A 57671-nucleotide genomic window follows, 5' to 3' on the forward strand; every position below is an offset into this window, starting at 1 on the left:
CGCGGGTCTCGGCCGGCGGCGGCGAGGCGCGCACCGTCCGGTACGCCGTCACGTCGTCCACCTCCCAGCCCATCTCGACCAGGCCCGCCACCAGCGTCTCGGTGGCGATGTCGGCACGCGGCAGGAACACCCGGTCGATCGGGTCGAAGACCGGGTCGTACGGAGGCCAGTCCTCCAGCAGCCCCGCCGCCGACTGCTCGCCGCTGGGCACCAGATCGGGCCGCACACCGAACTCGATCAGCGCCCGGGCGGTCTGCTCACCGACCGCCGCGACCTTGATCCCGGCGAACGCCCGCGCGTCCAGCCCGTACTCCTCGAACTTCTCCCGGATCGCCCGCACCGCGTTCACCGAGGTGAACGCGATCCACTCGTACCGCCCGGTCACCAGACCCTTGACGGCCCGGTCCATCTGCTGCGGGGTACGCGGCGGCTCCACCGCGATCGTCGGCACCTCGCTGGGCACCGCGCCGTACGAGCGCAACTGCTCCGACAGCGAGGCCGCCTGCTCCTTCGTGCGCGGCACCAGCACCTTCCAGCCGAACAGCGGCTTGGACTCGAACCACGCCAGCTGATCGCGCGACTCCGGAGCCCCGCGCTCGCCCACGACCGCTATCACCGGCCGGTCGCCCTCGGCCGAGGGCAGCACCTTCGCCGACTTCAGCGTGCGCTCCACCGTGCCCAGCGTCGCCGACCACGTGCGCTGCCGCGTCGTGGTGCCCGCGATCGTCACCGACACCGGGGTGTCCGGCTTGCGGCCCGAGGAGATCAGCCGCGCCGCCGTACCGGCCACCGACTCCAGCACCGCCGACACCACCACCGTGGCGTCGGAGGTCCCGACCTCGGTCCAGCACCGCTCGTCGGCGGTCGCCGCGTCCACGAACCGCACATCGGCGCCGTCCGGGTCGCGCAGCGGCACCCCGGCGTACGCGGCCACGCCCACGGCGTGCGCGATACCGGGGACCACCTCGAAGGTGATGCCCTCGGCGGCCAGCGCGAGCATGTCGGCGGTGGCGTCCGCGTCCATCCCCGGATCACCGGCGACCGCACGGACCACCCGCTTGCCGCCGCGCGCGGCCCGCATGACAAGATCGGCGGCATCACTCGCCGCCGCGGCCGGTGCGCCCAGGGCGGCGTTCTGCAGCGGGGTGTCCGTGCCGGGCCGCAGATGTGTGCGCACCACGTCGTACGCGCGTGGATCGGCGACCAGGACATCGGCCCGCGCCAGCGCCTCCACGGCGCGCAGGGTCAGCAGGCCCGGATCACCCGGTCCGGCCCCGAGAAAGGTGACGTGCCCGTGGTACGGACCGGAGTGACCGGCCGGCTGGGCCGCCAGGATGCGTGCGGCGGTGGGGCTCAAAGTGCTCGCTCCCCCATCAGACCGGCCGCGCCTTTGGCGAGCATCTCCCGGGCGAGTTCGGCACCCACACGTGCTGCGTGGGCCACCGCCTCGGCGGGCGACGCCGGTACGGGACCGGTGGTGGACAGCTGCACCAGCGTGGCGCCGTCGGTCGTGCCGACAACGCCGCGCAGGCGCATTTCGGTGACATCCCGCTCATCGCTCCGCAGGTCGGCCAGCGCACCCACAGGTGCGCTGCAACCGGCCTCCAGGGCGGCGAGCAGGCTTCGCTCGGCGGTGACGGCGACCCGGGTGAACGGGTCGTCCAGCTCCGCGAGCTGGGCGGCGAGCTCCGCGTTCGACGCGGCGCACTCGACCGCCAGTGCCCCCTGGCCGGGGGCGGGCAGGACTGTGTCGGGCGGCAGGAAGTCGGTGATCTCCGCTTCCCGCCCCAGCCGGTGCAACCCGGCGGAGGCGAGGACGACGGCATCGAGTTCGCCGCCGCTCACGTACCCGATCCGGGTGTCGACATTCCCCCGGATGGCGACCGTGTCCAACTCGCAACCCAGCGAGCGGGCCCACGCGTTCAGCTGCGCCATGCGGCGCGGCGAGCCGGTGCCGATCCGGGTGACGCCGTTCTCCACCACCAGCTGCTCGAAGGTCAGCCCGTCGCGGGCGACCAGCGCGTCCCGCGCGTCCGCCCGGACCGGCACGGCCGCCAGGGCCAGCTCAGCGGGCTGCGCGGTGGGCAGATCCTTCAGCGAGTGCACCGCGAAGTCGATCTCGCCGGCCAGCAGCGCGTCGCGCAGCGCCGAGACGAAGACCCCGGTGCCGCCGATGGTGGCCAGCGCCTCCCGGGAGACGTCGCCATAGGTGGTGATCTCCACCAGGTCGACCGGTCGCCCGGTGAGGGCACGGACCTGGTCCGCGATCATCCCGGACTGCGCCATGGCGAGGGCACTGCGCCGGGTGCCGAGCCGCAGGGCCCGGTGGGGGGTGGTCATGACCGCTCCTGTTCCGCGTTACTTCTGGTGCTGCCGCCACCGGCGGCCACCGCGTGCGGGTCGAGATCGAACAGCTCGCGCAGGGCGGCCGCGTAATCGGCACCGCCCGGCTCACCGGCCAGCTCCTTGACCCGCACGGTCGGCGCGTGCAGCAGCTTGTCGACGACGCGGCGCACCGCGTGGGTGACCTCCGCGCGTTCCTTCTCGCCCAGCCCCGGCAGCCGGCCGTGCAGCCGGGCCAGCTCGCTGGAGACCACGTCGGCCGCCATCGCGCGCAGGGCGACGACGGTGGGGGTGATGTAGGCGGCGCGCAGGGCGGCGCCGAAGTCGGCGACCTCCTGGGCGACGATGTCCCGCACGGCCTGCACGTCGGCGGCCATCGGGGCGTCGGCGGAGGCGGCGGCCAGCGACTCGATGTCGACCAGGCGCACCCCGGGCAGCCGGTGCACGGCCGCGTCGATGTCGCGCGGCATCGCCAGGTCGAGCAGCGCGGGCTCGCCCTGTCCGGCGTGCCGCTCGCCCAGCGCGCCGGCGACGGCGGAGGCGGACAGCACCAGGCCGGTGGCGCCGGTGCAGGAGATGACGAGGTCGGCGAGCTTCAGCTCGGCGGCGATGGAGATGGCGTTGATCGGTACGGCGCGGGCCCGGGGCCCGGCGGGCGCCGGGGTGTGGTCGCAGCCGTCGCCGACGGGGCACATCCGGCCGTGCTGCCCGCCCTGGGCGGGCACGGTGGCCGGGCCGGCGGTCCCGCCGTCACCGGCGGCGCCCTCGGCGGCCGTGCCGTGCGCGGCGTGGTCGGGTCCCGCGGCCGGGCCGCGCTCCGCGTCCAGCGAGGCGGCGAGCCGCTCCGCGCGCTCCAGCGTCCTGTTGGCGATCACCAGTTCGGCGACACCGGCGCGCGCCAGCGTCGTCGCGGCCAGCGACGACATCGACCCGGCGCCGATCACCAGCGCGCGCAGCCCGCGCACCCACGACATGTCCGGCTGGGCGCCATCGGCGAGCGGCCGGTCCCGGTCGGGGCCCAGCTGTCCGAGGCCGAAGGTCACCAGCGACTGGCCGGCCCGGTCGATGCCGGTCTCGCTGTGCGCGCGCTTGCCCACCCGCAGTGAACGCTGGAACAGCTCGTTCAGCATCCGCCCGGCGGTCTGCTCCTCCTGGGCGAGGGCCAGCGACTCCTTCAGCTGACCGAGGATCTGCCCCTCACCGACCACCATCGAGTCGAGCCCGCAGGCCACGGTGAACAGATGGGTGACGGCCTCGTCCTCGTACCGCACGTACAGGTACGGGTCCAGCTCGTCGGGCCCGACACCGCCGTAGCGCGCCAGCATCCCGGACAGCTCCGCGACCCCGGCGTGGTACCGGTCCACGTCCGCGTACAGCTCGACCCGGTTGCAGGTCGACAGCAGCGCCGCCTCCAGCACCGGCTCGGCCGCCAGCAGATCGTGCAGCAGCTCGGCGCGTACGCCGGGCGCGATCGCGGCGCGCTCCAGCACGCTCACCGGGGCGCTGCGATGACTCACTCCCACCACGAGCAGCGTCATGCCGGCATCACCGCCGGGATGTCCCCGTCGGGGCCCTGCCCCTTGGGCCGCTCCGCGCCGGCACCGTCGGCGCCCTCGGCGGGCGCGGCGGTACGGGCACCGCGCGGCCGCACGCCGCGCGAGAGCTCGTCCGCGGCCTTGCGCTGCTCGTGGAAGGCGAGGATCTGCAGCTCTATCGACAGGTCCACCTTGCGCACGTCCACCCCCTCCGGCACCGAGAGCACCGTGGGGGAGAAGTTCAGGATCGAGGTGACCCCGGCGGCCACCAGCCGCTCGCACACCTGCTGGGCCGCGCCCGCCGGGGTGGTGATGACACCGATGGAGACACCGTTGGTGTGCACGATCGATTCGAGTTCGTCGACGTGCCGCACGCCGATGCCCGCGACCTGCTTGCCGGTCATCTTCGGGTCGGCGTCGATGAGCGCCGCGACCCGGAAGCCGCGGGAGGCGAAACCGCCGTAGTTGGCCAGCGCGGCGCCGAGATTACCGATGCCGACGATGACCACGGGCCAGTCCTGGGTGAGCCCGAGTTCACGCGAGATCTGGTACACGAGATACTCGACGTCGTACCCCACGCCCCGGGTGCCGTAGCTGCCGAGGTAGGAGAAGTCCTTGCGCAGCTTCGCCGAGTTCACCCCGGCGGCGCCGGCCAGCTCCTCCGAGGAGACCGTCGGCACCGAGCGCTCGGAGAGCGCGGTCAGCGCCCGCAGATACAACGGAAGCCGGGCGACAGTCGCCTCGGGGATTCCTCGGCTGCGCGTCGCCGGTCGGTGGTTTCGGCCAGTTGCCACGGTGCTCCTGCCGGTCGAGCCAAGCGGAGAGCGGTTGCGTACGGCGCATGCGCCGAGACCGCCCCGTCGCGCCCAGGCTATGCCTTTGTGAACGCGTGCACAAAGATGGTGTCCGCTTTGTCCGTCCAAAGTGACCGGTGCCACACGCATCAACAGGGACACCTGGTCACACTCCTCACGTATGTGCACCGGAACGGAAAAAACGACCCCGCATGCTAAACCAAACCGGGCTCAAGCTCCCAACGCGCTGCGCAGCCTCCCGGCGTCCACCCGCCAGAAATCGTGCTGCTCACCGTCCACCAGCACCACCGGGATCTGCTCCCAGTACAGCCGGTGCAGTTCCTCGTCCGCGGTGATGTCCCGTTCCTCCCAGGCGGCCCCGGTCTCCTCGCACACCGCCGCCACCACCTCCCGGGCGGCATCGCACAGATGACAGCCGGGCTTCCCGATCAACGTGACGACGCGGTCCTGGGGCGACTTACGGGACGCACGGCGCAGCAGGGGTCTCATGCCGCCCATTGTGCCGTGCATGGCAATCCGGGCGACATGCCCGCGCAACCGGTACTCCGCGCGCGACTGGCTATCCTCGATCACATGGCAAGCTCGCCGCTGGACCAGCCCGCCGACCGCTCTGACCTCGGCACCGGTGATCGTGACGCCGGTCTGGGCGGCGATCCGGGCGGCGAGGACGGCGGAACCACCGGGAGCCGTACGGGTCTGCTGGCCGACCTGGCCAGGGGCCGCTGGCGGTGGCCGGGCCGGGCCCCCACCCGGCGCAGCGAACTGGCCGGGCAGGCGTCGGCGGAGGCGGCCGGGGAGACCGTGGCCGAGCCGGAGTTCCCGGTGCCCGGCGATGTCAGGGCGGCGGCCTTCTTCGATCTCGACAACACGGTGATGCAGGGCGCGGCCCTCTTCCACTTCGGCCGCGGCCTGTACAAGCGCAAGTTCTTCAGCGGCCGGGATCTGGCGCGGTTCGCCTGGCAGCAGGCGTACTTCCGGATGGCGGGCTCGGAGAACGCCGGGCACATGCAGGACGCGCGCGACAGCGCGCTGTCCATCGTCAAGGGCCACAAGGTGGCCGAACTGATGGCGATGGGCGAGGAGATCTACGACGAGTACATGGCCGGGCGGATCTGGCGCGGCACCCAGGCGCTGGCCCAGGCCCATCTGGACGCCGGGCAGCGGGTGTGGCTGGTGACGGCGGCCCCGGTGGAGACGGCCACCATCATCGCCAGGCGGCTGGGCCTCACCGGGGCGCTGGGCACCGTCGCCGAGTCCGTGGACGGGATCTACACCGGCCGGCTGGTCGGCGAACCGCTGCACGGCCCGGCCAAGGCGATGGCGGTGCGGGCGCTGGCCGGACGCCAGGAGCTGGACCTGGAGCGCTGCGCGGCGTACAGCGATTCGGCGAATGACATCCCGATGTTGTCTCTTGTCGGTTATCCCTACGCGATCAATCCGGACAGCGCGTTGCGGGCGCATGCCCGCAAACAGGGCTGGCGGGTGCGTGACTACCGCACCGGCCGCAAGGCGGTGCGGATCGGGGTCCCGGCCGCCGCGGGTGCCGGAGCCGTGGCGGGCGGCGCCGTGGCGGCGGTCGCGCTGCGGCGGCGCCGGCGCTGAACCGCAGGCGCACCCCGGCGCGCCAGGGGCATTCCGGCCCTTTACCCCGTGCTCGCGGCGGACAGTCCCCCGACCGGCCATCGGTCACATTCGTTCATTCAGTGATCGGATCGGGACATTCAACGATCAGCAAGACCATGGCGTTGGGTAGCGCGCCGACAACAACACGTAACTGTTCAAACCTAATCGGCGATTTTCGCAACTACGCGTAGCACGCCAAGCACAAAGCGTTATTCTCCTCAGACGCATTCCGGTCCCCAGGCGTCTCCCCCCAGGCGTCGGCTGACGGACCCGCACCACTGAACGTGTCGGAAGCTCTGCCTCTGGGAGTCCCGTGTACCCACACGTCGGGGTTGACACCTCGGGCCTGGCCACGCTGCGCACGACGGTCTTCGGCCGGCTGCGCGTCTTCGTCCCCCCCGCGTACGCCATGTCCGCCCTCTCCGCCGCACTTGTCCCCGCCGGCCCCGCCTATGTCCTCGCCGAAGGCACCGCCGGCACCACCTCCGCCTCACCGACCCCCGTCCCCGCCACCCCACCCGAGGCCGCCCGGGCCACCGCCCCCGCGGCCTCCGCCCCCAGCACCGGCAGGCGCATCCCCAGGAACACCACCGCCCGCCGCCCCGCCGCCGACAGCGACAGCCGGCGCATGATGGACCTCGTCGAACGCGCCCAGGCCGGCGAGACCGAGGCCTTCGGCGGCCTCTACGACCACTACTCCGACACCGTCTACCGGTACATCTACTACCGGGTCGGCGGCCGGGCCACCGCCGAGGACCTCACCAGCGAGACCTTCCTGCGCGCCCTGCGCCGGATCGGCACGTTCACCTGGCAGGGCCGCGACTTCGGCGCCTGGCTGGTCACCATCGCCCGCAATCTCGTCGCCGACCACTTCAAGTCCAGCCGGTTCCGGCTGGAGATCACCACCGGCGAGATGCTCGACGCCAACGAGGTCGAGCGCAGCCCCGAGGACTCCGTCCTGGAGTCGCTGTCCAACACCGCGCTGCTGGAAGCGGTCCGCAAGCTCAACCCGCAGCAGCAGGAGTGCGTGACCCTGCGTTTCCTCCAGGGCCTCTCGGTCGCCGAGACCGCCCGGGTGATGGGCAAGAACGAAGGGGCCATCAAGACCCTGCAGTACCGCGCGGTGCGCACCCTGGCGCGGCTGCTGCCCGACGACGCGAGGTAGCGCCGCCGTTCCCGCGCTCCGCCCTCGTACGGCCCGTACGCGTGCGGGCAGCGCGGCCTCATGACCGCCATGCGTCACCAGTCAACGGCGAACAGTAACATTATCTTCCAGCCGTAACCCGAGTGCCCGTCCGCTCGTTGTCGAGTTCGCAGACTCCCTATGACCGGCCCCACCACCCAGCTATCACCCGAACGGGTGATAGCGGTGGCGACCGGCAACCATCCATCCGCATTGGGGAGTCGACCGTGCTGACGAGAGGAGGTGCCGCCCGTGATCGGATCCGTGCCAGCAAGCCGACGGGCCCAGGAGTTCGCCCGGGCCGTCGAGGAGCCCCGGCCGGACGAGGCGGCCGTGGCGGGCGGGCCCGAAGAGGCACCGCCGGCCGACGGGACCGAACAGGCAGCCCTGCTGTCCGTGACGGACCGGCTGACCGCCCTGCCCCGGCCCGAGCTGAGCGCCGAGACGAAAACCGCACAGCGTGCCCAGCTGATGGCCGCCATGGAATCCGCCTTCGCCGCCGCCCGCGGCGGCGAGGAGCAGATCCCCGAACAGCGCGCCGCGGCCAGAACCGGCCGCGGCGCCCACCGGGCCACCCCGCTGAGTGACGCCTTCAGCCGGCTGCGCCCCCGCAGCCGGCTCACCAAGGGCCTGGCCGCCGGCGGCCTGTCCATGGGCGTGGCCGCCGGTGCCTTCGGCGGCGCCGCCGTCGCCAGCACCAACGCCCTGCCCGGCGACACCCTCTACGGCCTCAAACGAGGCATGGAGGACCTGCGCCTGGACTTCACCGGCGGCGACACCGCACGCGCCCAGCTCTACCTCGACCACGCCTCCACCCGGCTGCACGAGGCCCACCGCCTCATGGACCGCGGCCGGGCCGGCGACCTCGACCACGAGCAGCTGCACGAGATCCGCACCACCCTCAGCAGCATGGCCGACGACGCCGCCACCGGACACCGGCTGCTCAGCCAGGCCCACGCGGCGGACGGCTCCCTGGACCCGCTCCAGACCCTGTCGTCCTTCGCCGAGGGCCACCGCGACACCTGGGACCTGCTGCGCGGCAAACTCCCCGCCCAGCTGTGGGACATCGGCGAGGAGGTCACCTCCGTCTTCGACGCCATGGACGACGAGATCGTCCCGCTGCGCACCCTGCTCCCCCAGGAGCCGGAGCACTCCGCCGCCGACCCCGGCGCCGGTGACCCGCAGCAGTCCGCCCCGTCCGCCGCCGAGACGCCGTATACGCCCGACACGGACGCCACGGAGGCCCCCGGTGGCTCCGAGGACACCGAGGACCCCTCCAGCGGCCAGGAGAGCCCCTCCACGGCCGCCGAGGAGTACGAGGGGCTGCTCGGCGGCACCGGGCTGCTCAATCCGCCCGCGCCGAGCACCGGCACGGACGAGGACGGCGGCTCGGGCGACGCCCCGCTCGGCCCGCTGCCGCAGCCGGACGTCACCATCCCGCCCCTGGTGCAGGACCTGCTCCCGGGCCTCGGGCTGAACGTGAAGAACGCCGAATAGCGACGGCGGACAACGGTCCGGGAAAGCAGCACGAAGTGGCCCGGTCGCGGGTGTCGACAAGACACCGCGACCGGGCCACTTCACGTGTTCCGCGCCGGCCGTGTGACGGCCCCGCGCCACGGAGCGGCGGCATGCGTCGGCCCTCCCATCCGTATGACGGGAGGGCCGGTTCAGCCGCGCTCGCTCACTTCTTGTTGCGGCGCTGCACGCGGGTGCGCTTCAGCAGCTTGCGGTGCTTCTTCTTCGCCATCCGCTTGCGCCGCTTCTTGATTACAGAGCCCACGACTTACCCTCGCTCACTTCGATGACTCGGTGCGGGGCGTCCGAGCCCACACGACCTACATGGGGGTCAGCCTACCGGTCACCGGGTGATACGGGTAAATCGAGTGCCTAGCGGGCCTTCTCCCGGCCCGCCATCAGGCACTTTCCACCCCTACAAAGGATTCCCGCAGGTACTCGTGGACGGCCTGCTCGGGGACCCGGAAGGACCTTCCTACCCGGATCGCGGGCAGATGACCGGCGTGCACCAGGCGGTACACGGTCATCTTGGACACTCGCATCACCGCGGCGACCTCCGCCACGGTCAGGAACTTGGCTTCGCTCAGAAGCCTTTCACCAGCAGCCATGTCACACCTGACCTTCCGCACATGTCGGGCACCGGCTTCCCCTCCGGTGACTCCCTCTCGCAAGTGCGCTCCTCCCCAGATTAGGGGCGGGTGATGCGAGTGAGGAAGAGGTGCCTCAACCGGCCGTTTGCCACCAAGCTGACAGAGAACGCCGATTGCGCCCATAGCGCATCAGGGGCTCTCGGGCGCAAGCCGGGGCCACATCCGTGCGGGCCGGCACCGCGCGCCCCGTACCGCGGACCGCCGGGCCACCCCCGGCCTCCGGCCGGCACAGCGCCCCGCGCCCCCGCCACCGGCTCCCGCGCGCGCCCCCGGACACCGCCCGTGGCCTGCGGCCTTGGCCACCGCCCGGGGAAAGTACGGTCCACCCGGCGGCCAGCTGGGGCAGTTGTGTGCGCCGGGGGCGTGCTGGGGCCCGGGTGAAGCAAGACCATGCGCCCGCCCGGCTCCCCCGTGCCCCGCACCGCGCACGGGGCGCCGGCCGCCGTATCCGCAATGGGGTCGTTAAGTCGATACTTCCCGCCCGCACCGGGGGGAGGAGAACACCGCACCGGTACGCGCGCCACGGGATCAGGTGACGTAGTACGGGCGGGGGCCGCCGTACAGCGCCCGTTCCTCAGGGCAGCAGGCCACGCTGGGGGAAGGCCGCCCGGCGGGTGGCGAGGACGGCCTGGTCCACCGGATCCGCCGGGTCGTAACCCGCCTCCCAGTCGAGCCACTTGGGGGTCCGCCCGTCGGTCATCCGCCACGGGCCGCTCTCGCGGGTGAGCGCGTACACGGTCTGCCGCCAGCTCTCGGGTACGGGCGTGGCGGGGTCGACGGGCGCGTGGGCGGCGACGGCCGTCAGGTGCGCCCACAGACGGGGAACGACGTCCACGACCGCGTAGCCGCCCCCGCCGAGCGCCAGCCAGCGTCCGTCGGCATACCGGTGGGCCCAGTCGTGCGCGGCCTCGATACCGGCCCGCTGGGCGTCCAGGCTGAGCAGGAGGTGCGCCTGGAGGTCCTCGAAGTGGGTGTCGGCACCGTGCTGGCTCACCAGGACCTGCGGGCGGAAGTCGGCCAGCAGCTCGGGCAGGACGGCGTGCACGGCCCGCAGCCAGCCGGCGTCGGAGGTGCCGGCCGGCAGCGCCAGGTTGGCGGCGCTGCCGGGTGCCTTCTCCGGGTCGCCGGTCTCGTCGGGCCGGCCGGTGATGTGCGGGAAGAGCGTGCGCGGGTGTTCGTGCACGGAGAGGGTCAGCACGCGGGGGTCGTCCCAGAACGCCTCCTGGACGCCGTCGCCGTGGTGGGCGTCGAGGTCGACGTACGCGACGCGTTGCACGCCGAGTTCCAGCAGGCGGGCGATGGCCAGGGACGCGTCGTTGTACACGCAGAAGCCGGCCGCGGAGCCGGGCATGGCGTGGTGCAGCCCGCCGGAGAAGTTGACGGCGTGGGTGACGGCTCCGCTGTGCAGGGCCTCGGCTCCGCCGACCGAGAGGCCGGAGATGAGCGCGGCGGCCTCGTGCATGCCGGCGAACGCCGGGTTGTCCTCGCTCTCCAGGCCGTGCCAGCGGTCGGTGTCGCGGGGGTCGGCGGAGGCCCGGCGTACGGCCTCGATGTAGTCGGGGCGGTGGATGAGCCGCAGGGTGGACTCCCCGGCGGGGCGGGCCCCGGCGAGCTCGATGTGCCGGGTGAGGCCGAGGTCCTCGACGAGCCGCATGGTGAGTTCAAGTCGCACGGGTTTCATGGGATGTTCGGGCCCGAAGTCATACCGGGTGACTCCGTCGTCCCACATCAGCCGTGCTGCCGCCCCTGCGTTCATGGCTGCCACGGTAACCCACAACGCAAGTGAGCCCCACCGGTAACCCGGTGGGGCTCACTTCAAAGATTGTTCGGCGGCGACCTACTCTCCCACACGGTCCCCCATGCAGTACCATCGGCGCTGAAAGGCTTAGCTTCCGGGTTCGGAATGTAACCGGGCGTTTCCCTTTCGCCATGACCACCGAAACTCTAATGGTTGTCATTCGAAAAAAAATCACAGTGGACGCGAGCATCTGAGGACAAGCCCTCGGCCTATTAGTACCAGTCAACTCCACCTCTTACAAGGCTTCCATATCTGGCCTATCAACCCTGTCGTCTACAGGGAGCCTTAACCCATCAAGTGGGTGGGAGTCCTCATCTCGAAGCAGGCTTCCCGCTTAGATGCTTTCAGCGGTTATCCTTTCCGAACGTAGCCAACCAGCCATGCCCTTGGCAGAACAACTGGCACACCAGAGGTTCGTCCGTCCCGGTCCTCTCGTACTAGGGACAGCCCTTCTCAAGACTCCTGCGCGCGCAGCGGATAGGGACCGAACTGTCTCACGACGTTCTAAACCCAGCTCGCGTACCGCTTTAATGGGCGAACAGCCCAACCCTTGGGACCAACTCCAGCCCCAGGATGCGACGAGCCGACATCGAGGTGCCAAACCATCCCGTCGATACGGACTCTTGGGGAAGATCAGCCTGTTATCCCCGGGGTACCTTTTATCCGTTGAGCGACGGCGCTTCCACAAACCACCGCCGGATCACTAGTCCCTGCTTTCGCACCTGCTCGACCTGCCAGTCTCACAGTCAAGCTCCCTTGTGCACTTACACTCACCACCTGATGACCAACCAGGCTGAGGGAACCTTTGGGCGCCTCCGTTACTCTTTAGGAGGCAACCGCCCCAGTTAAACTACCCACCAGACACTGTCCCCGATCCGGATCACGGACCCAGGTTAGACATCCAGCACGATCAGAGTGGTATTTCAACAACGACTCCACCTGAACTAGCGTCCAGGCTTCACAGTCTCCCACCTATCCTACACAAACCGAACCGAACACCAATATCAAGCTATAGTAAAGGTCCCGGGGTCTTTCCGTCCTGCTGCGCGAAACGAGCATCTTTACTCGTAGTGCAATTTCACCGGGCCTATGGTTGAGACAGTCAAGAAGTCGTTACGCCATTCGTGCAGGTCGGAACTTACCCGACAAGGAATTTCGCTACCTTAGGATGGTTATAGTTACCACCGCCGTTTACTGGCGCTTAAGTTCTCAGCTTCGCCACACCGAAATGTGACTAACCGGTCCCCTTAACGTTCCAGCACCGGGCAGGCGTCAGTCCGTATACATCGCCTTACAGCTTCGCACGGACCTGTGTTTTTAGTAAACAGTCGCTTCTCGCTGGTCTCTGCGGCCACCCCCAGCTCAGAGAGCAAGTCTCATCACCGGAAATGGCCCCCCTTCTCCCGAAGTTACGGGGGCATTTTGCCGAGTTCCTTAACCATAGTTCACCCGAACGCCTCGGTATACTCTACCTGACCACCTGAGTCGGTTTAGGGTACGGGCCATTGTGAAACTCGCTAGAGGCTTTTCTCGACAGCATAGGATCATCCACTTCACCACAATCGGCTCGGCATCAGGTCTCACCCTCGTGTGGAACGGATTTACCTGCTCCACGGGCCACACCCTTACCCCGGGACAACCACCGCCCGGGCTGGACTACCTTCCTGCGTCACCCCATCACTCACCTACTACAGGTCTGGACCACCGACTCCACCACTCCACCCACCCCCGAAGGGACAGATGGCGGCTTCGCGGGCTTAGCATCGCCTGATTCAGCGTTGGCGCTCCACAACGGGTACCGGAATATCAACCGGTTATCCATCGACTACGCCTGTCGGCCTCGCCTTAGGCCCCGACTTACCCTGGGCAGATCAACTTGACCCAGGAACCCTTAGTCAATCGGCGCAAGAGTTTCCCACTCTTGTATCGCTACTCATGCCTGCATTCTCACTCGCATACCGTCCACAACTCGTTTCCACGGCTGCTTCACCCGGCACACGACGCTCCCCTACCCACCACAACCCTCGTTAGAAGTATTGTTGCAGTGACACGACTTCGGCGGTGTACTTGAGCCCCGCTACATTGTCGGCGCAGAATCACTCGACCAGTGAGCTATTACGCACTCTTTCAAGGGTGGCTGCTTCTAAGCCAACCTCCTGGTTGTCTCTGCGACTCCACATCCTTTCCCACTTAGCACACGCTTAGGGGCCTTAGTCGATGCTCTGGGCTGTTTCCCTCTCGACCATGGAGCTTATCCCCCACAGTCTCACTGCCGCGCTCTCACTTACCGGCATTCGGAGTTTGGCTAAGGTCAGTAACCCGGTAAGGCCCATCACCTATCCAGTGCTCTACCTCCGGCAAGAAACACACGACGCTGCACCTAAATGCATTTCGGGGAGAACCAGCTATCACGGAGTTTGATTGGCCTTTCACCCCTAACCACAGGTCATCCCCCAGATTTTCAACTCTGGTGGGTTCGGGCCTCCACGAGGTCTTACCCTCGCTTCACCCTGCCCATGGCTAGATCACTCCGCTTCGGGTCTAGGGCATGCTACTCAATCGCCCTGTTCGGACTCGCTTTCGCTACGGCTACCCCACACGGGTTAACCTCGCAACACACCGCAAACTCGCAGGCTCATTCTTCAAAAGGCACGCAGTCACGGCACACAGAGCAAGCTCTGTGCACGACGCTCCCACGGCTTGTAGGCACACGGTTTCAGGAACTATTTCACTCCGCTCCCGCGGTACTTTTCACCATTCCCTCACGGTACTATCCACTATCGGTCACCAGGGAATATTTAGGCTTAACGGGTGGTCCCGCCAGATTCACACAGGATTTCTCGGGCCCCATGCTACTTGGGAAACCTTTAAGTGAGCCATGCAGATTTCAGCTACGGGGGTCTTACCCTCTACGCCGGGCCTTTCGCATGCCCTTCGCCTATCCACACAGTTTCTTACTCACCGACCGTCCGGCAGAACGATCAAAAAAGCTCCCACAACCCCGCATGCGCAACCCCTGCCGGGTATCACACACATACGGTTTAGCCTCCTCCGGTTTCGCTCACCACTACTCCCGGAATCACGGTTGTTTTCTCTTCCTGCGGGTACTGAGATGTTTCACTTCCCCGCGTTCCCTCCACACCGCCTATACATTCAGCAGTGGGTGACAGCCCATAACGACTGCCGGGTTTCCCCATTCGGAAACCCCCGGATCACAGCTAGGTTGACAACTCCCCGGGGACTATCGCGGCCTCCCACGTCCTTCATCGGTTCCTGGTACCAAGGCATCCACCGTGCGCCCTTAAAAACTTGGCCACAGATGCTCGCGTCCACTGTGCAATTCTCAAACAACAACCGAAGATCCAACGGAAAACCGCCGTACCTTCAGACACCCAACAGCGAACCAAATGATGCAGTCAATGTTCCACCCATGAGCAAACCACCGCCGAACACTCGCCGGCGTAGTGGCTCTGGACCGCTCTCGCGGCCTAGAAGCTCCTTAGAAAGGAGGTGATCCAGCCGCACCTTCCGGTACGGCTACCTTGTTACGACTTCGTCCCAATCGCCAGTCCCACCTTCGACAGCTCCCTCCCACAAGGGGTTAGGCCACCGGCTTCGGGTGTTACCGACTTTCATGACGTGACGGGCGGTGTGTACAAGGCCCGGGAACGTATTCACCGCAGCAATGCTGATCTGCGATTACTAGCGACTCCGACTTCATGGGGTCGAGTTGCAGACCCCAATCCGAACTGAGACCGGCTTTTTGAGATTCGCTCCACCTCACGGTATCGCAGCTCATTGTACCGGCCATTGTAGCACGTGTGCAGCCCAAGACATAAGGGGCATGATGACTTGACGTCGTCCCCACCTTCCTCCGAGTTGACCCCGGCAGTCTCCCGTGAGTCCCCGGCACCCCCGAAGGGATCCGCTGGCAACACAGGATAAGGGTTGCGCTCGTTGCGGGACTTAACCCAACATCTCACGACACGAGCTGACGACAGCCATGCACCACCTGTACACCGACCACAAGGGGGCGACCATCTCTGGCCGTTTCCGGTGTATGTCAAGCCTTGGTAAGGTTCTTCGCGTTGCGTCGAATTAAGCCACATGCTCCGCCGCTTGTGCGGGCCCCCGTCAATTCCTTTGAGTTTTAGCCTTGCGGCCGTACTCCCCAGGCGGGGCACTTAATGCGTTAGCTGCGGCACGGACAACGTGGAATGTTGCCCACACCTAGTGCCCACCGTTTACGGCGTGGACTACCAGGGTATCTAATCCTGTTCGCTCCCCACGCTTTCGCTCCTCAGCGTCAGTATCGGCCCAGAGATCCGCCTTCGCCACCGGTGTTCCTCCTGATATCTGCGCATTTCACCGCTACACCAGGAATTCCGATCTCCCCTACCGAACTCTAGCCTGCCCGTATCGACTGCAGACCCAGGGTTAAGCCCTGGGCTTTCACAATCGACGCGACAGGCCGCCTACGAGCTCTTTACGCCCAATAATTCCGGACAACGCTTGCACCCTACGTATTACCGCGGCTGCTGGCACGTAGTTAGCCGGTGCTTCTTCTGCAGGTACCGTCACTTTCGCTTCTTCCCTGCTGAAAGAGGTTTACAACCCGAAGGCCGTCATCCCTCACGCGGCGTCGCTGCATCAGGCTTTCGCCCATTGTGCAATATTCCCCACTGCTGCCTCCCGTAGGAGTCTGGGCCGTGTCTCAGTCCCAGTGTGGCCGGTCACCCTCTCAGGCCGGCTACCCGTCGTCGTCTTGGTAGGCCACTACCCCACCAACAAACTGATAGGCCGCGGGCTCATCCTGCACCGCCGGAACTTTCCACACACGAGCATGCGCTCATGTGTCGTATCCGGTATTAGACCCAGTTTCCCGGGCTTATCCCAGAGTGCAGGGCAGATTGCCCACGTGTTACTCACCCGTTCGCCACTAATCCCCGGCCGAAACCGGTTCATCGTTCGACTTGCATGTGTTAAGCACGCCGCCAGCGTTCGTCCTGAGCCAGGATCAAACTCTCCATGAATGCTTCATGTAAGAGCAAGGAAAATCCTCGCTTAAATGCTGCACCTCAGACGAGGTCGAGATGCAGACTCAGTAAATAATCTGGCATTGACTATTTGGCACGCTGTTGAGTTCTCAAGGAACGGATGCTTCCTTTGGTTCCCTCTCGGGCCCCTCCGGGCTTTCCCTTCGTGTTTCCCAGCTTACCACACTCGGTTTCCCGAACTTGGCCTCCGCTGGGAGGAGTTGAGCCTTTCGGCCCGGTAAGTTTTTCGCCCTCCGGCGTGTTCACTACTTTAGAGGATTTCCCCGCCGGATTCAAAATCCGGGGCCGAGTACCGAATTTGGGCAAGCCAAATAAGGCCCTCGCGGGATCGTTCTCTTTCGAGTGAGTGCCGCCTTCGTGATCAGACGATCATGAGCGGCGAGATGTGCCGTCCAAGCCCCGAGGGGCGGACAGCTCGGAGAACATTACGCACCGGCCCGCATCACGTCAACTCGAACTCGGCCCACACGGCCTTGCCGCCCTCCGGCAGCCGCCTGGCGCCCCACTCCGAGGCGATCGTCGCCACCACGGCGATGCCGCGCCCCGTCTCGTCGGCCGCGTCCGCCTGCTGCCGGCGGGGCAGGTGCTCGTCCCCGTCCGTCACCTCCACGATCAGCCGGCGGTCGGTCCTGCGCAGCCGCAGCCGCATCGGGGCCTTGCCGTGCTTGAGGGAGTTGCCGACGAGTTCGCTGGCCGTCAGTACGCCCAGTTCCCGCAGTTCCTCGGGGAAGCGCCAGCTGGTGAGCACGCCCTCCGCGAAGGCGCGGGCCCGGGAGGCCGCCTCGACTCCGCCCAGCAGTTCCAGTGCGGCGCCCCGGAAGAGATCCGCCTCCTCGCCGTCCCGCTCGGGGCAGGCGAGCACCAGCACCGCCACGTCGTCGTCGTGGTCGCCGGTGATGCCCAGCGCGCGCAGCAGCCGGTCGCACACGATCTGCGGGCTGTCGCCCGAGCCGGCGAAGGCACGCTCCAGCGCGCTCAGGCCCACGTCGATGTCGGCGTCCCGCCGCTCCACCAGGCCGTCCGTGTACAGCACGGCGCTCGCGCCGGGGCCGAACGGGACCGAGCCCGAGGTGTGCAGCCAGCCGCCGGTGCCCAGCGGCGGTCCGGTCGGGTCGGTGACCCGGTGGATCTCGCCGTCCGCGTCGCGCACGATCAGCGGCAGATGGCCGGCCGAGGCGTACGTCAGCGTCCCCTCGTTCGGGTCGTAGACGGTGTAGGAGCAGGTGGCGATCTGGCTGGGGGCGATCTCCCCGGCCAGGCCGTCGAGCAGCTGGATCACCTCGTGCGGCGGCAGGTCCAGGCGCGCGTACGCCCGTACCGCCGTGCGCAGCTGCCCCATGACGGCGGCGGCGCGCACCCCGCGGCCCATCACGTCGCCGATCACGGCCGCGGTGCGGCCGGCGCCGAGGGTGATCACGTCGTACCAGTCGCCGCCGACCGCCGCGTCGATGCCGCCCGGCTGGTACGTGGCCGCGACCCGCAGGTCGTCGGGCTGTTCCAGCTTCTGGGGCAGCAGGCTGCGCTGGAGGGTGACGGCGGCCTTGCGCTGATGGCTCTCGCTCTCCCGCAGACGCTCGGCCGAGGCGGCCTGGTCGGTCACGTCGGAGGCGAAGACCAGGACCCCGGCGGCCGTGGAGCCGTCCTCGGGGGTCAGCAGTTCCACCGGGGTGCAGGTGAAGGTGTAGAAGCTGTCGCGGTCGCGGGCACCGGCCGTGGCCGTGCCGTCGACCCGGCGGGACTTGAGGGTGCGCGAGGTGCCGCTGCGCCGCACCTGGTCCATCAGCGGCAGCAGACCGACGTCCACCAGCTCGGTCAGGGACTCGCGGACCGGCTTCCCCGGCTCGCGGGAACCGAAGACGGCCGTGTAGGCATCGTTGGTGTAGACGAGGCGGTGCTCGGAGCCGTGGACGACGGCGACGGGCGCGGGGACCTGGCCGAGCAGTTCGTGGACGGCGGCGGAGTCGACGCCGCGTCCGCCGCCCGGCGCCGAGACGGCGGGCGGCGGCTGGGGTTCCGTGCGCGCCGCGGGGACGCCGCCGGTCTCCGCCCGGGCGGCAGCGGCGTTGCGCCGCTGCGCTCCGGGCAGCCGGATACTCCAGCGCGTCAAGTTCACTGCCATCCGATCATTCGTCGTCTGTCGTTCTGGGTGAGCCGCCAGCCACCCATGGTCACATGCGGGCGTCAGGGGCGGTCCCTGCGGGGGGTGCCGCCGGCCGCCTCCTCGAACTCGGCTCGCGGGTGTTCCAGGGAGCCGAGAGAGACAATCTCACGTTTGAACAATCCCGCAAGGGTCCATTCCGCGAGGACACGCGCCTTCCGGTTGATCGTGGGCATCTTGTTCAGGTGGTACGTGCGGTGCATGAACCAGGCGGGGAAGCCCTTCAGCTTGCGTCCGTACACCTGTGCGACACCTTTGTGCAGACCCAGTGATGCGACGGAACCCACATAGGCGTGCCGGTACGGGGTGACGGCCGAGCCACGCAGGGTCGCCAGCAGGTTGCGGGCGATGTGCCGGCCCTGGCGCACCGCGTGCTGGCCGTTGGGGGCGCACAGCGCGGTGGGATCGTCCGCCGTGAGGTCCGGGACGGCGGCGCTGTCGCCGGCCGCCCACACGTGCGGGGTGTCCAGCACCCGCAGCTCGGCCGTACAGCGGATCCGGCCGCGCTCGTCCAGCGGGATGCCGCAGGTGGCCAGCACCGGGTGCGGCTTGACGCCGGCGGTCCACACCAGAGTGCGGGTGGGGTAGCGCGAGCCGTCGCTGAGGACCGCGACCCGGTTCTCGATCGTCTCCAGGCGGGTGGAGAGCCGGATGTCGATATTGCGGCCGCGCAGCTCACGCACCGTGTACCGGCCCATCTCGACACCCACCTCGGGCAGGATCCGGTCGGTGGCCTCAATGAGCATCCACTTCTGCTCCTCCGGCCGGATGTTCGGGTAGTAGCGGCAGGCGTAGCGGGCCATGTCCTCCAGCTCGGCGAGCGCCTCGACACCCGCGTACCCGCCGCCGACGAAGACGAACGTGAGGGCGGCCTGCCGGATCGCGGTGTCGCGGGTGGAGGAGGCGATGTCGAGCTGCTCCAGCACGTGGTTGCGCAGCCCGATGGCCTCCTCGACGGTCTTGAAGCCGATGCCGTGCGCGGCGAGCCCGGGGATGGGCAGCACGCGGGAGACCGAGCCCGGGGCGAGAACGAGCTCGTCGTAGCCGATCTCCAGCGGGGGCGCTCCGCTGTCCTGGGCGGCGGCGGTGCGAATGGTGGCCACCCGGCGGTCGGTGTCGATCGCCGAGACCTCGCCGGTGACGAAACGGCACCGGTTGAGCACTCTGCGCAGCGGGACGACGACGTGGCGGGGCGAGATGTTGCCGGCCGCGGCCTCGGGCAGGAAGGGCTGGTAGGTCATGTACGGGTCGGGGCTGACCATGGTGATGCGGACATCGCCGCGGCCGAGCTCGCGCCGCAGGTGCCGCTGGAGGCGGTGGGCGGTGTAGAGGCCCACCGATCCGCCTCCGATGATCAGGATGTGCGGGGGCTTCGTGGCGTCCTTGGTCACCTGTCCATGAGGCACTCGGTGGTGCGGTGTTGTCCACAGGTCGGACAGGACGCTGCGCCGAACGGGCGGTTGCCGGGACGACCGGTCGCGCTGCGCCGCCGCGGGGTGTCTGAGAGTGGCGGCACGGCGCTTCTCAGTGCCGATGGGCTGAACTATGTTCGTGGGTCAGATGGAGGAGGGGCGTTCTGAGGGGGGCGTCCGTGCTGACGGGGGTTGACGGACATGACGCGGACGGATGACACGGACGGGCGGACGGGCGGCGGGGGCGCCCGGATCGGTGGGTTACGGGTGGACGCGCGGCGCAATCTGCGGCACGTGCTGAGCGCGGCGCGGGACGTGTTCGGGGAGCAGGGGTACGGGGCGCCGATGGAGGAGGTGGCGCGGCGGGCCCGGGTGGGGGTCGGCACGGTGTACCGGCGGTTTCCGAGCAAGGAGGCGCTGGTGCGGTACATCGCGGCCGAGCAGACCAGGTGGCTGACGGACCGGGCCGCCGAGGCGCTGGTGGTGGCGTCGGACGGGCGGCCGTGGCAGGGGCTGGAGGGGTTCGTGCGGGGCTCGGCGGCCTCGGGGTCCGGCCGGCTGCTGCCGCCCGAGCTGTGGTGGGCGCGAGGCGAGGATCCGGGGACGGCGCCGCCGGAGCCGGAGACCCCGGCCGGGGCTGGGATGGGGGTCCCCCCGGCTGAGGCTGGGGTGGGGGTCCCCCCGGCCGGGGCTGGCGTGGGTGTCTCGCCGGCTGAGGCTGGGGTGGGGGTCCCCCCGGCCGAAGGCTGGGGGAGGGTGCCGCGGCAGCGGGCCGGCACCGACGGTGCGACCTGGACCGACGACGCCGAGGGCGAGAGCGGGGCGACCCGGGAACTCCTGGGAGCCGTCGGGCAGTTGGTCGAACAGGCGCGGGTGGCCGGGGAGTTGCGGGCGGATGTGACGGTGGCGGACGTGATGCTGGTGATCGCCGCCGCGCCGCCGCGGCTCACGGACCCGGAGCGCCAGGAAGCCGCGGCCGAGCGGCTGTTGGAGGTGCTGTTACGCGGGCTGCGGCCCGGCCGTGACTGATGTGTGTTCGCGAGACCGCTCGGAAGGGTGGTTCTACGGTGAACTTTGATCGCGGTGGGCCGTTCGTGTGGCAACCTGACCCAAGTCGCTGACACGTATGTCAATACCAGGGGGCTTTCCCGTATGGGTGCTGACGCTGATGAGGCTCAGGATGGTTCGGGGGAGCGCGAGGGCCTCGCGGACGGTCACACGGAGGGCCGGGCGGACGGTCCCGCGGAGGAACCCGCCGAGGGTTCCAAGGTGCCCAGGCAGCGCGAGCCCCTCGCGGCCGGCACCACGGCGGGCGAGAGCGCGTCCGGTCCGGCCGCCGAGGACCTCGGCCCCGCCGACATCGAGCTGGTCGAGCGGATGCGGCAGGGCGACGAGGCCGCCTACGACGAGCTGTACCGGCGGCACCGGGACCCGGTGCGCCGCTACGCCCGTACCTGCTGCCGGGACGCCGACACCGCCGACGACCTGACCAACGAGGTGTTCGCGGCCACCCTGCAGGCGGTACGCGGCGGAGCCGGGCCCGAGACCGCGGTGCGCGCCTATCTGCTGACAGCCGTACGACGAGTGGCCGCCGACTGGGCACGCACCGCCCGGCGCGAGCAGCTGATCGAGGACTTCGCGGTGTTCGCGGTGTCGGCGGCCGGGGCGCGGGCCAGTGAGGAGGACACCCTCGACCTGGGCCCCGACGTCATCGCCATGCGGGACGCGGAGGCGTCCCTCGCCGTGCAGGCGTTCCGGTCGCTGCCCGAGCGCTGGCAGACCGTGCTGTGGCACACCGCGGTCGAGGAGTCCTCGCCGCAGGAGGTCGCCCCGCTGCTGGGGCTCACGCCGAACGCGGCGGCGGTGCTGGCGCACCGCGCGCGCGAAGGGCTCAAGCAGGCGTACCTGCAGGCCCATGTCGGCCATGTCGGGGCGGACGGCGGGGACTGCGCGCGGTACGCGGACCGGCTGGGAGCGTACGCCCGGGGCAAGTTGCGGATGCGTGCGGAGCGCGGGCTGCGCAAACACCTGGAGGAGTGCGCCCGTTGCCGGCTGGCCGCCTCCGAGGTGAAGGACCTGAACGAGACGATCCGTACGGTGCTGCCGATCGCGGTCATCGGCTGGTTCGCGGCGGGTTCCTCGGGCAAGATCGGCGCGCTGTTGCTGGGTGCCGGCGGGGCGGGGGCGTCGGCGAGCGCCGCCGCCGCGGCCGGCGGTGTCGGCGGGGTGCTCTCCAAGGGTGGCGGCGGGGTCGCCGGCGAGGGGCTCGGCTCCTCGGTGAAGGCGGGCGCCGCCACCGGCGTGGTGGTGGTCGCGGCGGCGGCCGTGCTGGCGTTCGCGCTGATCGGCGGGTCGGGCGAGGAGGAACCGCCGCGCGCCGCCGATCCGCCGCCGGCCGCCCCGGTGATGCCGCCGGCCGCCGAGGAGCCGCCCGCCCCGGAGCCCGAACCCGATCCGGAACCGGAGCCAGACCCCCCGGCCGAGCCGGCGCCGGAACCCGAACCGGAACCCGAGCCCGTACCCGTCCCGCCGGAGCCGGCCCCCGAGCCCGAGCCTGAGCCCGGCCCCGAACCGGTGGAGCCCGACCCCGACCCCGACCCCCCGGCCGAGCCGGAGCCCGACCCCGACCCCGAGCCGGAGCCTGAGCCCGAACCGGAACCCGAACCGGAGCCGGAGCCGTACGAGCTGCGCACCCTGCGCTTCGATCTGTTCAACGACGGCACCGAGCCGGCCATCCGGCTGTGGGAGAGCGGCTGGGTGTGGCAGCGCTCGAACGTGTCGATCGGCGGGCAGACGTACGCGCACGGCATCACCGTCAACGGCCGCTCCTCGGTGACCATCGACCTCAACCGCTCCTGCACCGCCTACCGCGCGGTGGCCGGCATGGACGACATGAACGCCCTCGGGCTGGGCTCGGCCACCTTCGGCGTGTACGGGGACGGTCAACAGCTGTGGCGCTCCGGGGTGATCGCCACCGGGGACCGGGCCGTCCCGGTCGAGGTGCCGCTGGACGGGGTGTCCGTGCTGCGGCTGGTGACGGAGCCCGAACGGCCGCTGAGCGCGCTGGCGCTGGCCGGCTGGGCGCAGTCGGAGATCAGCTGTCGCTGAGCAGACGGGTGACGAGGTCCAGGGCCTCGGTGCGCTCCAGCGGCGGTTCGCCGCCGGGCGGCGGGAGGGGCAGGGCGTCCATGGCACGCCGCTCGGGCGGGGTCAGCGGCAGGTCCCCGCGCAGGGCGTACGCGGTGGCCAGCAGTCGTGCGGCCACCGCGGTCCGCCCGCCGGCGGAGACGGTGGCCGCGGCGCCGAGCAGCAGCTGGCTGAGCAGGAGATCGGAGCAGCCCACCAGCACGCCGTAGGAGAGCGCGGTGCGCAGTTCGCTCAGCGCGTCCCGCCACGGGGCGCCCTCGGCCAGCAGCAGCCGGCTGGTGAGGATGCCCATGATGACCTGGAACATGGGGGCCGGGGTGCCGACCTTCAGGTTGCGGGCGGCGCGCTCGCGCAGGGTGCGGGCGGTGCCCGGGTCGCCGTTCTCCAGCGCCATGGTGGCGCCCAGGTACTGGGTGAGGCCGAGGCAGTCGGGCAGGCCGAGTTCCTCGGCACGGGCGACGGTGGCGGCAAGCAGAGCGCCGGCCCCGTCGATGTCCCCCGCGTAGTAGGTGGCTTCGGCGAGGCGGGCGGTGAAGAAGGGCACCTCGGCGTGTGCCCCGACCTCCTCGGCGGTGCGGACGGCCCGGGTGAACGCGTCGGCGGCGCCCGGGTAGTCGCCCAGGAGGACGAAGTACTCGCCGCGCAGCCCGTGGGTCTGGCAGGTGAGCCAGCGATCGCCGACCCGGTGGGCGAGGGCCTCCAACTCGGCGAGGTCCTCGACGTCGTGGGCTGCGCGGTGCCGGACGGTGGAGTACGCGCCGGGGACGTCCAGGCTCACCCGGAAACGGAAGAGCAGCATGACGGCCAGCTCCCAGTCGCCGCTGCCCGGGCCGGTGGCGCGCGCGGCGGCGGAGGCGCGTCGTGCGCGCAGCCGCCCGATGGACTCGGTCATGCGGCGGGCGATGTCGTGGAAGGTCTCGCCGATCATGAAACCGGTGAACGGCCACAGCATGCCGGGGAAGCGGGTGCCGCGTTCGCGGTCCGTGACACCGAACGCGGTGAACATCCGGCGGGCCTGGCGGTGCAGGGTCTCGTCGGTCAGGTCGAAGCTGCTGTGGTCCTGGTCCTGCATCAGGAACGCGGCCAGCAGGCGTAGTTCGAGGCGGTCCAGGTAGCGGGGGTCGTCGGGCCAGGGCTCGCCGTCGGCGGGGACGGGGGCCGCGTCCTGGTCGGCGTCCGGATCCAGGGCGATGGTGTGCCGGATCCATTCGAGGCCCTCGGCACGGTAGTTGCGCAGGTACCAGAACCAGCCCATGCCGACGACGAGTTGTCCCGCGCTGTCGCGATCGGCGGCGCGCAGGGCTCGCCGGAGGGCGGCGCGGATGTTGTCGAGGTCGGCCTCGACGCGGGCGAACCAGTGCAGTTGGCCGGGGCCGCGCAGCCGGGGCTCGGCCCGCTGGACGAAGCGCAGGACGTGGGCGGTGTGCCGGGCCCGGGTGGCGGCGCATTCGGCGGGGTGCTCGGCGGCGCGTTCGGCCGCGTACTCGTGGATGGTCTCCAGCATGCGGTAGCGCGCGCCGGTGCCGTCGTCCGTGCCGGGGGCGGTGTCGGCGCCGTCCGCCTCGTCCGCCCGGTCCGCCCCGTCCGGCGTGCCGGCGCCGGTGTCCGCCAGGACGATGGACTTGTCGACCAGCGAGCCGAGCAGGTCGAGCACCTGGCCGGAGGTGACGGTCCGCCCGTCGGCGCACACGGCTTCGGCCGCCGCGAGCGTCCAGCCGCCGGCGAACACCGACAGCCGCCGCAACACGGTGCGTTCGGGCTCCTCCAGCAGGTCCCAGGACCAGTCGACGACGGCGCGCAGCGTCTGCTGGCGGGGCAGCACGGTGCGCCAGCCGCTGGTGAGGAGCCGGAAGCGGTCGTCCAGGCGGGCGGCGATCTGGCGTGGGGTGAGGGTACGCAGCCGGGCGGCGGCGAGTTCGATGGCGAGCGGGAGGCCGTCCAGGCGGCGGCAGATCTCGGCGACGGCGGGTTCGTCGGCGGGCAGGTCCCGGCGTACGGCGGCGCCGCGCTCGGTGAACAGCCGGTGGGCGGGGGCGGGCGGCAGGGGTTCGACGGGGCGGACGCGTTCGCCGGGGACGCCCAGGGGCTCGCGGCTGGTGGCCAGGACGGTCAGGCGCGGGCAGTGGGTGAGCAAGGTCTCGGCGAGGGTGGCGGCGGCCGTGATGACGTGTTCGCAGTTGTCGAGGACGAGCAGCAGTTCGCGGCCCGCGCAGTATTCGAGGAGCCGGGCCGCCGGGTCGTGGTGGTGTTCCACGGATGTCTCGCGCAGGCCGAGCGCGGAGAGCACGGCGCCGGGGACCGCGGTGGGGTGGTCGAGCTTGGCCAGCTCGGCGATCCAGGCGCCGTCGGGGTAGCGGTCCTGGCCGCCGGTGGCGAGTGCGGCCTGCTCGGCGAGCCGGGTCTTGCCGGACCCGCCGGCCCCGGTGAGCGTGACCAGGCGGGCGGTGCGCAGATCGGCTCCCAGTGCGGAGAGGTCCGCCTCGCGGCCGACGAAGCTGGTGAGCCGGGGCCGGATGTTGCCGGCGGGTGCCGTGCCGGGCGGGCGGCGCGGCGCGGGGCTGCCTGCGGCGCGGTTCCCGGTGGGCCCCGCGTCCCTCGCGTCCCCCGCGTCGTCGGAGTCCTCGGCGAGGAGTTCGGCGTGCAGGGCACGCAGTTCCGGCCCTGGGGTGGTGCCGAGCCGCTCGGCGAGGGTGGTGCGGACCGCCTCGTACGCGGCGAGCGCCTGCGCCGGGCGCCCGGCGGCGCGCAGGGCACGGAGGTGGAGGGCGCGTACCGGCTCGTCCAGGGGATGCTCGGCGGTCAGCTCGCGCAGTTCGGGCAGCAGCGGTTCGGCGGGGCCGAGGGCGAGGTCGGCGGTGATCCGGCGGCGCAGGGCGGTCAGCCGCAGCGTCCGGGCGCGCACGGCGACGGGGTGCCGGGCCGATTCCGGGAGGTCGGCGAGGGCGGGCCCGCGCCACAGGGCGAGGGCGGTGCGCAGCGTACGGGCCACCGTGGCGGGGTCGGCGTGGGCGGGGTCGGCCTCGCGCACCAGGCGCTCGAAACGGAACAGGTCGACGGACTCGGGCCCGGCGGTGAGGCGGTAGCCGACCGGTGCCCGGTGGTGGCCGATGAGCCGCCTGCCCTCCTCCCCCAGGGCGCGGCGCAGCCGGCCGACGAGAGCCTGGAGGGCGGCGGGCGCGTCGGCCGGGGCGTCGCCGTCGGGCCAGATGCCGGCGATGAGGGTGTCGACGGGGACCGGGCCCGGACCGTCCGCGCGCAGGGCGAGTGCGGTGAGCAGGGCGCGCACGCGCGGTCCGCCGAGCGGGATGACCCGGCCGTCCTCGTGTCGCGCCTCGGTGGCGCCCAGGATGAAGAACCGCACCGCCCCATTGTCCGGTGCAGCGCTCTCCGCGGCACTCGGCCTCACCGGCACGGGGGTCGCCACGCGGTCAGGCGGAGGGCCCGACCCCGCTGGTGACGGCGCGCGGGTCGTGGTGGCCCTCGGCGGTCCAGCACGAGCCGCGGCGGGTCAGCAGGCGGCGCAGCCACAGTTCGGTGGAGACCAGTTCGGCGAGGCCGTCCAGGGGGAGCGGTTCGCCCTCGGTGGCCGCGCGCAGGGCCTTGCGGACGACACGGGCCTCGATCAGTCCGGCGTCGGCGAGCAGCGGGGCGTCGAAGAGGTCGACGAGGTCGCCGATGTTGGCGCGCATGCCGGTGCGGACCGGGTCGGCGGGGACGGTGGGGCTCGCGGTGCCCCAGCCGGGCGGCAGTTCGCGGACGCCCGCGCCCTCCAGCACGGCGCGCAGCACCTGGGCGCGCGCTCCCGGCTGGACGCGCAGGCTCTCCGGAAGCGCCTGGCAGGCGCGTACCACCTGATTGTCGTAGAAGGGTGCGTGCAGCCGCTGGTGGCGCACCTCGGTGGCCTGTTCGAAGACCCGGTGGTCGGCAGCGTGCCGTGCGAGCGCCGCACGCGCCCGGCGTACGCCGGGCCGGCCGGCCGAGGACCCCGAGTGCGGGCGGGCGGCGGCGGCCTCCAGACGGATGGACACCTCCGCCAGCGACTCCCCCGTCAGCCAGCGCGCCGCGGGCCCCGGCCGGCTCCAGGCCAGCGCGGCGAGCGAGGCGCCGAGCGCGCCGTCCCGCGTCCCGGGGGCCGCCTCGTCGGGCGGCCGGCGCAGCTGGAGCGCGGTGCTGGTCAGGCCCTCCGGGTACGGGGTACGGGCCAGCCGCCGCGCCGCGCGGTAGATGGTGAAGGGCACCAGCAGGCCCCCCGTCGCCGAGGCCTTGGCCAGGGCGGAGACCGGTCTGAGCAGATGGCGCCGGCGGCGGTCCAGCAGCAGGTCGGCCAGCCGGGCCGGGTGGGCGTCGAGCACCTGGCGGGCCCCGTTGCCGATGAGGTGGTCGGCGCTGCCTGCGGCGAGGCGGTGCCGGTGCCGGGCGGCGCTGATGAGCGAGGGCCCCGGCTCGTCGGTCAGTGGGCCGTTGTCGAGGTCGGAGTAGGGCAGGGCCTCCTCGCCGCCGGTGACCACCACGTGGTGCAGCCGGGGGTTCTCGCCGATCAGGCGGGCCCGTTCCAGGTCCAGGGGCGAGCTGCCGCTCCCGGTGAGGTCGTTGAAGGTGACGGCGAGCAGCCGTTCGCCGGCCTGGGTGGCGCCGGTGCCGAACACCGTGCCCGGCATCCCCGGCAGCCCGGCGGCCAGCAGTGCCAGAGTCGCCGAGGCGCTGCCGCCGGACAGATCCGCGCCGACGCCGGGCGCCGTACCGCCGCCCTCGGCCAGGTCGGCGTGGCGTGGCGCGGCGAGCCGGGTGCGGACGGCCTCGATCAGGGCGTCGCGCACACCGGCGATCGCGTCCTCGCCGGCGAGCGGCGGCGCGGCGACGACCAGCGGGGCGGTGGGCTCGTAGTCGACGGTGCTGCGGCCGCCGCCCTCGCGCAGTTTGAGCGCGTGGCCGGGCGGGACGCGGCTGACCCCGGCGTACGGGGTGCCGTCGCCGTACGCCTCGGGGGTGTCCGGGCAGGCCAGGAGCGCCGCCAGGTGCGGGACGTCGAGCTGCGCCTCGGTCAGGTCGGCGAGCGGGAGGGCGGCGGTGGCGTAGGCCGTGCCGCCGGCCCAGTCCGTGTGGAAGACGGGGCGGGTGCCGGCGAGGTCGGCGGGGATGACGGTGCGCCGTCCGAAGCGGGCGACGGCGGTGTAGCTGCCGGGCCACAGGGTGAGCTGGCGCAGCGCGCCGGCGCGCGCGGAGACGAGCGAGCGCCGCAGTTGCTCATCGGTGGCACCGCAGTAGCCGAAGACGGCAAGATGGGTGTCCCCGTCCGCGAAGACGAGGCGGATCTCGTCGGGGCGCCAGTCGCCCACGGCCCACAGCGGGTCGGGGCCGTCCCACAGCAAGTGCGCGCCCAGGGGCTGGATGTCGCGGGCAGCGCTGGCCGACGCGCCGCACCACCCGACCAACCACCGCATCGCCGCCTCCCCCACTGGACCTTAGGCCCCATGCTGCCATGGGAGCGAGGTGAACGGGACATACACAGGGGGGTGTTCGGCGGGCATGCCAAACCGGCCGGCTCCGGCAGCCGCTCCGAAAAACCGGTGCGTTTCGGCCAAACTCTGGCTGGGGAAAGGCCGTTGGCGAGCACGTCCGGAGGGCGGAAGATGTTGTGGTCCGGGAGACGCTGGTCGTCTCCCGGACCAGACCGCCGTCCGCGGGGAATGAGACGGCGGCTCCCCCGGCCCGCCGGAACCCTGAGGGCCAACGGGCCGACCCACGCGTTATCCATCGAACCTCTGCCCTCGCCCGATGCCCAGAGCGCACACCCGGGCGCACGGCCACATGCCCGGAGCACAATCCGGAAGAGGGGAAGCGCTCGAATTTGTGTACGGACATGATTCCGCCATCCGGGAACAAACCCCTTAACGGTCAGCAGGCACCGAACTACGCTGGGTTGGCGGAAGGCGTCGGTGTGTGTCAGGGGTGCGCGGATGACCAGGGAGCAACGCGGGCCGAACGAGAAGCTGGGGACGATCCTCGCTCTGGCCGGTATCAGTAACGCCGGCCTTGCGCGCCGGGTGAACGATCTCGGCTCGCAGCGGGGATTGACTCTGAGATATGACAAAACCTCCGTCGCACGATGGGTGACGAAGGGGATGGTGCCCCAGGGCTCCGCCCCGCATCTCATCGCGGCGGCCATCAGCAGCAAGCTCGGCAGACCCGTGCCGCTGCACGAGATCGGCCTCGCGGACACCGATCCGGCACCGGAGGTCGGTCTGGCGTTCCCGCGCAAGGTCGCGCACGCCGTGGAGTCCGCCACCGAGCTGTACCGGCTCGACTCCTCGCCCGGCAAGGGGATCTGGCAGTCACTCGCCGGCTCCTTCGCGGTCAGCGCCTACGCGACACCCGTGTCCCGCTGGCTGATACGCCCGGCCGACGCCACCGTCACCCGCGAGGCCGAACGCCCCCCGGCCTCCGGCCGGGAGGTGCCCCCACGTGAGGGCGGCTGGGGCCGGGTCGGGCACTCGGACGTGTCCAAGCTCCAGGAGGCCGCCGAGGAGGCACGCCGCTGGGACTCCAAGTACGGCGGCGGGGACTGGCGTTCCTCGATGGTGCCGGAATGCCTGCGCACCGACGCGGCGCCGCTGCTGCTGGGCAGCTACAGCGACGAGGTCGGCCGCTCCCTCTTCCGCGCCACCGCCGAACTCACCCGGCTGGCCGGCTGGATGGCCTTCGACACCGGCCAGCAGGAAGCGGCGCAGCGGTACTACATCCAGGCACTGCGGCTGGCCAAGGCCGCGGCCGACGTACCGCTGGGCGGGTACGTCCTGGCCTCCATGTCCCTCCAGGCGACCTACCGGGGCTTCGCCGAGGAAGGCGTGGACCTCGCCCAGGCGGCCCTGGAACGCAACCGCTCCCTGGCCACCGCGCGCACCATGAGCTTCTTCCACCTGGTGGAGGCGCGCGCGCTGGCGAAGGCCAACGACGCGCCGGGCTGCGGCTCGGCGCTCTCCGCGGCGGAGGGCTGGCTGGAGCGCTCGCGCCCCGGCGACGGCGACCCGAGCTGGCTGTCCTTCTACGCCTACGACCGGCTGGCCGCCGACGCCGCCGAGTGCTACAGCGACCTGAAGCTGCCCGGGCAGGTGCGGCGCTTCACGGAACGGGCGCTGCAGGAGCCCACCGAGGAGTTCGTGCGCTCCCACGGGCTGCGGCTGGTGGTCGCGGCGGTCGCGGAACTGGAATCGGGCAATCTGGACGCGGCGGTGGCGGTCGGCGCCCGCGCCGTGGAGGTGGCCGCCCGCATCTCCTCGGCGCGCACCACCGACTATGTGCGCGATCTGCTGCACCGGCTGGCCCCGTACGGCAACGAACCGCTGGTCAAAGAACTCCAGGAGCAGGCCCGTCCGCTCCTGGCTGCTCCTGCGTGACGTTGCACATGACAGAGGCACTGGCCCCCGGCATGGCCGGTAAGGGCCGGTGCCGGGTATGACCCCGGTCACATCGCCCCCCGGACGTACCATGGCACCACTGTGCACAACGAACCGAACCCCACGCCGGCCGACGCCCCCCGCCCCATGTTCGCGGCGGGCACCGGCCCGGCGGCCGACCCCGCGGGCGACCGCCACGAACGCCGCATCCGCAGCTTCCAGCCCCGCCGCAGCCGGGTCACCACCGCGCAGCGGGAGGCGCTGCTGCGGCTGTGGCCGCAGTGGGGCCTGGAGGTGGACGGGGAGTCCGTCCTGGACCTGCCGGCCCTCTTCGCCGGCCGGCCCGTGGTGCTGGAGATCGGCTTCGGCATGGGCGAGGCCACGGCGGCGATGGCGGCGGCCGACCCGGACACCGGCATCCTGGCGGTGGACGTGCACACCCCCGGCCAGGGCAACCTGCTGCGGCTGGCGGAGGAGCGGGGCCTGACCAACGTCCGGGTGGCCAACGGCGACGCGATCATCCTGCTGCGCGAGATGCTCCCGCCGGCCTCCCTGGCGGGCCTTCGGGTGTACTTCCCGGACCCCTGGCCGAAGAAGCGCCACCACAAGCGCCGCATCATCCAGCGCGACTTCATCGACCTGGCGGTGACCCGGCTGGCCCCGGGCGCGCTGCTGCACTGCGCGACGGACTGGGAACCGTACGCCGACGCGATGCTGGAGACCCTCACCGCGTCCCCCACCCTGACGAACCTCTCCCCCACCGCCGACTTCACCCCCCGCCCCGAGACGCGCCCCCTCACCCGCTTCGAGTCCCAGGGCCTCTCCAAGGGCCACGCGGTGAAAGACCTCCTCTTCCGCCACGAGCCCTGACGCGTCAGGCTGTCCGTCGGGCGAGCAAGGAATCCGGGACACGGGACAGGACCGGCGGCTCCTCCGGGCCTCGGTGGGCGAAGTGGAGCTCCTCCCGAGCGCGAGTGCACATCACGAACAGTCGGAGGCACACATCGACGCCGGTCGGATCCTCCGTGTAGGCATCGACATCGGGAACAAAGACGCTGTCGAACTCAAGGCCTTTCATACTGGCAGTGGTCACGATCCGGATGGGGCGGACCGAGAAGTCGACGGTACGGCGGAACCGATCGTCGTGGACATACGCCTGGGTCTGCTCGGCCAGACCGAGACGCCCGAGCTCTCCTTGAATCTCCAGGAGCATCCGTGTCGACCTGCAAATAATGCCGATGCTTCGCTCTCGGTGTGCGCTGAAGTACCTGGCCATCTCGGCGACAAGATGCTCCAGCGAAGGCACCCTTCCCACGGTGGGAATACGCCCGGACCGCTCCGGAAGCGGCAACTCCCCCAGGACATCCTTGCGAAAGATCGATGCCAGCACGGCGATCTCTCGACTATTCCTGAGATTCTCACGCAGCAGAAGAGGTTCCGCCCGCAGCGCGAGCGCCCGGCAGATCTCGGACACGGTGCTCTGGTCATCGTCGATGCGTTGATTCTCATCGGCGAAGACCGTGACGCTCATGCCGAGGGTGCGCACCAGTCGAAAGAAGTCGACCGGAAGGTTCTGCCCCTCATCTATGACCAGATGAACGTCCGACCTGACGCGATCGACGATGCATACCCGCAGAGCCTCGATCCAGTCGTACTGCCATCCTTCCTCATCCAGAAACGGAGGATCGCAGCGGAACCGGGCACGCCAGAATTCACGAATCCAACGGTGCCAGGTCACGACACGAACGGATTCGGTGAGATTTGGAGCCATTTGTCCAAGATACTGGTGCAGCAGATTGGAGCGCGTGAGAAGAACAACCTGGCGCCGGGCAGTGGCGAGTGCCCATGCTCGGTACACGGCCGTTACGGTCTTTCCGCCACCGGGTGGCCCCGTGATGACGTGATTTCCATGGAAGGGCAGGTCGATGGTGGCAATCTGCTCGGGTTCGAGCTCCAAAAGCGAAGGAAATCTCACCGGGGATCCACGGCCTCGGCAGATTCCTCGAGCGCAGCCCGAACAATCCCTCCGAAGAAACCCGGAACCTGACCGTCACCGATCAACAGCGCCCTGTCCAAGAGAGAATTGTCGATTTCACAACATGTCTCTGGAAGCAAGGTGCACGCGTGGCAGGCAGCACGGTTCAGATTGGCCAGTGATCTACCGGTGGAATCTGCGCACAGCGGATCCTGCGAGCACCACTGGGCCGACTCCAGAAGTCGAATCAACGTCTCGGCAAGATAGGGGGGTTGCCCCTGGCGAACGAGGCCGCCCAGCGTTCCCTCGGCATCCCCTGCGGCTGTGTAGATGAAGACCCCCGCCTGGGGCGGATGGCTTCGGCCCGGTTCGTGCGACCGGGCATAGACACGTTCCCTCAGGGACGCGGCGTTGTATCCGCTGTCGTAGGACAACTGACGGATGAAGTGATGAGCCAGCGTGTGCAGCATCACGAATCTGGGAAGAAGGCTCGGTCCCGTTTTTTCTCGGAGCCGGTCGGCCTTGAACGAGGCTTCCAGATCGCGCTCGATTCGGCGTGCCCGATCCCGAACGTCGGGCAGTAGCTCCCATGTCCGGAGCCGCTGCTCGTCCACGGCGATGAAAATCCCCTCGCCGTAGGTTTCCACGGCCGGAAGCCAGTTGGCTCGGCCCAAAGTGTCGACGGATACGAAACGGCCACCCTCCCCGTCTTCATCATCCCTCGAATGGGGCTCGTAGCGGGAGAACCCCTCGAGAGCACGAACCTCACGAACGCGGTCGGCCACGACAACGGCGGAGATCGCCTTGTTCAACTCTCCCAACGACGCGGGAACGCCGGCGTCGAGCCCCAGACCGGTGCGGCGAACGGAGAAAGTCTTCGAACCGGAAACGGATTCTGGGGCGGAGAAGGCAGACCATTCTGCAATGCTCAGGTCATCTCCTGGGTCACCCTGAGACGTGGCAGATATTTCCTCGACCTCGCGGCGGTACACGGACTTCACGAACTCCGTCGAGACATCGCACTGCTCGGCGATGGCGGAGGCCAGAGCATCCGAACCGGGACCACCTACGGCGCTGACATAGTGCGGCCAAAGCTTGTTGTCGGCGACTTTCCGCATGATCCCCTCCTCTTGCGGAGAACCGGCAGGGGCAGGAATATCGATCGCGGAATGCGTGATCGGAAAGTAGACGTTGGAAGCACCACGCTGAACGGCCCGGGGAGGTTCCTCACAGGGCTCCGATCCGTTGGCATCGATTCGCCAGGGGTGATTCCCGGTGCACTGCTGACCTATTTGCCGCAGACTGTTCTTCTGACTGATTCCCAGCAAGTTGCGTCCTGCCCGGCATGCCACGCAGACGACGAGCAACGCCTCGAGACCGGAGGAATCAGGCGAAGCAATGAATCGAAGTCGCCGGACCCGACATTGGCGCTGCGCGTGCTCCTCGCTCTTGGAATGGGCCCAGCGACGCCAGTCGATGTCTGCCATATGACCGGCCCGGCAGACCTGAATGAAGCGCATCGGAGCCAGTTGCGGCTCACCGGCGCACCGCTTGCAAGAAGGCGGCTTGTCCCGCATCTCCTGGCCCTTTCCCCAGTACTGCATGTGCCGGCACTGAGGACAGAAAAGCCATCCGGGGAACCGTACGTAAACAGGCCCAACGCGTGTAAGGAAGGCCGCTTTTCCAGATGGAATAACAGGAGCCGACCGAAATCCGTCGACTCGCAGTTTCTTGGCGAGTCTCGGCGACTCGATCCCCTCCACGGCCAATGGCCAACTGCGAATATCTGCCGCCACGAACGATTCACCACGGAGATCGATGATTCCACCGACACCGAAAGGAACAATGGTCTGTGTTCTACGGACCTTGCGACGAATATCCTTCATCGCGTCACGCCCCTCTCACTGCGATAAGACATTCGCGATCGACGTTGCGCATCGACTGAGGTGTCTCCCACAAGCCACCGTGCTTACCGAAATCGACGAGAAGTGAGGTGAATCTCCTGCCTTGGGGCTGGTAGTAGAGTCGATTCCCCTCGCCCCTCAGAGTTCTCGCCTCCTGCTCCCACTCCTGAATCAACCAATCCAGCTGTTTCTCAGCGGCGCCGGCCTCATCCGGATCGGCCCGACGCACGTGATCGACGATGATGTCCCGAACTCGAGCCACGTCTTCCGGGTGATCGAGTATGTCTCCCGCTCTGTTCTCCTCCTCGAGGCGGATCCCGTGCCGCACAAGGATGGTGAGCACCGCGTGCAAAGCCCTGCTGCGAGAAGGCATGGACCATGGGGTGACGCTGGTGGGCTCGACGTGCCGGTAGAGCGATTGGTGGTACACACCGAAGGACTCGTAGTGCGATCGATCGCGGGGTTTGGTCGAACGGAACAGCGTCACCACCAACCCCGGCACGTGACGCCGACCCACACGACTGGTCGCCTGGATGTACTCGGACGTCGTCTTCGGTTGACCGTTCATCAGCATGAGGCCGAGACGTGCGACGTCGACACCCACGGACAGCATGTTCGTTGTGGCCAGGAAGGAGACACTGCCGGCCTGCTTGAAACTCTTGCCCAAGCGCTCCAAGAGCCTGGGCTGGGCGGGACGCGGGATGTTGCTCGTGAGTTCCACCACGGATTCGTCATCCAACTCCCGCCGCAGTGTGGCATCCCTCGTCAAATGCTCCAGACGAGCGGGGATGTCGTCCCTCGCGATCGTCACCGTGCGCCCGAGCTCCCGGAGGCTGTTGTGATAGGCCACCGTTGTCCAGTACGCGTCCCGCAGGGAGTCGTCGTCGCAGATCTCCTTGGGGGCCTGCAATGCCGCAGCTCCCACGTGCACGGTGGCGGTGGAGGCGGTGTGGCCCTGGGCCATCACGCCTACGTAGAGACGACCGGGTCGGTCGTTGTCCGGCGACGCGAAATAGGAGTGGCCCGCCTTGACCCCTGGAGGTGGGAAGAGTTGGGCCTCACGACCGTAGAGCTGGCGAACCTGGTCCTGCGAGCGCCGGATCGTCGCCGTTGACGCGATGACCTTCGGCGTGACGCCCTCCCAGGCGCACAGTTCCAGCACCGCCGACTCGTACAGTCCGACCATCGTCCCCAACGGACCGGAGAGCAAATGCAGTTCGTCCTGGATCACCAGTGAGGGAGGGTGCTTGCCGTCTCTGCCGAACAAATGCCCTGCTTTGGGCTCCCAGGCCAACCGGGCAAATTTGTCCACCGTTCCGAGAACAAAGGTGGGAGGTTCCCGGTAGATCTGTTCGTCCACCACGGACACGGGGAGCAGATCGTGGAAGTCACAGCGCACTCGCGGACAGAAGAACGAAGTCGTGACACCGTCCGCCCGGATCCCGAAGTCCTTGTCGTGCCCCTGTTTCTGCGGCACGATCTCGGTGCCGCACCAGGGGCAGCGCTCGAGGAGGAAGCGATCGTCCGGCTCACTCATCTGCTTCAGGGCATCCAAATCATCCTGAGCCGCAGAGATCTTGTTCGGCGTTGTCTCCTTGCCGACCCACAGCCCGATGGAGATCGGTTCCTCGCCGAGATCGTGGGTCAATGGACCATCGTGTCCTCTTCTCATGTACTCGAGAGCACAGATAGCGGTCGCTGTGCGCTGAAACTGCTGCGTGGTGAGAAGACTCAACGTGTAACGACTCAGTACGGCAGTACCGCCTCCGGCCGATCCGTGGCGCAGTCGCCGCCAGAGAATCTCGAAACAGGCGGTGAGCAGATACGCCTCCGTCTTCCCTCCGCCCGTGGGAAACCAGATGAGGTCGACCGTGCTGCGGTGCTCGTGCTCGGGGTACATCAAGCCCTCGACCACCAGAAGGAAGTAGGCGAGCTGGAAAGGGTGCCACGCTTGGTCCTCTCCGGGTTCCTCCGGCTCGGCCACCTCGGCGTTCCTGCGTCGTCGGGTGCCCGCCAGTTCAGGCCTGCTGTGGACCATCTGGAGCGCCATGGCACGGTTGGCGAGACGGAAGGCCTCGCGCGCCTTGGCCCCACTCGGGGTCGATGCCGTGAGCGCTTCCACACCTGACGTCATCCGGTCGAGTGCCGTCTCGATGCGACGCAGGATCCGGCCGGCAGGTGCTGCGGCCCAACCCTTGAGCTTCTCCGCGCCGGTCCGCTGTCCGATGAACCAGGTGCGATAGCCCCGGATGAAGGACTGCAATTCCGCTCGCAGTTCGTCGACACCGAGATGCGGTCGGGCAAGGTAATTGAGTCGGAGCACCGGTGAGTCCCGGTCGCCGTCCGGTTTGATGTGTCCAACGACCTGCTGCGGCATGACCTGTGCTCGTACGGTCACGGTGTCGGCGCCGTCCTCGTCCCACTCCACAGCGCAGCCGTGCCCCACCGCACGCGTCACGATGTGTTGGTACTGGACGCGGAGTTCCTGCTCCTCCTCGTCACGGCTGTTGAGTCTGGTACTCGGGTACTCGAGGACCTTGCCAGCGATCGTCGTCGCCCTCAGTTCGGCCTGGAAAAGCATGTGGTCGCGTCTCTGCTGACCACTCTCCTCCTCGTCGTGTGCATTGGCCAATACGCACGTGACGAGGTGCCCCACTCCGAGGGGGCGCCATCGAACATGAAGTCGGGCGTGCCCGCTCAGCACCGGAATCGGGGACGTTTGTTGCGCGACGACGGTCTCTGTCGCCGTGAGCCGGGGCTGCCGGTGCCACGTGCGCCGCCCGCCGTCACGCACCGTCACATAGCGGGAAGCCCCACAGGTCACCTCGATGCTGTCGGCCTCGGTGAAGAAGGAGAAGCCGAGTGAGGACGGAAGCCAAGCATTCGCCTCGGCCACCGGATCGTCGGCGAAGACGTCCTCCTCGCCGTTACCGCTTGCCGTCTCGCCGAGCTCCTGCTCTCCGTGGTCGCCCGAGTGTTCCAGTACGGAAGCTCCGCGGGGATACAACGTACCCATGAGATAGCGCCGGTCGGGAGGATCGACAAGGATCTCGTCCTCGGACATGGCGGGGCCGACCAGTTGACGGCGGAGATAGGCGACGAAATCGTCGCGATGGTCGGCCAATCGGGATTCAAAACTGTTCACTTGAGCAATCCCTCTCGGCTCAGAACGGCCAGCCCCAGATCCTTCAGCTTCTGCCGAACTCCCGGACGGCAGGAGACCCACAGCTGGGCACGCGCCCTGGTCCAGGCTACGTAGAGAGCGTCGAGGCGACCGTCGAGATGTTCGAGTTCCAGGTCGATCAGGCACACGACGTCGCTCTCATGCCCCTTGAAGTCGGATACGGAGGACCAGGTCAGACGGTGCTTCGTGCGGTCGGACCCCACCACGTCGACGAATCGGTCGATCTTGGATGCCCAACGTGAGGAACGGGCGGAACTGTCCTCCCATGTCCCGGCAGCCGACAGGAGCGTGATATCACGGAACGAGATCCCCTCCTGGCCCAGCTCCTCGACGTAGGAGTCCAGAAGGGCCGCTTCCTCGCTCGAGTCGCGTGCATCCGCATACTGCACGGGATCGCCTTCGCCGGCGGACGCAATGCCAAGGTTGGCCCCGGTGTAAAGCTGGACCTGTTTGACGATCTGCACCGTATTTCGGCAGTTACGCTTCAAAGGACCGTAGACGGATCCGTTCTCGCGCAAATACGCCCAGGCATCGGGTTCGTAGGCCTCCGGAGCCAGTACCTGGTTGTTCTGATCGAGCATGAAGATCCATCGGCCGGCCTCGAGACCGTCCGACAGCAGATCGTTCAGGATGTCCAAGTCTCGCCAATTCATGAGGTCCTGGGCCTCGTCCACGATGAGGTGGTCGAACCTGCGCCCTCGAACTTCATCCAACCGGTCGAAGGGCAGAACCGTGACCGACTCCGCGGAAAGAATCCGAGTCATGTGTGCGGCCAGTGTGCGGCCGGCGCAAGTGAACAGGACGTCGCCGTGGGCAGCTTTGCGGCGGGCCGCCTCGGCCGCAAGAAAAGTCTTGCCGGTCCCAGCGCCACCCGTCCAGACGAGCCTGGGGTTGGACTCCAACTCGTCCAACCGATCCATCTGCTCGCCGGTGAGACGCTCGAAGGCGACGTCGAGATGCCTCAGCCGGGAGCGGAGGTTCGGCACGAGGTCGAACTCCGGACGCATCGCATCAAGGATTATCCTGCGCAGTGCGGCTGTGATCGGCGTGCGCGCCCACTTGTTCCGCTGCACCCAGAACTTCGCTGCCCGCGCCATGCCCTGTTCCAGACCGCGGCCTCCGTCGTAGGCGGAGCTGCCCAGGTACTGTTGGGGCTCGAAATCGGTGGTGCGCTGCACATCGACGTCGGTGGTGATCACGAGGTACCCGCTGGGGACCCCATGCCTCCTGAGATCACCTATCAGGCCTCCGAGTTGCCGTTCGAGTGCGTGCATGCCTCCACTGGCCTGCGCGAACGGGCTTTCCTTGGGTCCTGCCTCACGACCGGGCGGACCGTAGAACCACTGCCCGTCGTGGTGCGCCACCCGGCCGCCCTTCACCTCGATGAACAACAGGATTTCGGGCATGATGACGACGAAGTCGATCTCACCGACGCGCTTCTTGTGGTGCTGGGGGAGGTGCACCGTGTGCAGCGCGACGCTCCCTTCGTCGGGGATCGTCTTCAACGCCTCGAACACACTGCGCTCGGCCCGGCTTCCCGTACTGCTCGAGATCTCGCTCGGAATGATGCGCATCAACTCTCCCCCTCGTCGGGCCAAGGAGCCCCAAAGATACCCAGTGCTGATCCGTTCAGCCTTCGGATCACGACAGACAGTGGCAGCAACGGCCCCAGGAGTGATGAACTACAGGGGAACAGGAACGGGAGCGTGACCCGGGGGGCGGGGCTGCATGACCTCGAACGGAGACTTGACATCGGACAGAGGGGCGGGGGAGACCGGTCAAGGTTTCCTGGTCCGGCTCGTGCGAAGGTTCGCAGCCGAGGGAGCGGACCATCGGACGGCTCTCCGACAAGTCATGCGCGCCGCGCGCCTGGACGAGCGTCAGGGCAAGGCCCTCTACACCGCCGTCATGTTGCCTCACCGCTCGGCACAAGGCCCGGACGGAGGCGGTGAGAGCCCTCAGGCGTCTCTCGGCGGGATGAGCCTGGCCTCTCCCGACGAGGTGCCGGACGGTGGGCCCCATGATGCGGAAATCTCCCCCGGGGAGGCGGAGAAGGATGAGATCGAGCCGCCGGCTCCTGAATCCTTTCGTGGCACGGTACGAGTGGACGACCTCCAAGCGGCCCGTCGGGCAGCACGAAAACTTCTCCACACCGATCGACGACGTCTCTCTACGCGCTCGCGCGTTCTCGGTGCAGAGGAGGAGGTGGGACTCGTTCTTCTGTTTCGGGGGAAAGTGGGCCCCACGGAAGACCTGCCGAACGGCTACACGGCCTCCCTCCCTCGCACCGGTGAGGCGTACCAAGCGTTCTCCGCCATGATTCACCACAATCAAGGCCTGGTCCGCTCGATCGCCCAGGGAGTGAGTCACCGGCGTAACAGCCTCCCCTACGACGATCTCGTGCAGCATGGAAACCTCGGGCTCATACGGGCCGTGGAGAAGTTCGACACTTCCCTCGGATACAAATTCTCCACCTATGCCACCTGGTGGATCCGGCAGTACATTTCCCGTGGCGTGATGAACGAAGGAACGATCATCAGGATCCCGGTCCACATGTGGGAGAGCGTGGAAAAGGTTCGGAAGACGGAGCTCGAGTTGAAGGGCCGGGCAGGACGTTCCACCCCGGATGATCTGGCACTGGCAAGCCATCTCACGCGCAAAAAGGTGTTGGAGTGTCTGCAGATCCGGCGTGGAATGACGGTCTCCCTCACACATCCGATCGGCGAGGGCGCAACCCTCGGGGACGTGCTCGCCGATGCCCTTCCCCCTGCACCCGGCCCGGATCAAGCACTGTGGGCAGCTCTGGAACGCGAGGAGATCCGGCGACTGTTCGACGTGTGCGAAATTTCGAAGAGGGATCGAGAGATCCTCTTCTTCAGGTTCGGATTCGCCGACGGGACACCATGGACATTGGAGGAGATCGGAAAGCGGTTCGGCGTAACTCGCGAAAGAATTCGTCAGATCGAAAAGCGCACACTGGATTCTTTGAGGACCGAAGCAGAAAAGAATACTGACGACGACTCGGGCCGACCTCGCACACAGGAGCCGAAACGAGTCGTTCCCGTCCGTTCCGGAGTGCCGCGCCCACGCGGTCATCATGTATTGCGCAAGAGAACCACGGCCGGCGGGTCCCGGCCGAAGGAAGGTGGAACCATGCCTGGGACGGAGCACACTTCCGTAGGAGGGGAGGGATCCATGGCGAGGCCGCAGGAAAACAACGCAGCGTCGTCGGTGGTGTGGTATCACCGCCCCGGTCACGACGACGGAGGCCGGGAGTTCGGCAATGCGGCCGCCTTCGCCTTCGAGGCGGACCTGGAGGTGCTGGCGCGCGAGGCGACGCAGAACAGCCTGGATGAGCGCCTTCGGGAGAACGAGCAGCCCGTCAGGGTTCGTTACACACTTCACGAACTGACCGGCGAGCACTTGTCCCGGTTCCTCGACGCGCTGCACTGGCACGATCTGCGCCCACACTACGATGCGGCCGCGGCGCAGGACCAGAAGGTCGGTCGCGTCATCCGCTCGGGGTTGCAGGAGATGTTCGAGAAGGATCGATTGGTCCTTCTCCGTGTCGACGACTACAACGCCAACGGGCTCACCGGCGACGACTACGAGGACGGCCGCTTTGCCGCCGTGGTGCGCCGCCAACTCGACAGCCGGAAATCTGATACGGGCGCCGGGGGATCGTACGGACTGGGCAAGGCGACGCTCTGGGCGACGAGCCGCCTCGGTCTGGTCCTCATGAACTCCACGTTGTCCGAGCCCCACGAGGGGCGTACAGCGCGTCGGCTGATCGGACGTCTGGACCTGCCGTGGCGTCAGGTGGAGGGAGCCAGATACGCCGGTCCTGCCTGGCTCGGCCGCCCGGATACCGAGGCAGAGAACGCAGAGATCGCCCGCTCCTGGTGGGCCGACGAAGAAACGGTTGCGAGCCTGCATCTCACGCGCGAGGGCCCCGACCCCGGCACGTCATTCCTGATCGTCGGAGCGCACGATGTGGCGACCCTCTCGGCGGCAGAGCGGAATCAGGAGGACGATGCGGCCGATGACGAGGACAGCCTCGAACACATGCACCGGCGGCTGGTCAGTGCGATCGGTCGCAATTTCTGGGCCGCCATGACGACGGGCGGGAATCGCCGGCCCTTGTTGGAGGCCTCCGTTCGGACACTTCGCAACGGTGTTGAGTGCCTCGATGAGGAACGGGTCGACCCACGTGTGCACCAACCGGCACGCTCACGGGCACTTCATGCGTTCCTCAACGGCAACACCGTGGAACGTCTCACCGAACCCGGTCAGGTGGCCATCGTCACGGTACCGCTGAAGCTGCCCCATGACGGAGGGCGTGCCGGCACCTCCGGAGAGCATCGAGCGGTGCTCCTCGTCACGGAAGCCTCCGATGCCGATGGCCGGATCAACCAGGTGACGGCCATGCGTGGCAATCGCATGACGGTGAAGACAAGTCGGGTCCCGAACCTGCCGCTGGGAACGAACCCGTTCCAGGCCGTGCTTCTCGCGGGCCGGGCGGCAGGCGACGACTCCCCGTTCGCCGCCGAAGCCGAAGAGTTCCTGAGGTGCTCCGAGCCGCCCGAGCACAACAAATGGGGCCAGACCGAGGAACTGAGAGCGCGCTTCTCCCCGTCGGCACATCGGCGCATCGCCGCACTCACCACGGAGACCAACCGCGCCGTCCTCAAAATTGTCGCAGCCTCCGGGGGGAAGATGCCCGGCTCTCCGAGCAAGGCCAATAGGCGGCTCAGGATCACCGGAAAACCTTCCTCCAGGCCAACGGGCACGGTGACGCCACCGACGCTGGACGATCTGGAAGCGGTGATCGACTCCTCGGGGGCATGGCGGGTCACTGTCGAGGTCAAGGTGCCCTCGGGAGGGACGTCCTGGGCCATGGATCCCGTAGCCAAGTTGGAGGTGCGGTCGGGTCCCCGCCCGGTGGTCGGCTGGGCGGAGCTGGTTCCGGTGAGCAACTGTGAGCTGATCGACGGGGTCCTCCGATTCCGTTCGGGTACACGTCGTGCCGTGTTCCGGGGCCTCACCGACATCTCCACCCACCCCGTTCGCGCCGCGTTGACCGGTCTGGTCGTCGAACTCCGCGAGAACAAGGGGAGCATCGCATGAGGGCCTATCCGTATCCCCGACTCAACGGTGCGATCAGTGCACGCGTCACCGCGGTGCGGCTGCGCGGCCCGGGTGGCGTCCGCGAGCAGCTGGACATCAAGGCGTACTCGGTCGTCGAACAGGTAGTGGCTCTCGGCAGGGCCGAACGGGACGATTGGCTCACGGCGAGGATCAGCTTGACGGCTGATGTGCCCATGCGGGAGATCGAGTCGAAGGGTCACTGGTCCGACGTCTCGATCGTCGCCGTACTCACCGAGGGGGCCACCAACACGCGGACAGTCACACGGTTGGAAAGGGGATCGGACGGTGGCAGGGACTGGGTCGGGGACATCGAACTCGATCGGGACAGCCACCTGGATCGCGCCTCTCTCACCGTCCACGTGGTGGCCACCGTTGGGGGGATGAGGGGAAGGATCATCGCCTCCACCGAACGGGAGTGGATGGTCGACATGACGTCCGAGGCTCCGATCCGAGATCGTCAGCTCGACATCAGCACGGTCAGTTTCGGCCGCGGAGCGGAGTGGTTGCGCAGCTTCCGGGACGCCCCCTGGGTGGTGGACACCTCGGGGCGTATGCCGACAGTACGACTGAACTCGGACTTCGAAGGCCTCGCCGCACTCGTGGACAGCCAGGGCTCGAAGGTCGAGCGAATGGTGAGCGAAATACTGCTGTCCCAGATGTGCACCGAGGTGTGGACCGCCGTTTTCCACACCGCCATCGGCGATCTCGAGGTCGAGGACGACGGGACTCCGCTCTTTCCGCCCGACTGGCGGGGCGCGGTGCTCCGCGAGATGCTGCCGGACATCTTCCCCGCGCGCTCGGAGGACGACGCCCTGCGGGAAGTCCACATCCGCCGGACCGGTGAGGGGAGCTGGGCCGACCTGCAACCGCGCATCCAGTACGCGGCCGCGCGTCGCGCCGAGGTTCCCAAGACACTGGCCGTTGCCTTCCGTGACATCGGACGACTCGATCAGGAGACCCACGCGTGACATCCCGCCCCGAGCACTTGCCGGAACGGCTTGCTCTGCTCTCCGATGTGCAGGCTGCGGAGTACATCTCCTCAGGTTTGCTCGAAGGACGCGAGGACATCCCCTCCATCGCTCTGAACAAGATCACCGAGCCGCTGGCCGACATCGACGAGCGGTTTCAGCTCCATCGGGTGAGGGATCTGATCGACGACACGATGGACAGGTTCCGGGACGAGCGTCCCACCGCGGCGGACGCGTGGTTGGCTCCCCGTCTGCACGAGACGCTGCGGTTGACACGTGGGGAGGCGGCCGAGAAGCGGCTATGGACCTACCTGGCGCTGGGAGTGGCGCCGGACTATGTCGTCTGGCGCCACCTGCCGGAGCCGAAGTCGGACGGCTCCGGCGGGCGCGTTGCCCGGGACAAGTTCGTCGGCCCGCACTACAAGCAGGCGTTCTCACGGCTGTGGTGGGCAGCCGAACTGTTTCGGGACGGACCCGACTACCGCCCCGTCGTCACTGCGTGCGGCAATCAAGACATGATCAATTCTGCACTCCGCTTGGACATCATCGATCATCGCACCACAGCCCTGGCCCTGGTCGGGCTCCTGGAGAAGGGCATCGTTCGTACGGGACGTGAGGTCAACGCTCTCACCTCGGCCGTCAATGCCGCTGCGGCGACATTGCTCTACGACGTGGTGGCTCCGGACGTGGAACGATCCGGGGATCCGCTGCGGGCCTGGATCGAGGCGGCCGCGTCGGCTCTCCCCTCCCCCCGGGGAGAGCTACCGGTGGGCCCGGAAGAAGAACGGGTTCCCGAAGAGGCGGTGGACACGCTGAGTGCTCATTTTGAAGAGCTCCTCGTGGATGCACCGGTCAGGGGGCGGACCGCCGACGAACAGGGCTGACCTTGTGCGACTCGGGAGGGCATCGACTCTGGTCGCCGCACCCGATGGCCCGTAGTTCTTCCGCCGTGGCGGGAGGCACTGCGGGCCAGGTGGCGGCGGCCCGGAGTTCCTCCGTCAAGGGTGCTTCTCCTCTGAGAGCATTGCTGAGGACGTGCATGCCGAGTCGGGGCGGTACCGCGTTGCCCACCTGTTGTGCCTGGTCCTTTCCGGACCACGGAAAGTTGTGGGGAAAGGTCTGCAGCACTCCGGATTCGGGGATGGTGAACCTATCCGGTTCGTTCGCCTCGAAGTCCGCTTTGTTCCGGTAAACCTTGTTACGCGATACTTTACCCGTCACCGTGAACGCAGGTTCTGAAGAGTCTCTCCGGCCTCGATTTTTCGGGTCCCCCCCGGATCCGTAGTTCGAGATGACAAAGAACTCCATCGAGCCGTTGGTCCTGAGTCTCGATGCGTCAACCGGGGACCCGTCCAACTCACTGGCCGATTCAAGGGCCTCAGCCATGGAAATCCACGGCCGCTCGACGCCGAATATTCTGGGATCCGCCTTTCTGCGGTCTCCCCGGTGCCGATCGAAGGGCAGGTGCGTGGCGGTGGGCCGTACGACGGCCCCGAGCCCGGGGCGTCGCGCCACGAGGACGGCGCGAGTACGGGTCTGGGGCACCCCGAACTGCTCCGTCCTCAGGACCCAACACTCGGCTTCGTACTTGTGGCCGTTGAGTCGCCCCTCCCCGCTGCGCAGAACCTCCGCGTACACCTCCCACAGAGGAAGAACCGTGGGCACCTGTTCCAGGACAATAGCCTTGTAGGGCTCCCGATCCTCGGTCTCGATCGCCTTGATGAGCCAGCGAAGGGGCTCGAGCACCAGAGCCGTACGCGGATCACCGAGATTGTGCAGGTCCTCATCGATCTCGGCTTCGCTCTCCCCGTGCACGAGGCGGCGAATGAATTGCTTGACCCGTTCCAGGGCCTGAAGCCCGGCACCCTTGCCCGCGACGGAGAAGGACTGGCACGGGGGCCCGCCTGCAAGCACTTCTACCGACCTGGGAATCTCGTCGAAACGATTCTTCCTCATAACACTCACATCGGCATGAATCGTCGCCAGGCCAGCCGCATACCGGGTCTCGCAGGCGTTCCGGTCCCACTCGATGCCAATGCTCTTGTAGCCCAGGAAATGTGCGGCGACGTCCAGCCCACCAGGCCCTGCGAACAGATCCAGAACACGGATTCCATCCAGATGCTGAACTTGTGTTCCTGGGCCGTTCATAGGGTCGAAGTGTAGCCGGGGGCGAGGGTGATCGAGGCGCCGATCGGTCGAGGAACACACTTCCGAGCCTCCTGCCCACCGGCGCAGCGGTAGCCCACCCGAGGACCACGCCCTCGCTTCCTGATCACCTCGTCAGGTCGGCCTCGACTCATCGAACCCCGTTCCCCTCCAGTCGCTCCCCCCTGGCCTTCGTCCTGGCAACGACGGCAGCCACCCGGTCGCTCACGGACTGCGGAGACTCGTGCTCCCAGAAACGCAGGACGGTCCACCCCTCGGCGAGCAGTTGTGCGTCCGTCTCCCGGTCCCGTTCGATGTTCCTGTCCAACTTCCTCTGCCACCAAGCCTCGTTGGCCTTTGGGCGCGTCGCGTGCTGGGGGCATCCGTGCCAGAAACACCCATCCACGAAAACCGCGACCTTGGGGCCCGGGAAGGCGATGTCGATGGTTCGGCGCGCCATCCCGGGGACCCGTCGGTGCAGTCGGTATCGATGGCCCCTGGCGTGCAGCAGTTGCCTGATGGCCACTTCCGGTCCGGTGTTACGGCTGGCCTGCCTGCTCATGCGGGAGGACACGGAAGTGGAGGACGGACTCGGGCGTGGATCGTCGCCCGGGGAACCCTGGCCCACGCGCCCTCCTTCGATCGTTCGGCCGTTACGGCCGAACGATCGTATGTGATCCGGAAGCCTCGACCGAGTCGGCCGTCAGGCCGAGGCGTTTGTCAGGGTGGTGAGGTCTGCTTCGGTGAGGGTCAGGGTGGTGGACTTCAGGAGTGGGGGGAGCTGGTCGGGGGTGCGGGCGCTGGCGATGGGGGCGGTGATGGTGGGCCGGGCCGCCAGCCAGGCCAGGGCGATGGTGGAGAGTTCGGCGTTGTGGGCCATCGCCACCTCGTCCAGGGCGGACAGCACGGCGCGGCCCCGGTCCGTGTCCAGGTGGCGGGCGGCCGCGGTCGAGCGGGCGCTGGTGACGGGGGCGCCGGGGCGGTACTTGCCGGTCAGGAAGCCGCTGGCCAGGGCCGAGTACGGCATGACCGCCAACCCGTGGCGGGCGGCCAGGTCCGCCAGGGGCCCTTCGTAGCTGTCCCGGGACATCAGGTGGTAGCGGGGCTGGAGGGCGGTGTAGCGGGCCTTGTTCTCCCGGGTGGAGAAGGCCAGCGAGTCCTCCAGACGGGCCGGGGAGATGTTGGAGGCGCCGATCTCGCGGACCTTGCCCGCGCGGACCAGGTCGTCCAGGGCCGTGATGATCTCCGACACCTCGACGGACTCGTCGTCGAAGTGGGTGTAGTAGAGGTCGATGTGGTCCACGCCCAGGCGGCGCAGTGAGGCGTCCGCCGCCGCCTTGATGGTGTCGGCCGACAGGCCCATGTGCTCCGGGTGGCGGCCCACCTTGGTGGCCACCACCACATCGTCGCGCCGGCCGCGGCGCGCCAGCCAGCGGCCGATGACCGTCTCGGACTCGCCGCCGCGGTGGCCGTCCACCCAGGACGAGTAGGCGTCGGCGGTGTCGATGAAGTTCTCGCCGGCCGCGACGTACGCGTCCAGTACCGCGAAGGACTCGGCCTCGTCCGCCGTCCAGCCGAAGACATTGCCGCCCAGGCAGAGCCCGGACACCTGAAGATCGCCGATGGGGTTCATGGCGGTCAGGGTATGCCGCCGGCCCTGGTGTCGGGGGGAGTCACCAGGGCCGGCGGCGGTGTGGGGGGATGGTCGTTGGCCGGTCAGACCGCCTGGCCCTTGCCACGCAGCCAGGCCAGCGGGTCGATCGGGTCACCGCCGCCGGGGCGGACCTCCAGGTGCAGGTGCGGCCCCGAGGAGTTCCCGGTGGAGCCGACCCGGCCGATGGTGTCGCCGGTGTCGACGGCCTGTCCCGCGGTGACGTTCATCGAGGAGAGGTGGCAGTACCAGAGTTCGGTGCCGTCCTCCTGCTCGATGATGATGCGGTAGCCGTACGAGCCGGCCCAGGCGGCTTCCTTGACGGTGCCGGTGTGCACGTTCTTCACGGGCGTGCCGGTGGGGGCGGCGAAGTCGGTGCCGGTGTGGGTCGAGGACCACATGGAGCCGCTGGCGCCGAAGCTGGAGGACAGCGTGTAGGTGGTGAGGGGGATGGTGTAGCTGGCGCGCAGCTCCGCGAGGCGGCGCTCCTCCTCCAGGCGCTGGCGCTCCTCCTCCAGGCGCTGGCGCTCCTCCTCGGCCTCGCGCTGCCGCTGCTCCTCGGCGAGCCGCTCGGCCTCGGCGAGTTCGGCGGCGGCGGCGATGGCGTCGCTCTGCGCGCCGGCCAGGATCTGGGCGTGCTCGGCGGCCTGGGCTGTGGCCTCCTGCTCCTCGGCCTGCTGGAGGATGCGGGCGCGCAGCGCCTCGCCGGCGTCCTGGGCCTCGGTGAAGGCGGTCACCGAGGTGGTGTCCTGCGCCTCGGGCTCGCTCTCCGGGGAGGAGATCAGGTCGCTGAGGACGGGGATCTGGTCGGGGATGGAACGCACGGAGTCGAGGCCGGGTACGGAACCCGTGCCGCCCTCCTGGGCGGTGGCCATGCCGCCGGCGCCGACGGCGGCGAACATGCCGACGCCGAGGACCGCGCGGCTGCGTGCCATGGTGCCGCCGCGCTGCCGGGCGACCCGGTGCCGGCCGCGCACGGGGCGCAGGGTCTCGGCGCTGGGGTTCCACTCGGTACGGGGCTCGTCCTCGATGGTCTGCGGCCCGTAGTAGGCGGGGTGGGACCCGTGCGGGTTCGACGCCACGGAGGCGTTCTCCTTTCCTTCCTTCGCCGACCGGGTTAGCTGACGGGTTCGGAGCAGGAAGGTCTCCTACGGACGGTGGGCCGTCCGATGCACCCCAAGTGGTGGTTCCCCGGTTCCCGGCGCGCTGGTGGCGTGCCGTGGATTAGGCGGTACAGCACGACCGCCGTCTTGGCGACGGCGGAGACGACCGCGCTGCGTTATCGAACGTTAATAGACGGCCCGCCGTAATTCCAAGTGGATCTGGGAATTGGGTCAGGCACTTTCCCCCCTCAAACAGGTGTGGATCATGGCAAATTACCCCATAGATTTTTGTTGCTGCCATGGCAAGTGTTTCTGACGGTGTGTCAGTTGTTATCGGAGCGATGTCTTCCGATCACTCACGGTGAAAGGCGTCCCTCCAGCGCGAGTGCCAGCTTCTGGTGCAGCCGTTCCGCCGTCCCCTCCACCGATCCGTTCCCCGCCAGCAGTTGCGCGACCTCCTGCCGCAACTCGCGCGAGAACGCCGGATAGTAGGGGCTCGCCGGACGTGCCCTGGCCTCCTCCAGTGCGCACCACAGCAACTCCGGGTACCCAGACGGCACCTCGCGTACCGCCCCCTCCGCCGGCTCCCCCGGCGCCCGGGGCACCGCCACCGCCGTGACGGCCGCGCAGTCCGGTTCCCGCGGGTCCCCGATGCCGTACGCGTCCCGCAGGGCCGGTGCGAACCCGGCTTCCAGCAGCCTGCGCTGGCTGTCCGGCTCCGCCGTCAGGAAGCGGATCAGCCGTTCGGCGTCCGCCGCCCGCGCGCTGTCGGCCGAGACCGCGAGCGACTGCCCGCCCAGCGCCGCCGCCCCCGGCAGCGGGACCACCCCGAAGTCCGCGCCGTCCGGCAGCGTGGCGTCCAGGTGCTGGTACGCGTACGGCCAGTTCCGCATGAGCACCACCCCCGACGGGTCACCGCCGTCCAGCTCCCCCGTGAACTCGCGCAGCGCGCCGGTCTCGTCCGCCTCCCGGGCCCGTTCGCTCAGCTTGCTGCCGTCCGCGATCCGCAGCAGTTCACTCAGCCCGCGCCGCAGCTCCTCCTCGCTGCCCCGGTATCGCCCCCGCTCGTCGGTCAGCTCCACCCCCACGCTCCAGAACGCCTCCAGCACGTTGACCGTCAGCCCCTCGTAGGGGCGCAGTTGCGTGACGTACAGCGGGTGTTCCTGGCCGCCGGGCCACTGCGCGATCAGCTCGCCGAGCGTCTCGTGGCCCAGCAGTTCCCCCGGTTCGCGGCCGAGCGCGGTCAGCAGGTCCTGCCGGTAGTAGAGGAGTCCGACGTCGGTGTTGAACGGCACGGCGTACGCCCGCTCGCGCCAGCGGCCCGCCTGTGCCGCCTGCGCCAGGAAACCGGCCTCCAGCAGGGTGTCGTCCAGCGGGCGGATCAGACCGGCCTCGGCGAACTCCGGGACCCAGGTGGTGTCCAGGTTCAGCACGTCGAAGTCGGCGCTGCCCGACTGGAGCGCGGCGATCAGCTCACTGTGCTGGCCGCCCTCGGTGCGGGGCAGCTCCACCAGCCGGGCCGGGCGGTTGTCCTCGTCCGCGTTCCAGGCGTCGATCAGCGCCTGCCGTACGCCCTCCCCCTCGCGGCTGGTCAGGTCGGCGCCGCTGACCACCACCAGCGGTCGCCCGTCGTCGACCCGGGCGGGGGCCCGGCCCGGGTCCGGCGCCCCGCTGCATCCGGCCACCACCGACAGCGCCAGCAGCCCCGGCAGCACCCGCGCCCGTACCGCGCCCCGCCGCGTCATCACGGCTCCCAGGGCGCGGTCAGGCCCCGCAGGGTCCCGGCGAGCGCCGCCCCCGGCGACCCCGAACTGTCGAAGCACAGGGCGCCCGAGGCGATGAGCATCCGGTTGTACAGGTGTTCGCAGCCGAGCGAGCCGTAGGAGACGACGGCGACCGGCGGCGCCGCGTCCGCCGGTACGTCCAGCCGCCCGGCACTGTCCTCGTCATCGGTGATCAGCACCACCAGCCGGCCCCGGTCCGCCTCCGCGGCGTCCGGCTCCGGTGTCAGCAGCGCGAGGCCCGCCTCCAGCGCCGGGGTGATCGGGGCGTGCCGTTCCACCGGGGCGAGCGCCCCGATCGCCGTCCGTACCCCGTCGGCCCCGTCGTACGGCGCCAGGCCCCGCACCGTGCGCACCGGATCGGCGCCGCCGCCCGGCGTGGCCAGCACCGCGTACCCGTCCTTTGGCCCCAGCGCCCCGATCGCCGTCCGCAGCAGCGCCGCGTACTGCGCTTCCCGGGCGTACGAACCCGAGGACACGTCCACCACGAACACCACGTCACGCGGCCCCTGCCGGCTCTCCTCCGCGCGCAGATACCCGGCCGCCGCCGCCTCGTCCGGCGCCAGCAGCCGGGGCAGCGCGGGCGCGGTCACGAACGCCTCGTGGTTCAGCGGCGGCGCCTCGATCAGCGCGCGCCGCTCGTCCCGCGGGTCCCGGAAGCCCTGCGCGCCCAGCGCCCGCACCCCCTCCGCCGAGCCCAGCCACGCCCCCAGCCGCCCGATCGCCTCCCGCCGCTCCGCGTCGTCGGCGGCGGCGTGCTCCCAGTGCACGGGCACGAACGTCAGATCGAGCGGCGGTACGTCCCCCGGGTAGTACGCCCGGTACCGCTGGTCCCAGGTCAGCTGGTCGAGATGGGCGCCGGCCGCACCGCTCAGACAGGCCGGACGCCGCTCGGCGCGCACCAGGTCCACCGCCGTCCGCTCCGCCACCAGCAGCGCCGGTGCCGGGGTGGCGGGCCCGCCTCCCGCCGGCCGCGCCAGCGAGCACAGCAGTGCGGCGTCGTCCGCCGGCGGCAGCGGCACGTCCTGGATCCCGCCCGGCCCAGCCGTCATGCCGTGCAGCAGCGCCGCCGCAGACGCTGCGGGGCGGGCCCGTAACACCGTGAGGTCCTGCTCGCCGGCCGCCTCCAGCAACCGTTCCAGCGGCTCGCCCGACCGCCGCAGTCCACCCGGCGGCTCCCCCGGCAGCAGGACGACGGCGGGCGAGGTGGCCACCGTCACCGGCTCCCCCGGGTACGCGGCGCTCTCCGCTCCGTCCACGGCGTCCGCCGTCCCCCGCAGCGCCACCGAGGAGGACGGCAGCCACACATCCGGGCGCGGCCCGATGTCGCGCAGCGGCTGCGCGCACTCCTGCCCCGCCGCGTCCGCCGGGGCGTCGCCCGCGCAGGTGCGCTCCGGCTCCGCCCAGGCGGCCGAGCTGCCCAGCGCCCGGGCGGCGTCCCCGTCGGGGGCCGCGTAGACGAAGGCGTTCAGCTGGCGGCAGCCCGCCGGACGGCCGCCGATGGCCTCCCGCGCCGCCGCCGAGCCCTCGAACGTCTCCAGTACCCGGGCGAGGGGACGCTCGTACTCGGGGCTGGTCAGGATCCGCAGCTCCAGCGGGACGGGACAGTCTGGGGGCGGCGGATGGAGCGCGCCGCCGATCGCGTCGCCCAGCGCCAGCAGGCCCGTACCGGCCAGCGCCGCTCCGGCCGCCACGAGCAGGGCGCGGGCCGGGCGTTCCCTGATCAGGCGCCAGGCCGTGGCCGGCCAGGCGGGAAGCGGCCGGCGCGCCGCACGCGGCGGCGGGGTGGCGATCGCCTGGGACAACACGGTGTCCTCGGCGCCGTTCTGGAATCCGACGTACGGCTGCCAGTCGTCGGGGTCGCTGTCGGCGGGCGCCGCCGCCGCGTCCCGCCCGGCCCGCTCCCGCATCGGTGCGCGCAGCGCCGCGACCGTCACCGGTCCCCCGTCGGGGCTGCCGGTGCCCTCGCGCAGGATGTCGAGCAGCGCGGCCGTGAACGGGGTCGGGCCCCGGCCGTCCCCGGCGTCCTGCCGTCCCAGCGGCCGGGAGGAGGTCACGAGTGCGAACGGCACCTCCTCCCGCAGCGGCTCCAGGCGGGCGTTGCCCGAGAAGCAGCAGTCCAGGATCAGCACCACCCGCTCGGCACGGGTACGGCACAGCAGATCGCGCAGTTCGGCGTACCGGATGCCCAGCAGCCCGGCCTCCGTCGCGCTCGCCTCGCGGGGTTGCAGGTGCAGCCGGCCGGGCCCGGACTCCTCCTCGACGAGCTGACCGTGCCCGCTGAAGTAGCACAGCAGCAGGCTCTCGGCCTCCTCCGCCGCGCGCCCGACGGTGTCGACGATCTCCTCGCGGCGGGGCGAGTGCAGCGGGGGCAGGAGCGCGGGACCCAGCCGGCCGAGCACGTCGTCGCCGAGCACCTCGTACAGCTGATCGATGTTCGCCGTCACGGAGGGCAGTGGCGGATAGTCGGCGGCGTGGTCGTACCGCGCCACCCCGATCAGCACCACCCGGGACCGCCCGGCGTCCGGCTGAAAGCTCACCGCCCCGTCACTCGGCGGGGCCGGAACCAGGACCCGAGCGGGGGCCGGATCCGGGCCCGGGAGCCGAGCCGGGCCCCGCCCCCGGGTCGATCGCCTCCGCCGCCAGCCGCGCCTTCTCGGCCAGCTCGCCGCGCGAGTACGTGCGATCTCCCTCCACCGTCACCCGCAGGTTCCCCGCCATCTCGACGGTCACCCGCAGATCGCGGCGCGGCCGGTTGCGCAGATGGTTGTACACGGAGCGCAGCAGCAGCACCATCACCGCCCCCGCGGCCCGTTGCGCCAGGTGCAGGAGCAGGTCGTCCCACACCCCCATGGCGTTGTCGACCGGCCGGGGCTCGCGGCCGATCCGCTCGGTCACCTCCCGCAGCTCGGGATCGGCCTCCAGCCACAGACGCAGCTGCCTGATGTCCTCCTGGGTGGCTCCCGTCCCCTCCACCCGAATCCGTACGGTGGCCGTCATCGGCACATTCCCGCCCTTCCCCCGGACACGCTGACAAACCGTCACCCGATTGTATGAGTGACCTGTGACACAGCAATGGTGCGCGCGTCAGCTGCCGTGGTTCCCCGTCGGCCGGGCGACCGCCAGCAGGGCCATGTCGTCGTTCAGCCGGCCGCCCGTGTAGCGCAGAACCTCCGTGACGAGCCGGTCCAGCAGTTCCTCGGGGCCCCGGAAGGTCTCCTCGTCCAGCGCGTACGCCGGATCGAAGAAGACGCCCCGCCCGTCCCGCGCCTCGCTCACCCCGTCCGTGTACAGCAGCAACTGCGCACCGGGCGGGAACGCGAACGTCTGCGGGCAGCCCGTCCAGCCGGACAGATCCATCAGCCCCAGCGGCAACTGCGGGTCCGTCACCTCCAGATAGTGCGCCGGGCCGCCCCCGGGCAGCAGCAGCGGCGGCGGGTGGCCGAGGTTGATCAGCCGCAGCTCGTGCGGCGGCGCCCTGGGCACCTCCACCACCAGCGCCGTGGCGAACTCCTCCTGCGGATCGATCGCCCCCCGCGCCCGCTTCTCCCGGTCCACCGCCGCCTGGAGCCGGGTGCACAGCGTCCCCAGCTCCTCCTCGTACTCGGCGGCCTCCCGGAACGTACCGAGGATCACCGACACCATCTCGGTGGCGCCGAGGCCCTTGCCGCGCACATCACCCACCAGCAGCCGCACCCCGAACGGGGTCTCGCGCACCGCGTACAGGTCACCGCCGATGAGCGTGTCGCGCTGCGCCGCCCGGTAGCGCGCCGCCACCAGCAGCGGCCCGGCCCGGCCCGGCGGCTCGGGCACCACCGAGCGCTGCACGATCTCGGCCACCCCGCGTGCCGAGGCCACCCACTGGTCGCGCTGGGCCACGACGCGGTTGATCAGCAGGGCGAGGCCGGAGACCGTGAACACGGTCAGAAAGGTGACGATCTCCTGGCCGGTGACCGCGGCCCGTCCGGTGAACACCAGCAGGGCCGACGCCAGCATGGCCGCGAGCCCCGTGTACAGCGTGCCCCGGAAGCTCAGCACCGGGGCCGCCAGCACCGGCGGGGCCACGAACAGCGGGGTGAACGTCAGATGCGGCGGCGTCACCGCGCTCAGCACCAGCCCGCTGAGAATCAGCAGGGCGGGGACGAGGCGTACGTATTTGAGCCCCCTGGCCGGCTGCGGTGGTGTCGGGTACACACACCCAATCTGCCGCGCCGGGCGGCCGGGGGCGAGTCGATCACCGGCCGACGATCACCGGCGGGGTGGCACGCGAAAGCTCCCGCACGGCACGCGCGGGAGCTTTCGGACGGAGAACGGAACGGTAGGCCGTGTGGGACTCGAACCCACAACCAAAGGATTAAAAGTCCTCTGCTCTGCCAATTGAGCTAACGGCCCGCAGACAGCAGCATAGTCGCACCCCTGGCGCGGCTCGCAGGCAATACGGCACAGACGCGGCGGAGTGCACGCCCACCGGGGCCCGGCGCGGTGGCCGGGCCCCGGTGGGGTGTCACGGTGTCAGTTGTCGCGCTTCCAGCGCGGCTTGTCGTCGCGGTAGCCGCCACCACCGGTGCCGGCGCTGCCGCGGCGGTCATCGCCCCGGCGGTCATCGCGCCGGTCGTCCCGCCGGAACCCGCCACGGTCGCCGCCGCCGGTGCTGCCACCGCGGTCGTCACGGCGGCCCTGGTACGGACGCCGGTCATCGCGCCGGAACCCGCCGCGGTCGCCACCGCGGTCATCGCGCCGGAAGCCGCCGCGGTCGCCGCCGCCGGTGCTGCCACCCCGGTCATCGCGACGGTCCCGGTCGAAGGAGCCGCGGTAGCCACCGCGGTCGTCCCGCCGGTCACGGTCGCCGCCCCGGCGGTCATCACGCCGGTCGTCCCGCCGGAACCCACCGCGGTCATCGCGGCGGTTCTGGTACGGACGCCGGTCGCCGCGCTCGCGCTCCTCCTCGGCCGCCTTCGCGGCCCGCTCCGCACGCCGCGCCTCGCGCTTGGCCTCGCGCTCGGCCTCGGCCACGGCCTGGGCCTCGGCCGCGGCGGCGATGGCCTCCGCCGGGTCCTCGCCGCGCTCGCGCGCCGCCCGCCCGGTCAGCTTCTCCGCCTCGGAGCGCAGCTCGGCGGCCCGCTCCTGGGCCCGCTCCAGCTCCCGGGTCAGCCGGTTCACCTCACGGTCGGCGTGCAGCGCCGCGCCCATGGCGGCCTCCGCCTGCACCTCGGTGAGCGAACGCGCGCCGATGATCTCGGCGACCTCGTCGTCGAAGAGGTCACCCCGCCCGATGACGTGCCGCGAGGCGTCCACGCCCGCGTCCTCCATCAGCCGGAAGATCGTGCGCCGCTGGTGCGGCAGCGCCAGCGACACCACGGTGCCGGACTGCCCGGCCCGCGCGGTACGCCCGGAACGGTGCAGGTAGTCCTTGTGGTCCCCGGCCGGGTCCACGTTCAGCACCAGGTCGATGCCGTCCACGTGGATACCGCGCGCCGCCACGTCGGTGGCGACCAGGACCTTGATCTTGCCGCCCTTGAAGTCCTCCAGGGTGCGGGTACGGGCGCCCTGCGTCATGCCGCCGTGCAGCGCGTCCGCGCGCGCACCGGACTCCCGCAGCTGCTCGGCGACCCGGTCGGCGCCCAGCTGGGTCCGCACGAAGACGATGGTGCGCCCCTCGCGCGCCGCGATGGCCGCCGTCAGCGGGGCCTTGTCGCGGGGCTTCACCACGAGCACGTGGTGGGTCATGGTGGTCACCGCGCCCTGCGCCGCGTCCACCTCGTGGCTGACCGGGTCGACCAGGTAGCGCTTGACGAGGGTGTCGATCTCGTTCTCCAGGGTGGCGGAGAACAGCATGCGCTGGCCGCCCGGGGGCACCAGGTCCAGCAGCTCGGTGACCTCGGGCAGGAAGCCCAGGTCCGCCATCTGGTCGGCCTCGTCCAGGACGGCGACCTCGACGTCGTCCAGCGAGCAGGAGCCGCGCGCGATCAGGTCGCGCAGCCGCCCGGGGGTGGCGACGAGGATGTCGACGCCGCGCTCCAGGGCGTAGATCTGGTTGCCCATGGAGGTGCCGCCGCAGACCACCTTGAAGCGGAGGTTCAGCTCGTGGCCGTAGGGCTCCAGCGCGTCGGAAACCTGCATGGCCAGCTCACGGGTCGGGGTGAGGATGACCGCGCGGGGCTTCTTCTTCTCGGTGCGGCCGCCGGCCAGGCGGGCCAGCGTCGGCAGGCCGAAGCTCAGCGTCTTGCCGGAGCCGGTACGGCCGCGGCCGAGGATGTCCTTGCCCTCCAGCGCGTCCGGGATGGTGGCGGCCTGGATGGGGAACGGGGTGGTCACGCCGTTCTCGGCGAGCTTGCGCACGACCGCCTGCGGGAGACCGAGGTCGGCGAAGGTGGTCGTCGGCTCATCCAGGGGCAGGATGGCGTCAGCGGTTGTTACGGACATGCGAAATGAGACCCTTCCGGAGTCTTGGTCGGCACGCGCCTTAGCTCCGTAGGTGCTCAAGACCGCCTGTCTTTGCGGTCAGCCACGGCTTGACGAGGAACGCGCCACACGGCGCGCTGCGATCGGGCGCCGGGCAAGTGGGATCAAACGATCTACAAGCATACGCACCGCACCGGCGCGAACGCAAACGGCGCTCAGCCGTCGCCCTCCGGCTCGGGGTCCGGCTCCGGCTCGGGGTCGGGGTCCGGGGCCGGCGGCGAGCTGGGTTCGGGCGAGGCGGGCGGCTCCGGGGCCGGCGGCGTGCCCGGCTCCGGCTCGGCCGGCGGCGGCACCGCGGTGCCCGGCGAGGTGGGGGTCCCCCCGGGACGCGGGCCCGGCGCGGGGCCCGGCTCCCTGTCGTCGGCGGACGGAGCGGGCACCCGGCCCGGCTCGGGCCGCTCGGCGGGCCCCGTGGGCCGGTCCTCCCGCTTCTCCACCCGGTCCGCGCCGCCCTTGCCGTCGTCCTCCGGGTCCTCCCGGCCGTCCTCGCCGGGCGGCGACCCGTCCGGCGCGGCCGGCTCCCGGCCCTCCTCGGCCGGCCCCTCCCCGGCCTCCCCCTCGACCAGCGGCGAGGCGTTCCCGGCCTCGGTGGGGCCGCCGGACGGTGCCTCGGGGTCGACGCTGAGGCAGCCGGTGAGCGTCAGCGCCAGCAGCGAGGTGAGAGAGGTGACAGCGACGGGAACAAGTGGACGCACGGCGGCGCACCTCCGGGGCACGGTG

At 69.6% G+C, this 57671-nt stretch carries 36 protein-coding genes, 1 tRNA gene, 3 rRNA genes, 1 pseudogene and 1 riboswitch (1 of these 42 only partly in view); of the genes and pseudogenes, 11 read left to right on the forward strand and 30 right to left on the reverse strand.

Annotated features, from left to right (window positions below):
- The 5 genes from H7827_RS13060 to H7827_RS13080 form a co-directional block, all read right to left on the reverse strand.
- Positions 1 to 1357 carry the 5' portion of a uroporphyrinogen-III synthase gene (locus H7827_RS13060; protein ID WP_386534828.1) on the reverse strand. It extends 311 nt beyond the left edge of the window, so 1357 of the gene's 1668 nt are visible here — the first part of the coding sequence; it begins with the start codon at positions 1355 to 1357; its stop codon lies beyond the left edge, outside the window.
- Positions 1354 to 2340 carry a hydroxymethylbilane synthase gene (gene hemC / locus H7827_RS13065; protein ID WP_200365671.1) on the reverse strand — a complete coding sequence of 329 codons (987 nt, stop codon included), beginning with the start codon at positions 2338 to 2340 and terminating at the stop codon, positions 1354 to 1356. The genes H7827_RS13060 and hemC overlap by 4 nt, the downstream gene beginning before the upstream one ends.
- Positions 2337 to 3881, reverse strand: coding sequence for a glutamyl-tRNA reductase (hemA, locus tag H7827_RS13070; RefSeq protein ID WP_386534825.1), 1545 nt, complete (start codon positions 3879 to 3881; stop codon positions 2337 to 2339). Before hemA ends, hemC begins: the two co-directional genes overlap by 4 nt.
- Positions 3878 to 4672 carry a redox-sensing transcriptional repressor Rex gene (locus H7827_RS13075; RefSeq protein WP_432745188.1) on the reverse strand — a complete coding sequence of 265 codons (795 nt, stop codon included), beginning with the start codon at positions 4670 to 4672 and terminating at the stop codon, positions 3878 to 3880. The genes hemA and H7827_RS13075 overlap by 4 nt, the downstream gene beginning before the upstream one ends.
- A gap of 231 nt (positions 4673 to 4903) precedes the next feature.
- On the reverse strand, positions 4904 to 5182 hold the full coding sequence (locus H7827_RS13080; RefSeq protein ID WP_030730020.1) for a glutaredoxin family protein: 279 nt from the start codon (positions 5180 to 5182) through the stop codon (positions 4904 to 4906).
- An 84-nt stretch (positions 5183 to 5266) separates the two neighbouring features.
- On the opposite strand from H7827_RS13080, the gene H7827_RS13085 reads away from it, so the two are divergent.
- From H7827_RS13085 to H7827_RS13095, 3 genes are all read left to right on the forward strand, one after another.
- Positions 5267 to 6295, forward strand: a complete 1029-nt coding sequence (locus H7827_RS13085) for an HAD family hydrolase (protein WP_386534818.1) — start codon at positions 5267 to 5269, stop codon at positions 6293 to 6295.
- 334 nt (positions 6296 to 6629) lie between these two features.
- Entirely contained in the window at positions 6630 to 7481 is an 852-nt protein-coding gene (locus H7827_RS13090) for an ECF subfamily RNA polymerase sigma factor, BldN family (protein WP_432745192.1), read from the forward strand.
- A 282-nt stretch (positions 7482 to 7763) separates the two neighbouring features.
- Positions 7764 to 8996 (forward strand): DUF5667 domain-containing protein, encoded by a 1233-nt coding sequence (locus H7827_RS13095; RefSeq protein WP_432745194.1) that lies wholly within the window; start codon positions 7764 to 7766, stop codon positions 8994 to 8996.
- A 184-nt stretch (positions 8997 to 9180) separates the two neighbouring features.
- Here H7827_RS13095 and H7827_RS13100 read toward each other — a convergent pair whose 3' ends face one another.
- The 8 genes from H7827_RS13100 to H7827_RS13135 form a co-directional block, all read right to left on the reverse strand.
- On the reverse strand, positions 9181 to 9279 hold the full coding sequence (locus H7827_RS13100; protein ID WP_003948845.1) for a 30S ribosomal protein bS22: 99 nt from the start codon (positions 9277 to 9279) through the stop codon (positions 9181 to 9183).
- 133 nt (positions 9280 to 9412) lie between these two features.
- Positions 9413 to 9622: a helix-turn-helix domain-containing protein gene (locus H7827_RS13105; RefSeq protein ID WP_019431885.1), complete on the reverse strand. Its 210-nt coding sequence runs from the start codon at positions 9620 to 9622 to the stop codon at positions 9413 to 9415.
- Between the two features lie 616 nt (positions 9623 to 10238).
- A complete protein-coding gene (locus H7827_RS13110; RefSeq protein WP_200368616.1) occupies positions 10239 to 11393 on the reverse strand; it encodes an acetoin utilization protein AcuC in 1155 nt (384 codons plus the stop codon).
- Positions 11394 to 11488: 95 nt separating this feature from the next.
- Positions 11489 to 11605: ribosomal RNA gene (gene rrf, locus H7827_RS13115) — 5S ribosomal RNA — on the reverse strand.
- 49 nt (positions 11606 to 11654) lie between these two features.
- A 23S ribosomal RNA gene (locus H7827_RS13120) occupies positions 11655 to 14777 on the reverse strand.
- A 188-nt stretch (positions 14778 to 14965) separates the two neighbouring features.
- Positions 14966 to 16495 (reverse strand): 16S ribosomal RNA (locus H7827_RS13125).
- Together the 16S, 23S and 5S rRNA genes form the textbook arrangement of a ribosomal RNA operon.
- 466 nt (positions 16496 to 16961) lie before the next feature.
- Positions 16962 to 18632 carry an ATP-binding SpoIIE family protein phosphatase gene (locus H7827_RS13130; RefSeq protein ID WP_432747981.1) on the reverse strand — a complete coding sequence of 557 codons (1671 nt, stop codon included), beginning with the start codon at positions 18630 to 18632 and terminating at the stop codon, positions 16962 to 16964.
- A 68-nt stretch (positions 18633 to 18700) separates the two neighbouring features.
- Positions 18701 to 20068 (reverse strand): NAD(P)/FAD-dependent oxidoreductase, encoded by a 1368-nt coding sequence (locus H7827_RS13135; RefSeq protein WP_432745196.1) that lies wholly within the window; start codon positions 20066 to 20068, stop codon positions 18701 to 18703.
- A 222-nt stretch (positions 20069 to 20290) separates the two neighbouring features.
- Here H7827_RS13135 and H7827_RS13140 point away from each other — a divergent pair, with 222 nt between their 5' ends.
- On the forward strand, positions 20291 to 21118 hold the full coding sequence (locus tag H7827_RS13140; protein WP_432745198.1) for a TetR/AcrR family transcriptional regulator: 828 nt from the start codon (positions 20291 to 20293) through the stop codon (positions 21116 to 21118).
- Between the two features lie 123 nt (positions 21119 to 21241).
- A complete protein-coding gene (locus H7827_RS13145) occupies positions 21242 to 23197 on the forward strand; it encodes a sigma-70 family RNA polymerase sigma factor (protein WP_432745200.1) in 1956 nt (651 codons plus the stop codon).
- Here H7827_RS13145 and H7827_RS13150 read toward each other — a convergent pair.
- Positions 23184 to 26597, reverse strand: a complete 3414-nt coding sequence (locus H7827_RS13150; RefSeq protein WP_432745203.1) for an AfsR/SARP family transcriptional regulator — start codon at positions 26595 to 26597, stop codon at positions 23184 to 23186. The two genes, H7827_RS13145 and H7827_RS13150, sit on opposite strands and share 14 nt — an antisense overlap.
- Before the next feature lie 67 nt (positions 26598 to 26664).
- Positions 26665 to 28677: an asparagine synthase-related protein gene (locus tag H7827_RS13155; RefSeq protein WP_432745205.1), complete on the reverse strand. Its 2013-nt coding sequence runs from the start codon at positions 28675 to 28677 to the stop codon at positions 26665 to 26667.
- A gap of 516 nt (positions 28678 to 29193) precedes the next feature.
- On the opposite strand from H7827_RS13155, the gene H7827_RS13160 reads away from it, so the two are divergent.
- Both H7827_RS13160 and trmB read left to right on the forward strand, forming a co-directional pair.
- Entirely contained in the window at positions 29194 to 30630 is a 1437-nt protein-coding gene (locus H7827_RS13160) for a hypothetical protein (RefSeq protein ID WP_030733273.1), read from the forward strand.
- Between the two features lie 147 nt (positions 30631 to 30777).
- Positions 30778 to 31500, forward strand: coding sequence for a tRNA (guanosine(46)-N7)-methyltransferase TrmB (trmB, locus tag H7827_RS13165; protein WP_386538848.1), 723 nt, complete (start codon positions 30778 to 30780; stop codon positions 31498 to 31500).
- Positions 31501 to 31504: 4 nt separating this feature from the next.
- Here trmB and H7827_RS13170 read toward each other — a convergent pair whose 3' ends face one another.
- Genes H7827_RS13170 through H7827_RS13185 form a run of 4 tightly spaced genes read right to left on the reverse strand, consistent with a single transcriptional unit; the run spans position 31505 to position 39267 of the window.
- Positions 31505 to 32587 (reverse strand): AAA family ATPase, encoded by a 1083-nt coding sequence (locus H7827_RS13170; protein ID WP_432745207.1) that lies wholly within the window; start codon positions 32585 to 32587, stop codon positions 31505 to 31507.
- A 14-nt stretch (positions 32588 to 32601) separates the two neighbouring features.
- Positions 32602 to 34491, reverse strand: a complete 1890-nt coding sequence (drmB, locus tag H7827_RS13175; protein ID WP_432745209.1) for a DrmB family protein — start codon at positions 34489 to 34491, stop codon at positions 32602 to 32604.
- 4 nt (positions 34492 to 34495) lie between these two features.
- Positions 34496 to 37654 carry a helicase-related protein gene (locus tag H7827_RS13180; protein WP_432745211.1) on the reverse strand — a complete coding sequence of 1053 codons (3159 nt, stop codon included), beginning with the start codon at positions 37652 to 37654 and terminating at the stop codon, positions 34496 to 34498.
- Positions 37651 to 39267 carry an NERD domain-containing protein gene (locus H7827_RS13185; RefSeq protein ID WP_432745213.1) on the reverse strand — a complete coding sequence of 539 codons (1617 nt, stop codon included), beginning with the start codon at positions 39265 to 39267 and terminating at the stop codon, positions 37651 to 37653. Before H7827_RS13185 ends, H7827_RS13180 begins: the two co-directional genes overlap by 4 nt.
- A 742-nt stretch (positions 39268 to 40009) precedes the next feature.
- Between H7827_RS13185 and H7827_RS13190 the strand changes: the two are divergent.
- From H7827_RS13190 to H7827_RS13205, 4 genes and pseudogenes are all read left to right on the forward strand, one after another.
- Positions 40010 to 40678: pseudogene (locus H7827_RS13190) on the forward strand (sigma-70 family RNA polymerase sigma factor); the annotation flags it as partial.
- Positions 40679 to 40795: 117 nt separating this feature from the next.
- A complete protein-coding gene (locus H7827_RS13195) occupies positions 40796 to 42820 on the forward strand; it encodes a transcriptional regulator (protein WP_432747982.1) in 2025 nt (674 codons plus the stop codon).
- Complete coding sequence (locus tag H7827_RS13200; RefSeq protein WP_432745215.1) at positions 42817 to 43809, forward strand: hypothetical protein; 993 nt, start codon at positions 42817 to 42819, stop codon at positions 43807 to 43809. Before H7827_RS13195 ends, H7827_RS13200 begins: the two co-directional genes overlap by 4 nt.
- Positions 43806 to 44693 (forward strand): DUF6339 family protein, encoded by an 888-nt coding sequence (locus tag H7827_RS13205; RefSeq protein ID WP_432745217.1) that lies wholly within the window; start codon positions 43806 to 43808, stop codon positions 44691 to 44693. Before H7827_RS13200 ends, H7827_RS13205 begins: the two co-directional genes overlap by 4 nt.
- On the opposite strand, the gene H7827_RS13210 is transcribed toward H7827_RS13205, so the two are convergent.
- From H7827_RS13210 to H7827_RS13260, 11 genes are all read right to left on the reverse strand, one after another.
- Positions 44662 to 45957 (reverse strand): DNA cytosine methyltransferase, encoded by a 1296-nt coding sequence (locus H7827_RS13210; protein WP_432745219.1) that lies wholly within the window; start codon positions 45955 to 45957, stop codon positions 44662 to 44664. The genes H7827_RS13205 and H7827_RS13210 overlap by 32 nt on opposite strands.
- Positions 45958 to 46105: 148 nt before the next feature.
- The gene (locus H7827_RS13215; RefSeq protein ID WP_432745221.1) at positions 46106 to 46516 is read right to left on the reverse strand and encodes a very short patch repair endonuclease; all 411 of its coding nucleotides are present in this window, start codon (positions 46514 to 46516) and stop codon (positions 46106 to 46108) included.
- Between the two features lie 141 nt (positions 46517 to 46657).
- Complete coding sequence (locus H7827_RS13220; protein WP_432745223.1) at positions 46658 to 47587, reverse strand: aldo/keto reductase; 930 nt, start codon at positions 47585 to 47587, stop codon at positions 46658 to 46660.
- Positions 47588 to 47670: 83 nt separating this feature from the next.
- Complete coding sequence (locus H7827_RS13225; RefSeq protein ID WP_432745225.1) at positions 47671 to 48687, reverse strand: M23 family metallopeptidase; 1017 nt, start codon at positions 48685 to 48687, stop codon at positions 47671 to 47673.
- A gap of 9 nt (positions 48688 to 48696) precedes the next feature.
- Positions 48697 to 48846, reverse strand: a riboswitch (cyclic di-AMP (ydaO/yuaA leader).
- Positions 48847 to 49064: 218 nt separating this feature from the next.
- Positions 49065 to 50453, reverse strand: coding sequence for an extracellular solute-binding protein (locus H7827_RS13230; RefSeq protein WP_432745228.1), 1389 nt, complete (start codon positions 50451 to 50453; stop codon positions 49065 to 49067).
- The gene (locus H7827_RS13235; RefSeq protein ID WP_432745231.1) at positions 50453 to 53029 is read right to left on the reverse strand and encodes a caspase, EACC1-associated type; all 2577 of its coding nucleotides are present in this window, start codon (positions 53027 to 53029) and stop codon (positions 50453 to 50455) included. The genes H7827_RS13230 and H7827_RS13235 overlap by 1 nt, the downstream gene beginning before the upstream one ends.
- Before the next feature lie 7 nt (positions 53030 to 53036).
- On the reverse strand, positions 53037 to 53489 hold the full coding sequence (locus H7827_RS13240) for an effector-associated constant component EACC1 (protein ID WP_200365692.1): 453 nt from the start codon (positions 53487 to 53489) through the stop codon (positions 53037 to 53039).
- A gap of 87 nt (positions 53490 to 53576) precedes the next feature.
- Positions 53577 to 54683, reverse strand: coding sequence for a PP2C family protein-serine/threonine phosphatase (locus H7827_RS13245; RefSeq protein ID WP_432745234.1), 1107 nt, complete (start codon positions 54681 to 54683; stop codon positions 53577 to 53579).
- 125 nt (positions 54684 to 54808) lie between these two features.
- Positions 54809 to 54881: transfer RNA gene (locus H7827_RS13250), tRNA-Lys, on the reverse strand.
- Positions 54882 to 55001: 120 nt separating this feature from the next.
- A complete protein-coding gene (locus H7827_RS13255) occupies positions 55002 to 56912 on the reverse strand; it encodes a DEAD/DEAH box helicase (RefSeq protein ID WP_432745236.1) in 1911 nt (636 codons plus the stop codon).
- Between the two features lie 194 nt (positions 56913 to 57106).
- Positions 57107 to 57646, reverse strand: a complete 540-nt coding sequence (locus H7827_RS13260) for a hypothetical protein (protein ID WP_432745239.1) — start codon at positions 57644 to 57646, stop codon at positions 57107 to 57109.
- Positions 57647 to 57671 lie beyond the last annotated feature (25 nt).

The sequence above is a fragment of the Streptomyces sp. JH002 genome, from assembly GCF_050916115.1.
Taxonomy (GTDB): domain Bacteria; phylum Actinomycetota; class Actinomycetes; order Streptomycetales; family Streptomycetaceae; genus Streptomyces; species Streptomyces xiamenensis.

Excerpts from the sequence above, each read along its gene's own strand:
- hemC (WP_200365671.1), bottom strand. The coding sequence starts at position 2,340 with ATGACCACCCCCCACCGGGCCCTGCGGCTCGGCACCCGGCGCAGTGCC.
- hemA (WP_386534825.1), bottom strand. The coding sequence starts at position 3,881 with ATGACGCTGCTCGTGGTGGGAGTGAGTCATCGCAGCGCCCCGGTGAGC.
- H7827_RS13080 (WP_030730020.1), bottom strand. The coding sequence starts at position 5,182 with ATGAGACCCCTGCTGCGCCGTGCGTCCCGTAAGTCGCCCCAGGACCGC.
- H7827_RS13085 (WP_386534818.1), top strand. The coding sequence starts at position 5,267 with ATGGCAAGCTCGCCGCTGGACCAGCCCGCCGACCGCTCTGACCTCGGC.
- H7827_RS13105 (WP_019431885.1), bottom strand. The coding sequence starts at position 9,622 with ATGGCTGCTGGTGAAAGGCTTCTGAGCGAAGCCAAGTTCCTGACCGTG.
- H7827_RS13110 (WP_200368616.1), bottom strand. The coding sequence starts at position 11,393 with ATGTGGGACGACGGAGTCACCCGGTATGACTTCGGGCCCGAACATCCC.
- H7827_RS13140 (WP_432745198.1), top strand. The coding sequence starts at position 20,291 with ATGACGCGGACGGATGACACGGACGGGCGGACGGGCGGCGGGGGCGCC.
- H7827_RS13145 (WP_432745200.1), top strand. The coding sequence starts at position 21,242 with ATGGGTGCTGACGCTGATGAGGCTCAGGATGGTTCGGGGGAGCGCGAG.
- H7827_RS13155 (WP_432745205.1), bottom strand. The coding sequence starts at position 28,677 with ATGCGGTGGTTGGTCGGGTGGTGCGGCGCGTCGGCCAGCGCTGCCCGC.
- H7827_RS13160 (WP_030733273.1), top strand. The coding sequence starts at position 29,194 with ATGACCAGGGAGCAACGCGGGCCGAACGAGAAGCTGGGGACGATCCTC.
- trmB (WP_386538848.1), top strand. The coding sequence starts at position 30,778 with ATGTTCGCGGCGGGCACCGGCCCGGCGGCCGACCCCGCGGGCGACCGC.
- drmB (WP_432745209.1), bottom strand. The coding sequence starts at position 34,491 with ATGAAGGATATTCGTCGCAAGGTCCGTAGAACACAGACCATTGTTCCT.
- H7827_RS13185 (WP_432745213.1), bottom strand. The coding sequence starts at position 39,267 with ATGCGCATCATTCCGAGCGAGATCTCGAGCAGTACGGGAAGCCGGGCC.
- H7827_RS13200 (WP_432745215.1), top strand. The coding sequence starts at position 42,817 with ATGAGGGCCTATCCGTATCCCCGACTCAACGGTGCGATCAGTGCACGC.
- H7827_RS13210 (WP_432745219.1), bottom strand. The coding sequence starts at position 45,957 with ATGAACGGCCCAGGAACACAAGTTCAGCATCTGGATGGAATCCGTGTT.
- H7827_RS13215 (WP_432745221.1), bottom strand. The coding sequence starts at position 46,516 with ATGAGCAGGCAGGCCAGCCGTAACACCGGACCGGAAGTGGCCATCAGG.
- H7827_RS13220 (WP_432745223.1), bottom strand. The coding sequence starts at position 47,587 with ATGAACCCCATCGGCGATCTTCAGGTGTCCGGGCTCTGCCTGGGCGGC.
- H7827_RS13230 (WP_432745228.1), bottom strand. The coding sequence starts at position 50,453 with ATGACGCGGCGGGGCGCGGTACGGGCGCGGGTGCTGCCGGGGCTGCTG.
- H7827_RS13240 (WP_200365692.1), bottom strand. The coding sequence starts at position 53,489 with ATGACGGCCACCGTACGGATTCGGGTGGAGGGGACGGGAGCCACCCAG.
- H7827_RS13255 (WP_432745236.1), bottom strand. The coding sequence starts at position 56,912 with ATGTCCGTAACAACCGCTGACGCCATCCTGCCCCTGGATGAGCCGACG.